We start from the raw sequence: 57671 nt of genomic DNA, 5'->3' as shown, positions 1-57671 counted from the left end.
GTACCGGCACGCATGTCGTCTGGCTGCGCTGACAGCCAGTCACTGTCCGCAGCAACGCCTTGACACAACGTCCGCTCCGGTTGAGGATCGATCCGCTATACCGGTTTAGCGATCACCCGCCCGCCCTCCACCAGGAGCTGATCGATGAGTCCAGCGAACATCAGTAGACGAACCCTCTTGTCCGGTCTCGCGGCGACGTCCGCCGTCGTCGCGACCGGCGCGGCACTGCCCGCCGAGGCCGCCGCGGCCGGTGAGTGCCGGGCCGCGGCCAAGACCGGCCCGGTCACGGTCGCTTACATCGAAGTGAACGACCACAGCATGCTGAGCGCCGGCAAGTACAAGCTGGCGAACGGCGGTGCGCAGGTGATCGACGTCGCGGTGATCTTCGCGGCGAACATCAACTACAACACGACCACCAAGAAGGCGTACCTGTTCTTCAACCCGCAGGTGACGAACGTGCTGAACAACGTCGCCACCCAGGTCCGCCCGCTGCAGCAGAAGGGCATCAAGGTCCTGCTCTCGATCCTCGGCAACCACCAGGGCGCCGGGTTCGCGAACTTCCCGACCAAGGCGGCCGCCGAGGCGTTCGCGCAGGAGCTGGCCGACGCGGTCAACCGCTACGGCCTGGACGGGATCGACTTCGACGACGAGTACGTCGAGTACGGCAACAACGGCACCGGCCAGCCGAACGCGAACTCGTTCATCTGGCTCGTCCAGGCACTGCGCGCCAAGCTGCCGAACAAGCTCATCACCCTGTACGATATCGGCCCGGCCTCCGACCGGCTGGTGAGCGGCGACCAGAGCATCCGGGAGACCTTCAACTACGCCTGGAACCCGTACTACGGCACCTGGGGCGTCCCGAGCGGTCCGAGCTCCAAGTCCAAGCTCTCCCCCGCAGCCATCTCCTACACGGCCACCAGCCAGACCACCGCCGTCAGCCTGGCCCAGCGCACGGTCTCCGAGGGCTACGGCGTCTTCCTGACGTACAACCTCACCGAGTCCAACACCGCCACCTACCTGTCCGCCATCACCCAGAAGCTCTACGGCAGCAACACCGTCTATACCCCGTAGATCCACCCCGGCTGCCAGTCGAACGGCGCGGCCACCAACTCCTCCAGCGACTCCTCGGCCAACAGGTGCTGCAACGCCCACCTGTTGGCCGAGTGCGCGACCAGCAGCACCTGGGCCCCGTCGTACAGGCGCCTGATGTCGGTCAGGAACGACCTGGTGGACTCAACGACCTCTCGATAGCTCTGCCCACCAGGGAACGGCGTATCCACCCGGTCCCGCCTTGGCTCCAGCTCCGGCCGCGGCCGCCCGTTGAGCTCGCCATAGTTGCACTCCCGCAACCTCCAGTCGACGAAGTGCGGCGCCTCGAGCCCGGCCAGCTCCACCGTCTGCACAGCGCGACGCAGGTCGGAGCTGAAGACCACGTCGACCCCTTGCCGCCGCATGCCCAGCTCGACCGCCTCCTGGCGGCCGGCTGCTGACAGTTCCCCCGGCAACCAGCCAGTGGCGATGCCCTGCTCGTTGTCCAGCGTCGTGGCGTGCGTCTCGTAGATCAGCGTCGTCGGCATGGCTCACAGTCAATCTGCTTTGCGTTCGTTACTGGCCGGTATATACTCAAGTTACTCGTGAGTATTAGCTAGAGGTAGGGGAACCCCTGTGAGCCACTACAAGTCGAATCTGCGGGACATCGAGTTCAATCTGCTCGAGGTGCTCGGGCGCGGTGAGGTGCTCGGTCAGGGCCCGTACGCCGAGATGGACGTCGACACCGCCCGGGAGGTGCTGTCGGAGATCGACCGGCTCGCCAAGAACGAGCTGGCCGGGTCCTTCGAGGACGCCGACCGCAATCCGCCGGTCTTCGACCCGGCCACCCACGAGGTGCGGATGCCGGAGTCGTTCAAGAAGAGCTACCACGCCTACATGGACGCCGAGTGGTGGAAGCTCGAGCTGCCGCCGGAGCTCGGTGGCCAGCCGACGCCGCCCTCGCTGCGCTGGGCCGCCGCCGAGATGGTGCTGGGCGCCAACCCGGCCGTGCACATCTACGCCGCCGGACCGAACTTCGCCCACGTGCTGTGGCGCAACGGCACCGAGCGGGACAAGAAGATCGCCCAGATCATGATCGACCGCGGCTGGGGCGCGACCATGGTGCTGACCGAGCCGGACGCCGGCTCCGACGTCGGCGCGGGTCGTACCAAGGCCACCCTGCAGGACGACGGCAGCTGGCACATCGAGGGCGTCAAGCGCTTCATCACCTCGGGCGAGCACGACATGACCGAGAACATCGTGCACCTGGTGCTCGCGCGGCCGCAGGGCATCGAGGGAGTTGGCGGCCCGGGCACCAAGGGGCTCAGCCTCTTCATCGTGCCGAAGTACGACTTCGACCTGGAGACCGGCGAGCTGACCGGTGAGCGCAACGGCGCCTTCGTCACGAACGTCGAGAAGAAGATGGGCATCAAGGTCTCCACCACCTGCGAGATCACCTTCGGCGAGAACACCCCGGCGAAGGGCTACCTGCTCGGCGAGGTGCACGACGGCATCGCACAGATGTTCCAGGTGATCGAGTACGCCCGGATGATGGTCGGCACGAAGGCGATCGCCACCCTCTCGACGGGCTACCTGAACGCACTCGAGTACGCCAAGGCCCGGGTGCAGGGCGCAGACCTGACCAACCCGGCCAAGGACGCGCCCCGCGTGACGATCACGCACCACCCCGACGTACGGCGCTCACTGCTCACCCAGAAGGCGTACTCCGAGGCCCTGCGCGCACTGGTGCTCTTCACCGCCACCTACCAGGACCGCGCGGAGAAGGCCCGGTACGCCGGTGAGCACGACCTCGAGGCCGAGCGGGTCAACGACCTGCTGCTGCCGCTGGTCAAGGGCTACGGCTCGGAGAAGTCGTGGACGCTGCTCGGCACCGAGTCCCTGCAGACCTTCGGTGGCTCCGGCTTCCTGCAGGACTACCCGATCGAGCAGTACGTCCGCGACGCCAAGATCGACACCCTGTACGAGGGCACCACCGCGATCCAGGGCCAGGACCTGTTCTTCCGCAAGATCATCAAGGACCAGGGCCAGGCACTCGGCCACCTGTCCGAGCAGATCCAGGCGTTCGTCGCCTCCGAGGCGGGCAACGGCCGGCTGAAGGAAGAGCGCGGACTGCTCGCCAAGGGCCTCGAGGACACCCAGAAGATCCTCGGCGTGATGGGCCAGGCGCTGATGTCGAGCAACCCGCAGGCCGAGAACGGCGACCCGCGCAACATCTACAAGGTCGGCCTGAACACCTCGCGGCTGCTCTACGTGCTCGGTGACGTCGTCTGCTCCTGGCTGATGCTGCGGCAGGCCGAGGTCGCGCTGGACAAGCTCGGCGGCGAACTGTCCCCGGCCGACCAGGACTTCTACACCGGCAAGCTGGCCGCCGCGCAGTGGTTCGTCCGCTCCACGATGCCGACCGTCCGCGCCGAGCGGATCAAGGCCGAACTGACCGACCTCGACGTGATGGACCTGCCCGAGTCGGCCTTCTGATCCGAAGGGCGACCCCCCGGACGGTAACCCCCTCCCGTCCGGCGGGTCGCCCTTCTGCCCCTCGCTGCCCGGTGATCTGCCCTGCCCAGGGCTTTCGATCCACGGAAGAGTTTCGCCCTGCGGTACCGCAACCCTGGCCCGGTCTCCCCTGTCCGAGCCAGGGCTGCGGCTATTCCGGAACCGGTATGCCCACGGCCGCGTCAGTGCAGAGGTGGACCACTCGACCCGTCGTAGGCTGAGCGCGATGTCCGCCCGAATCCCCCGCCTCGGCGTGCTTCTTGCCGTCCTCGCGTTCCTCGCCCCGTCCCCAGCGGCCGCAGCCGCCCCCGAGCTCCCCGACCAGATCGCCGCCGGCTGGAAGGCCGACCGCATCTTCGTGTACGACGCCTTGCGGCCCGCCTTCCCGAAGTCCGAGCTGGACCGGATCCGCGCGACCGCCGGCACGGTCTCCTTCCCCGTCTATGTCGCGCTGCTGCCCCGTACGCCGGCCACGCGCGACCTCGACCTGCCCACCCTGCTGCAGGCACGCGTCGGGCAGCCCGGCCTCTACCTGGTCTGGACCGTCTCGGACGACTACTGGGCCGGCACCGAGACACTGATCCGGCCAGGTGGCCTCAAGGGGCGCGACCTCACCCGCGTACAGCTCGATGACCAGCAGGACAACAAGATCGTCACCGACCGGCCCGCTCCGCGCATCGTCCGGACGATCCAGCAGGCCGCCACGGCGTACGACGGCCGAGCGCTGCCCGCAGTACCGGCCGGGGACCTGACGCCTGAGCGCCGGTACGACGACGGGCTCTCCGCGACGGACAAGGGTGATCGCGCCGCGTTCATCGGGATGGGCGTCGGTGGCGTACTCGGCTTCGTCCTCGTCATCGTGCTGACCCTGCGGCGCCGCGACCGGCGGTCGGCGCCGCGGAAGCGTGGCACCCAGAGCGGCCTCACCGGTCCGGTCAACATCTGGTCCGTCCGCGGCAAGGCCGACCGCTGGATCGTCAAGGCGGGCAAGACCCTCAAGCGCCTCGAAACGCAGATCTCCCGGACCGACGTCTCCTCCGAGGTCCTGGACCGGCGCGACGACGCCAAGGCACGGCTGGCCGCAGCCCGTACGTTGCGTGCTGACGAGTCCGACGACCTCACCGCGCCCGCCGGAGCCTTCGTACTGGCCCGGCAGGCGCACGAAGCGGCAAGTGGCGCCGGAGTCCGCCCACCGTGCTTCTTCAACCCACTGCACGAGCCGGGAACCGTCCAAGCGGCCTGGTCCGACGAAACCGAAGTACCGGCCTGCACTAGCTGCGCGAAGGTACTGGAGCGTGGCGAGACTCCGCGGGGGTTCCTGGTGTGGAAGAAGTCCGGTCTGCTCCGGCTGGACCACAAGGCCGTGCCCTACTGGACCCTGAACCCGAAGGAGCAACCACTGGTGGCCACCGGCTTCGGTGCCCTCGAGGACGACCTCACCGAGCGCGTCAGCCGGGGCGACAAGTGAAGCGCCTCGGGCTGTTGGTACTGGCCTGCCTGTACCTGTTCGCGCTGCCTGCGGCCGCTGCCGAGCTCCCTACCGACCCGAGAGTCACTGCAGCAGTCGCTGCCTGGAAGAGCACGCCTTTGTACGTCGATCCGCTCTACAGCTCGGTGGACACCACAGGGGTCGTCGAACGGGTCTCCTCCGCGCAGGTGCCGGTGTATGTCGCTCTACTGCCGACCGGGACCTGGTTCCAGGAGAAGGGCGACACCGTACGGCTCGCAGGCTGGCTCGCGGTGAGCAACGGGAAGCCAGGGCTCTACCTGGTCGTGGACGGCTACACGGTGGTCGGCGCGGCTCACCTGGTCGCGGCGAGTACCTACGGGACGACGTACGCGACCAAGGACGAGAGTGTTGCCGGGCAGGTCGGCGACTACCTGGACTCGGTCCGGTTCAACGACCGGTACGACAAGGACCCGGCCAGAACCGCCGCATTGCCCGTCGAGCCGAAGCGGAGCTACAGCGAGGACCGCTTCACCGTGAAGTCGGCGATCGGTAACAGTCTGGGCGGCTTGACGCTCGGGCTACTGGGCGGGGCGCTCCTCGCCCTGCCCGTACTAGGACTGGCGGCGCTGGTCGCCCATCGACGTGGAGGTCGGCTGTGAAGCGCCTTGTGGTTCTGCTCGTCCTACTGCTGGCAGCGGCGCCGTTGCCGGCCACAGCGGCGGTCAGCCAGACACCGGCCGAGCGGGCGAAGGAGATCGCGACAGCGCTGACCAGGGACCCGCTCTACATCGACCCGGTCTACGCCCCGGCGCTGCCGGAGGCCATGCGGACCGGAGTACGGGCGAAGGCCAAGGCGCTCGGTTATCCGGTCTACACGATCATCCTGCCGTTGACCCCGAGTGATGCGTTCCAGGGCAAGGAGTCGAACGTCATCACGCTCGTCGCCGACGCGCTGCGCAAACCAGGCCTGTACGTCGTGGTCGATGGTGGCGGGCGCTTTCCCTGGTACGAGCCGAAGGACCTCCCGCAACTCGATGAGGACAAGCTCAACCCGGCCCGCCAGCGTGCGCTCGACGACACGGGCTATGACGCCGGGCCTACCGAGGTACTGACTCGCTTCTACGAGTTGCTGGCCGGTCCTGCGCTGCCTCAGCCGACGCGGACGACGTCCGGCGGCAGCGCGGCTCCTGCTGATGACGACGATGACGGCAAGGGCGGGACGATTGCCCTGGGCATCATCGCGGGCGTAGTCGTGCTCATGATCGCCCTCGGACTCTTCATCGGACTCCGGCGCCGCGGCGGTCCCGCTCCGGCGAAGGCGCTGGCTCCTCGCAAGGAGAAGGCGTTCAGCATTCCACCACACGTCGCCGCGACCGTGGCCGCAGAGCGCCGGCGGCGGTTGACCGCCGAGACGACGGCGGAGCTCACCAAGCTCGGGTCGGACCTCGCCGCCTTGCCGACGGTGGAGGGTGCGGGGTTGCGGCATCAGCAGGTCGCCCTGGACTGCCACGACGCGGCCGGGCGAGTGCTCGACGCCTCGCGCGACCTGGTCGATGTGGTCGGCGCGATGGTGCTGCTGGATCAGGGGCGACGCGAGTATGACGTGGCGAAGGCTCTTGCGGCTGGGCGCAAGCCTGCCGTAGTACAGCCGCTGTGTGCCTTCAATCCCTTGCATGGCAGGGCATCCGGGCGACCGACGCAGGTGGACTCGGATGGCGCGACGCTGGCGCTGCCGTTGTGCGCGGACTGCCGGCGGGCGTTGAAGAGCGGCAAGGCGCCGGCCTCGTTGCCGGGGGACGACGGACCGTACTGGCACGGCGACGACCTGTGGGCACGGACCTTCTTCGGCGCGCTGTCGGAGGACCTCCCGGCCGCGGTGAGCCGGGGTGAGTACCGGCCCTGAGGGGGCCGTCCCTGAGCTCGGCGTCAGGGCTGGTCTGGGGGTTCTGCCTGATCCGGCGGCTCGCCGTACCGGCCTACTGTCGAGCCACCAGGTGGGGACGAGCAGAGGTGGATGGCAATGGCTACGGTCGGGCAGGTAGGCGCGCTGCTGTTGGTAGCGGGGGCTGGGATGGCGGTGTGGACGTTCGGCGACAAGGACTCGAACACCACGCACGAGGTGACCGACAAGATCTCCGTCGTCCGGCTGGACTCGCCGAACGCCGACGTCACCATCAAGGTCGCCGACGTGGACAAGACGACGGTCCAGGAGAAGCGGTCGTACTGGCTGATCAAGCACGGCGACGCGTTCGAGGTCGACGGGGAGACGCTGAAGCTCAACGGCGACTGCGGCTGGCAGTGCCGGGCCGACTTCGTCGTCACCGTGCCGCGGGGGACGAAGGTGACCGGCTCCAACGGCAGTGGTGATCTGTCGATCAGCGGCGCCGGCGGCGTCGACACGAGCTCGCGGTCGGGCAAGGTCTCGCTGACTGATGTGACCGGTGACGTGAAGCTCGATCTGACGTCGGGGGACGTCGAGATCGAGGGCCTGGCCGGCAAGCTGGAGGTCACGGCGAACTCCGGCGACATCGAGGCCAAGCACCTCAAGGGTGGGCCGGTGAACGTCGAGACCACGTCGGGCGACATCCGGCTCGACCTGGACGAGGCGACCGACGTACGGGCCAAGGGCACCAGCAGCGACGTCGAGGTGACCGCGCCGGCCGGCGGCTACAAGGTGCAGACCAAGACGCACAGCGGCGAGGTCGACAACACGCTCGGCAACGACCCGGCCGGCGGCCACACCATCGACGCCAGCACGACCAGCGGTGACGTCACACTCGCCCCGCGCTGACTCTCCGTAGGTTTACGGTCGGGTACCTCGTACGCTGGAGTTACACAACACTTACGAGGAGGGCTCGACATGAGCATCGGTGTGGGGATCTTCCTGATGGTGGTCGGCGCGATCCTCTCGTTCGCGGTCCGCGACTCGTGGGACGCGGTGAACCTGACCGTGGTCGGCTACATCCTGATGCTCGCCGGGCTGGCCGGCATCGTGCTCTCCTTCTACATCACGAACCGGCGCCGTCGGGTCCCCAACGACGCGCTCGACCCGGCCATCGAAGAGGAGTACCGGGTCGTCGAGGAGCACCACCGCGACATCAAGGAGTAGTCGCTCCCGACAGGACCAGCTCGAGCCGGGCACTGCCATCGGCGGTGACCCGGATCGGCACGCCCCAGTCCTGCCGATGCATGTGACAGGCCGGGAACTCCACCGCCGCTGAGTCGTCACACGATGCGGCCTGTACTGCGACGTGCAGCACTCCGTCGCCGACCCGCTCGTCGATCACGAGCCTGCGCGTCAGGTCGGTGGAGTCGCCCGCGCCCTCCTTGAGCAGCGCTTCCGGCGTCGACGAGACGAGCAGCTTGGTGGACGGGCCGTAGCGGTCGTCGAGCTTCTGGCCCGGCGGCGGGGTGAACACCACGTCGAGCGTCACCTCCCCGGCCGCGATGTCCATCGGCGGCCGCTGCGTCCGGGTACTGAACTCATCCGCCTTCGCCGACGCGCCCAATGGGACCCGGGTCAATCGATGCGCGGCCGACTCCACCACGAGCAGGTCGTTGCCGGCGACAACAGCTCCGCTCGGCTCGGCAAGCCCGGTGGCCATCGTCTCGACCAATCCGCTGGACGGGGCGTACCGGCGTACGGCGCCGTTGTAGGTATCCGAGATCGCGATCGACCCGTCGGGGAGCACGGTCACTCCGAGCGGGTGCTGCAGGAGCGCCTCCTCGGCCTTGCCGTCCCGCAGCCCGAAGTCGAACAGCCCGGTCCCGACGGCGGTGTGCACCTCGCCGCCTTGGACCCAACGCAGCGCGGAGATCTCCGAGTCGGCCAGCCAGAGCCTGTCCCCGTCGGCCGCGAGCCCCGACGTCTGCGCGAACCACGCCTGCTCCAGCGCACCGTCCCTCAGTCCTTCGTTGGTGGTTCCCGCAGCGACCTCGGTGGTCTTGCTGAACGGGTCGTACGTCCACAACTGGTGAACGCCGGCCATCGCGATCCACACCTTGTCCTGCCACCACGCGACATCCCACGGCGAGCTCAGCACGCCGGTCCCGTCGCCATCCATCCATTGCTTGCCGGTACCAACCAACGTGCTCACTTCGCCGGTACCGAGGTTGATCCCTCGTAGCGCATGGTTGACCGTGTCGGCCACCACCACGTCGTACCCGACCCGTTCGGCAACCTCTTGCGGCACCACCGTCAGGCCGTTCGGCTCGGAGAACTCAGCGTGGGTGCCGTCCTTGAACCCACGCTTACCCGTACCGAACCTCCTGACCACGGTCGTCGCATCGGCAGCCAGCTCGACCACGCTGTGGTTGCCCGCGTCCGCCACCAGGAACCCGTCGCCCAAGGCAACAACCTTCGCCGGGAACCGCAGATCCCCGGCCTCGGCCACCGGCGCCACATACGGCGACTTCCCCCGAGTCAGCGTCCCCGCCTTCTCATGCTCGGCGATCAACTCCGCCAGCTGAGCGTCCAGGGCATGCTCGTGCCCCTCACCGGAGTACTGGGCAACGATGTACCCATTCGGATCCACCAACACCAGCGTCGGCCAAGCTCGCGCCGTGTAGTTCTCCCAAGTGACCAACTCCGGATCATCCAGCACCGGATGTCCCACCTCGTACCGCTCCACCGCTGCCTTGACCGCGGCCTCTTCCCCCTCATGCGCGAACTTCGGCGAATGCACGCCCACAATCACCAGCGCGTCCCCGTACTTCTCCTCCAACGGCCGCAACTCGTCCAGCACATGAAGACAATTGATGCAGCAGAAGGTCCAAAAATCGAGGAGCAAAAAGCGCCCCCGGAAGTCCGCGAGCTTCAGCTCCCGTCCCCCGGTGTTCAACCATCCCCGACCCTTGAGCTCCGGCGCGCGCACATGCATGCCCCCATTGTCCGCCCGGGCTCAACCAGTCCCGTCGGAGGGCCCACGGACCGGTCACCCCGCCGGGCGGTAGTTTGCGATCGTGGGCATGTATCTCTACAGCGTCAGCGCCGGGGACTGGTTCGACGACGATGAGGGCGGCTTGGCCGAGACCGCCACGGCCCTGGACGCGGAACTCGGGCGGCTGGGCTTACCGGCGTACCGGCCCGGGCCGGCGGCAGCGCCCTTCGAGGAGAAGCTGGTCCCTCCCATGGACAGCTTCAGCCGCCTCGGCGGACAGCACCTCTCGACCGGGGAATTCGGGCTGCTGTGCGATTGGACGCTGCTGGTCCCCATATCCCTCGAGAAACCGATCCACCTGCCGATCGAGTCCCAGTACTTCGAGTCGACCACGATCGCCGGGGCCCCACAGGTACAGGCGATCGCCGAGAAACTCGCCGCCGCCATCGCCCTACCGGCCGAGGTCCCCGCCGCACCCCACAACCTGACCCTGACCACCTGGTTCCTGGACGGCCCCGCCAAAGCCCTCGCCGCCACCCACCAAGCCCCCTGGGCCGACGACCTGGACGCGTCCTTCTACGTAGCCCTCTACCTCCGCGCAGCGCAACACGCCCTCCGCCACCACACACCCCTCACCTACTCCTGACGGCTGGACTCCCCGAACCAACGCTCGAGCTGCGGTCCTACCCGGCTGGGGTCAGCGGGGGAGGATGAGGGTGTCGGTTAGGAGTTTGGCGGTTTTGCGGAGGGTGGGGGGTGAGGAGGAGAGTTCGGTGGCCAGGGCTAGGGGGGTTAGGGGTTCGCCGGGGCCTACCAGGCGGTGGCGGTGGGCTTGGAGCCAGACGATGGCTCGGGGCCAGGTGGAGAGGCGGGCCTTGGTCAGTAGGTCGGGGGCTTCTCGGACCAGGCGATCGGCTATGTCGAAAGCTTCGGCGGCGTAGTTGGTGCCCAGGGTTTCGCCGGCTAGGAGCCAGGCGTGGGGGGCCAGTACCGACAGGGTTGCGGCTTGGGATTTGTCCAGGCCGCGGAGGTCGGGGCGAGGTGGGGCGCCCAGGCCGGCGAGGGTGCGGTAGGCCTCTTCCAGGTCGGCGCTGGTGTCGTCCAGGAAGACTCGTTCGCCGGAGAGGGGGCGGATCGGGTCGGTCAGGGCGGCAGCTTCCAGGGCTGGGCTCCAGACGTCTACTGCGTCTACGGCTTCTTCTATTGCGTCCATTTCCAGGGACGTGCGGTCGCCTGCGAAGGCCAGCCATGCCTTGACCACCAACGGGACGGCGGCGAAGTAGGTGCTGTCGGCAAGCACCTTGCGGGGCAGCCAGTGGGACAGGAAAAGCTCCACCAGTACTGCGCTCACCCGCAACGGCCCGCCAACCGTGCGATCGACAGCGTGGTCGACCCACAGTCGCGTGATGTCCGCCGCGTCATCCGGAAGCCCAACAGCGAAAGGCGATTCGAGGAACTCGTCGACCAGCTGATCGCGTTGCCGCCCGGACAGTTGCGCCCGCACCGGCGGTCGGACCGGCCGCTCGGGCAACTGGGTCAGCCGATTCACCAGCAACCCGGAGAAGAACTCGAAGTCCTCCGTCACCGGCGGATCGTCCGAGTCGTGCGTCTCCCCCAACGCCTGCAGAATGATTCCCGCAGCAGTCGCAGGCCGCACCGTCCGCACAGTCACCCGCCCACCGCGCTGGTACGCCTCGACCACCCGATCCACCGGCGGCCCGACAAAAACATCCTTCGCGATCGCCCCAAGGTTGTTGTCCACAAAGACGACCACCGTGTGCGGATGCTGCTCGTCGTCATAGTCCAGTACGACGCTCAACCCGTCGCCCGTCACGTCCTCCGACACGATCGCACTCGTCAACCGGAACCCGGCGATCCGCGCCACCCAGTCCGGCACGTCGTACTGCGTACGCCCCCGCGACAAGTGAGCCCGCTGCAACGGCAGCCGCCCAGCCGGCCCAACGGTACGAGCCAAACTCGTCAGCAACACAAAGGAATCCGGGTCCCGCCGCTCCCCCAGCACCCGAGCCGCATCGGCCCAGAAGAACCGCTCGACCTCACCGATCTCGTCCGGCTGCCCAGCAGGCCACAGCTGGTCGGCCAGCAGCGCCGCCGACCGCGCGACCGACGCCTCGGCAATCACCGGATGCAACGCGGGCGGAGCAGCCGCCAGGTCGAGCAGCAGCGTCTCCTGCAGGGTGTCCAGCACGGCGACGCTCGGCGTGGTGTCGAGGTCTGTCCCCACGACACCCGCCGGCGGCTGCCCTGGGGTCGGGCCTGAACCGGAGTCGACCAGCCGCAAATGGCTGCCGCGTCCGTCCCGGCCTCGTGACTTTGTCACTCTGGCGAGATTACCGCTGACCGCCCCTCCGCCGCAGGCCGGTGCGCGCGTCCTGTGGACAACTCGGTCGACACGCCGTCATGAAACGCCTACGGCCCGTACCTCCAGTAGGAATCACCGGAGATACGGGCCGTAGGGAAGGTCAGCCCTTCAGCGCACCCGCCATCAGTCCGCCGATGAACCAGCGGCCGAGCAGGATGTAGACGAGCAGCGTCGGGAACGACGTGATCAGCGCGCCCGCCATGCTGGCCGCGTAGTCGACCTTCTGCCCACCGGCGAGTGCCGCCAGGCCGAGGGTGACCGGGCCGTTGTTCTGCTGGGTCAGGAAGAGCGCGAACAGGAAGTCGTTCCAGACCGAGGTGAACTGCCAGATCAGCGTGACCACGAAGCCGGAGATCGAGACCGGCAGGATGATCCGGATGTAGGTCTGGATCAGGCCGGCGCCGTCGACCCGGGCCGACTCGATGATCTCGGTCGGGATCACCGTCGCGTAGTAGTTGCGGAAGATCAGCGTGCAGATCGGGATGCCGTAGATGACGTGCGTGATGAGCAGCGTCGGGATACCCCGGGTGACGTCCAGGTCCTGGTAGGTCTGCCGCAGCGGCAGCATCACGGCCTGGTACGGGATGAACATGCCGAACAGGATGAACGCGAACACCAGGTTCGCGCCGGGGAAGCGCCAGCGGGCCAGGACGAAACCGTTCGCCGAGCCGATCAGCGACGCGATGATCGCGGCCGGGACGGCCAGCGAGAGCGAGCGGACCATGTACGGCTGCAGGACGTCCCAGGCTTTGCGCCAGGGCTCGATCGTCCAGGTCTGCGGCAGCGACCACTGCGCGGCGGCGGTGGTGTCGCTGGAGGTCTTGAAGCTGGTGATGATCACGACGTACACCGGCGTCAGCACGAACAGGAGGAACAGCAGCAACAAGATGTACCGGACGGTGCGGCTGCGCCGGGTCGAGCCGTCGGCGATCGTATTGCGCTGCGGCTTCTTGCTGATCGCCGCGGCCGCCTTGCCGGTGGCGGCGGAAGCATCCACGACGGTCATTCTTCGTTCTCCTGCCGGACGGTGTAGGCGACATACGGGATGACCAGGACCGCGACAACAGCGAGAAGGACAATCGCTATCGCGGCCGCCTTCGCCATGTCGCTGCGGAGCAAGGTGTTCCACATGTAGACCGAGGGCACCTCGGTGCGGAACTGGTTCGGACCGGTGATCGCGTAGATCAGGTCGAACAGCTTCAGCGACATGTGGCCCAGGATGATCAGCGCGGACAGCGCGATCGGGGACAACTGCGGGAACAGTACGTACCGGTAGAGCTTGAACTCACTGGCGCCGTCCACCCGGGCCGCCTCACGCAGCTCGGCCGGGATGCCGCGGAAGCCGGCCAGGAACAGCGCCATGATGTAGCCGGACAGCTGCCAGACCGCGGGCAACGCGATGGACGCCATCGTGGTCCACCGGTTCCCCGCGGTCCACCAGGGATTCTCCAGGAAATTCAGGTGCAGGATGTCGAACAGCCGGTTCAGGCCGCGCGCGTCATCACCCTGCGAGGGGTTCAGCAACCAGCCCCAGACGACGCCGGAGGCGATCATCGAGATCGCCATCGGGAACAGGAAGATCGACCGGAACAGACCCTCTCCGGTGACCCCCTTCTCCAGCAGCAGCGCCCAGAGCAGGCCGAAGATCAGCGTGCCCACGATGAACGCCACCGTGAGCACGCCGAGGTTCTTCAGCGAGTTGAGGAACCGGTCCTCACCGAACAGATTGACGTAGTTCTCGAACCCGACGTGTTTGGTCGGGACCGGCCGGGCGTTGTGCTTGTCCGTCAACGAGGTGTTGAAGGTCCAGGCGATCAGCCCGTAGACGAAGTACCCGAGCAACAGCACCGTGGGCAGCAGCACCAGCGCTCCTGGCCCCCAGGTGCGGATTCTTCCGTGCATGACTCAGGACTCCCGGTCGAAAACGGTCAGGTCGAGATCAGTCTGGTTCGGTGAGGACGGCACCGCGCGATCAGCTCGGCTTGGCTGCGGCGACCAGCGCCTTCTGCAGCGTGCCGACGTCCAGACCGCTGCTGAACTGGCCCATCGCCGACAGGATGCTGTCGTTCTGGCCCAGCGTGCAGGCGGCGCCGTGCGCGCAGGACGGCACGATCGTCTTGGACTTCCAGTCAGCCATCGCGGACTGCTGGTACTTCGGGTAGTCGGCCGGCGACGCGTCCGAACGGGCCGGGATCGAGCCCTTCTTGGTGTTGAAGGCCTTCTGGCCCTCGGCGCTACCGACCGTCTTCAGCCAGCACTTCGCGCCCTCGGGGTCCTGGCCACCGGTCGGCAGCGTGAAGGAGTCCGCGAGGAACTGGAAGTCGCCCGAGGTACCCGGCGCCGGCCAGTAGGTGTACGCGCTGTCCGGGATCTTGTCGGACAGCTGCTGCGCGGCGACCCAGTCACCCATCAGCGTGTAGCCCGACTGGCCCTTGTTCACGTACTGCAGCGCGTCCGGCCAGTCGACCGCCTCGCGGTCGGCGTTGGCGTAGGACAGCACCTTCTTGAACTTCTCCAGCGCGGCGGTGACGTCGGCGCCGGCCATGTCGGTCTTGCCGTTCCACAGCCCGGTGAACTTCTCCGGACCGAGCTCGGCCAGCAGCACGGCCTCCATCACCATTTCCTCGGCGAAGCCCTTGGAGGTGGCCAGCGGGGCCTTGACGCCGGCCTGCTTCAGCTTCTCCATGTCGGCGATCCAGGCGTCGACCGAGGCCGGAGCCTTGGTGGCGTCGATGTTCGCCTTCTTCAGCACCGCCGGGCTGGCCCAGACGACGTTGGCGCGGTGCACGTTGGCCGGCACCGAGTAGATCTTGCCGTCGACGGTCAGGTTGTCCAGCAGGGTCTGCGGGAACGCCTTGTCGAGGCCGAACTCCTTGTAGAGGTCGCTGACGTCGTCCACCTGGGCGTTCTTGATGTAGTCGCCCAGCTCGGCGCCGGCGTGCGCCTGGAAGGTCGACGGCGGCTTCTTGGCCTGCAGGTCGTTCGCCAGCACCTGCTTGGCGTTCGAGCCCGCGCCACCGGCGACGGCGGAGTTGACGAACTTGTAGTCCTTGCACTCGGTGTTGAACACCGAGACCAGCCCGTCGAGCCCGGCCTTCTCGCCACCATCTGCCCACCAGGTGAAGACGGTCACGTCCTTGTTGGCCGCCGCGTCCCCACCACTGCTCGAGTCGTCGCTGTTCCCGCAGGCACTGACCGCGAGAAGACCCACGGCACCCACCACCGCGAGGGTCTTGCTCCAACCACCACGCATCTTTTCACTCTCCGATCAGCTCAGGGAGCTGTTTGACAACGAATGCCCCCTCGACGCGCCCAACTCTGGGCCGGGGCCGGTCGGGTGTCAACGCTCCGCGCGAGCGCGTTGCGCAGACGTGATCCCTCGTGCACACCTGGTGTGAGAGCGCGTACAAAGCGCTCTTGTAAGGCCAGTATGAGCTGAGGTATTACTGCCCCACCCCACCACCCCGGACAGGGGGTACTGCGCGCTATGGCCTGAGCAACACCTTGATCGCGCGCCGCTCATGCATCATCTTGTAGCCCTCGGCCACATCTTCCAGCGGCAACTCCGCATCGAAGACGAGCCCTGGATTTATCGCTCCCGACAGTACGTCCGCCATCAGCTCCGGGAGGTACTGACGCGCCGGAGCCATCCCGCCGGCCAGCCCCACGTTGGTCCGGAACATCCGCCGCAGCGGCAGTTCGACACCGTGCGGTACGCCGACGAACCCCACCGTCGAGCCCGGCCTGGCCACGTCGAACGCAGTGCTGAACGACTGGTCCGTACCGACGCATTCGAGCACCGCATCCGCTCCCACGCCTGCGGTCAGCTCCAGCACCGCGGCCTTCGCCTCTTCACCACGCTCGGCGATGATGTGCGTCGCACCGAACTGCCGTGCGATCTCCTGCCGCGATTCGTGCCGGGAAAGCGCTAACACCCGCTCAGCGCCCATCCGCGAAGCAGCCAGTACGCCGCACAGCCCAACCGCCCCATCACCCACCACGACCACGGTGTCGCCGGCCTTCACCCGGGCCGACCGGGCCGCGTGCCAGCCGGTCCCCATCACGTCCGACAACGTAAGCAACGATGGGACCAGTGCATCATCTGGTACGCCGGGAGTCGCCACCAGCGTGCCATCCGCCATCGGCACCTTCGCGAACTCGCCCTGCCCCCCGTCGGCCTGGTCACTGCCGATCCCGACCAGGTTCTGACAGGCCGACTGGAAGCCGGCCAGACAGTTCGGGCAGGTCCCGTCGCTGGCCACGAACGGGGTGACAACGAAATCACCGGGACGCACTGTCCGCACGTCAGCGCCGACCTCCTGGACGATCCCGACGTACTCGTGCCCGATCCGGCTGCCGGGGGTGATCTTGTTCTCGCCCCGATAGGGCCACAGGTCCGACCCGCAGATGCAGCCCGCCACGATCTTGACGACCGCATCCGTCGGCGACTCGATCACCGGATCCGGAACCTCGCTCAGCCGGATGTCGAAAGGCGCATGAATCGTGGTGGCACGCATGTCCTCACTTTAAGCAGGGACGTCAGAGAGTCGAGTACCGGCCTCGGCGATGGACCAGCACCGGGAGTTCCTCGGCCGCCAGCTCCACGTGTGCGATCTCCAGCTGGACCTGAAGGGCCCAGCCGACCTCGGGTGGGTCGGCCGAAACCAGCCGGCAACCCGCCCAGGTGCTCACCCCGACGGGCGCCGGGCCCCACTCCGTCTCGGTCCAGTCGATCATCCGGAACGGCCCGCCCGGCGCCGGCGCGACGTATCCGAAGGCGTCGGCCAGTTGCTGGTGCGGGCCACCGAGCAGGCTGACCACGGCCGTCCTTGCCTTGTGCAACGTTTCCCAGAGGTCCGAGTCCGGGTCGATCAGGCCGATCACGTAGCCGGGGTCGCCGTCCGCGACGAGCATCGACGAGACGGTCAAGCCGGCCCGTTTCCCCTCATGGGCCGTCGTCCACAGCCCGACCGGCGACGGCAGCCGGCCGCGGAACCGGCGTACCGGGCTCCGTTCCGACTCCGGTGGCAGGAACGGATGATCCCCGTGGATGGTCATGCCTGAACGGTACTCACCCGCACCCGGTCGGGCAGCGTGAAGCCGTGGATCGGGTGAGCGATCAGCCCGCTGGAGTCGCGGACCGACTCGACCTCACCGGTCGCGGCGAAGGTGTACCGGTAGCACTCGCCGACCGCCTGATAGCCGGAGCCGCCGACCGCCCGGAGAGCGTCGTCGCCGGCCGGTTCGAGCGCCGTCGGATCGGCGGTCGGGTCGAGCGCGGCCGGATCGAGCACATAGAGCCGGCCGCCGAGCAGCGCGACGTCGAAAACGCCCCACAGGTTGGCGAACCGGCCGGTGAACCGGGCCGGCCCGGCTTCCTCGGGGCGCGGCTTCGACTCGGCGAGGTCGACGAGCTTCAGCAGCCCCTCGGCCAACTGGGTCGCCGGCCCGTCGATCGCGTTCGTCAGCACCGAGACGACCAGCCGGCGTTCGGCGTCGACGAACGAGCGGGTGATGTGTCCGGGGTAGCCACCACTGTGCCCGAAGACCTGCCGCTCACCGACCTTGGCGATCTGCAGCCCGAGCCCGTACTGCGGCCAGTCCTTGTCCGAGGTCTTCCAGGCCGGATGCTGCATCTTCCGCTTCGAGTCGTCGGTCAGCAGCCGGACGTCGCCGTCGAGGTGGGCCGACCAGAACGACACCAGATCACGCGCGTTGCCGAAGAAACCCGTCGCCGAAGCGAGTGCCCGGGTGTCGACGTGATCGATCGGGACCCGGCTGTCGGCGTAGGCCAGCGCGCTGTATCCGGTGGCGTACTCGTGGCTCCTGGCCGGATCGAGCTCCGGCCCCAGCCCGGCCAGACCGAGCTTGTCGACGATCTCGGTCTGCACGTAGCTGTTGTAAGGCGTACCGGACGCTGCCTCGATCACCAGGCCGAGCAGGCCGTAGCCGATGTTGGAGTACTTGAAGCGCTCGCTGTCGGCCAGGACGGCGGCACCGGGATCCTGGAGCACCCGCAGCAGGTGCTCTCGGTCCGGGAAGGGCGCGCCGAGTTGCCAGAAGTCGGCGCTGTCGCTGTCCCTGGTCACGCCGGCCGCGTGGCTGAGCAGCTCCCGGATCGCCCGCTCGCCCAGCGGGGTGCCGACGATCTCGGTGACATACATCGCGACCTTGTCGTCCAGCCGCACCTTGCCCTGCTCGGCCAGCTGGAGCAGGGCGGTCGCGGTGAACGACTTGGAGTGCGACGCGATCCGGAACAGGTGCTGCTCGGTCAGCGCGACGCCCTGCTCGACGTCGGCCGATCCGTAGGCAGCCGAGAACGCGATCGCGTCGTCGGCGTAAACAGCTGCCTGGACCCCTGGTATGCGCTGAAAACGCTGACTGAACGCCAGCCAGCTGTCGAAGTACGAGAGTGCTTCTTTCAGATTCTGCGCATCAGGCATGACGCCTAGACTGAATGACGCGGAAGCGACTCGCAACGTATGCGCCGTCCGTGTACGTGGCGTTAGCGGCCGGGTTCGCACCGGTGCCGTGGAAATCGCTGAAAGCAGCCGATTGATTGACGAAGACCTGGCCGGTCAGGTTCTCCGACAGCGCGACGCCGACGTCGAGAGCGGCCTCACGGACCTCGTCCAGCACGGCAGGGTCGGTGGAGTAGACGCCGGCCGTCATCGCACCGCCGTCGCCGACGGTCTGGCGGAACAACGCGATCGATTCGGCGGTACCGCTGGTGCGGACCAGGAAGGACACCGGGCCGAAGCACTCGCGGCTGAAGACGTCCTCGTTCTTGGCGTCCAGCGCCACCAGCAACGGCGTCCGGACGACGGCGTCGGCGTACGCCGGGTGCGTGATCGCGCGCGACTCCAGCACGACGTCGCCGTACTCCGGGGCGAGCTCGAGCCGGTTGACCACGGCCTGGTTGACGATGCCGCCGAGCAGTTCGACCGCGCGGGCGTCGTCGCCGAGCAGCTTGCTGATCGAGTTCGCGATGCCGGCGCCGACCTCGTCGAAGGTCTTGTGGCCCTCGTCGGTCTCGATGCCGTCGGCGGGAACGAACAGGTTCTGGGTGGTGGTGCACATCTGGCCGGAGTACAGCGACAGCGTGAAGGCGAGGTTGTTGCAGAGCGCCTTGAACGAGTCGGTCGAGTCGATGATGACCGCGTTGACGCCGGCCTTCTCGGTGAAGACCTCGGCCTGGGTCGCGTTCTGCTCCAGCCAGTCGCCGAACTCGGTACCACCGGTGAAGTCGATCAGCTTGACCTCGGGGCGCAGCGCGAGCGGCTTGGCCAGGCCGTCACCGGGGTGCTCGGCGGCCAGGGTGACCAGGTTCGGGTCGTAGCCGGCCTCGGCGAGGACCTCACGGGCCACCTCGACGGTGATGGCCAGCGGCAGGACAGCCAGCGGGTGCGGCTTGACGATGACGGCGTTGCCGGTGACCAGCGAGGCGAACAGGCCGGGCCAGGAGTTCCAGGTCGGGAACGTATTGCAGCCGATCACCAGCGCGACGCCGCGGCCGGTGACGGTGAAGTTCTTCTCCAGCCGGATCGGGTCGCCCTTGGCCGGCTTCTCCCAGATCGCGGTCGCCGGGTAGCGGCTCATCTCCTCGTACGCGTAGGCGATCGCCTCCAGCGCCCGGTCCAGCGCGTGCGCGCCACCGGCCTGGAACGCCATCACGAACGCCTGGCCGCTGGTGTGCTGGACCGCTCCTGCCAGCTCGAAGACCCGCTTGTGCAGCCGGTCGAGGATCTCCAGCGTGACGCCGACGCGGCCCTCGATCCCGCCCTTTCGCCAGTCGGTCAGGCCCTTTTGGGCAGCCGCGAGCAGCTCGTCCAGGCCGTTCTCGACGGTTCGCGGGTACTGGACGTCCAGCGGAACGCCGTACGGCGACTCCTCGGAACTGACTGTGCCACTGGCCCCCGGCGTCTCGAGCGCGAACGTCGTACCGCGGTGTGCCTCGAACGCGGCCTTGCCGTCCTCGGCCGCCGTCTCGCCGTAGACCCGCGGGCTCGGCGACTCCGGGAAGGCGGAGTAGTAGCCACGACTGCGGATCGCGGTGAGCGCGCCGTCGAGCCGTTCACGGTGGGAAGCCAGCCAGTCAGTAGTCATGACAGTGATGTTACAGTCCATGACCAGATCGGGGCTAGAGTGTCACAACCACTCCCTACCGCTGGGTGACCGAATGGGCAACGAGCTAGCACGCCGGGTCGCGGCCGCCATGTGGGCCGACGACTCCGCCAGCGCGGGCCTCGGCATGCGCCTGGTCTCCGTCGGCGACGGCACGGCCGAACTGGCGATGACGGTGCGCGACGACATGGTGAACGGCCACGGCATCGCGCACGGCGGCTTCATCTTCACGCTGGCCGACTCGGCCTTCGCTTTCGCCTGCAACTCACGCAACCTGGTGACTGTGGCCCAGGCCTGCGACATCGTGTTCATCGCTCCCGCCCAGCGCGGTGACGTGCTGGTCGCCGAGGCGCGGGAGCGGACGCAGTACGGCAAGAACGGGATCTACGACGTGACGGTCCGGCGCGGCGACGACGTGATCGCCGAGTTCCGCGGCCGGAGTCGTCAGTTGAGCGGCAGCATCATCAAGGAGGATTCATGACTGCGTTTTCGGCCTCGCCTCCGGCTCGGCGGGTCATGGGGCTGAAACTCCCGTTCTTCCCTCGTCGCTTCGCTCCTCAGTCCAGAACGGGAGGCCCCATGCCCAGGTTGCTCAGTCCTGACCAGGAGATCCGATGACCCGGGTAGCGTATTTGGTGGACGGCGTCCGCACCCCGATCGGGCGGTACGCCGGTGCGCTGGCAACCGTCCGGCCCGACGATCTCGCCGCGCACGCGCTGAAGAGCCTGCTCGCGAGACATGAAGGCCTCGACCCGGCGACGATCGACGACGTCTTCCTCGGCTGCGCCAACCAGGCCGGCGAGGACAACCGCAACGTCGCCCGGATGGCGCTGCTGCTGGCCGGCCTGCCGGACGGCGTGCCCGGATCCACGATCAACCGGCTCTGCGGCTCCGGCCTGGACGCGGTCGCCGCGGCCGCCCGCTCGATCGTTGCTGGTGACAACGAGATCGTGTTGGCCGGTGGCGTCGAGTCGATGTCCCGCGCGCCCTTCGTGATGCCCAAGGCAGCGTCTGCTTTCTCCCGCCAGGCGGAGATCTTCGACACCACGATCGGCTGGCGCTTCGTCAACCCACTGCTGAAGAAGCAGTACGGGATCGACTCGATGCCGGAGACCGCGGAGAACGTCGCCGCCGACTTCGCCGTCTCCCGCGAAGACCAGGACCTCTTCGCCTACCGCAGTCAGCAACGCGCGGCGAAGGCACAGGCGAACGGACGGCTCGCCGAGGAGATCGTCGCCGTGGAGGTGCCCGGCAAGCGCGGCGCGGTGACGGTCGTCGACGTCGACGAGCACCCGCGTGAGACCTCGCTGGAAGCCCTGGCCGGCTTGAAGACTCCGTTCCGCGACCCCGGTACGGTCACCGCAGGCAACGCGTCCGGCGTCAACGACGGCGCCGCCGCACTGCTGGTGATGAGCGGCGAAGCGGTCGAGCGGCTCGGCGTCACTCCGCTGGCGCGGATCGTCGGTACCGCGGCTGCCGGCGTACCGCCGCGGATCATGGGCATCGGCCCGGTCCCGGCGACCCGCAAGGTGCTCGGCAAGGCCGGGGTCGCGCTGGCGGATGTCGGCGTGATCGAACTCAACGAGGCGTTCGCGGCCCAGTCCCTCGCAGTACTGCGTCAGCTCGGGCTGCCGGACGACGCAGAGCACGTGAATCCGAACGGCGGCGCCATCGCCCTGGGTCACCCCCTGGGCATGTCCGGCGCGCGTCTCGCCCTCACCGCCGCCCTGGAGCTTCGCCACCGCGACGCCGGGTTCGCGCTCTCCACCATGTGCATCGGAGTCGGCCAGGGCATCGCGACCCTACTGGCCCGCCCCTGAGAGGCAGTCGAATGACTGAACGATTTCTCGGTGAAGCGCCCTCGGCGGACCTGCTCGACGACGGCGAGAAGCTCGGCGTCGACGAACTGCGGTCGCGGCAGCTGGCCGGCCTGCAGACCACCGTGCGCGCGGCGTACGAGAACGTCCCGCACTACCGGGCGGCGCTGGACGGCGTCGGCTTCAAACCCGACGACCTGCAGGACTTCTCCGATCTGGCCCGGCTGCCCTTCACCGGCAAGCAGGACCTGCGCGACAACTACCCGTTCGGCATGTTCGCGGTCCCGCGCGAAGAGGTGGTCCGCGTCCACGCTTCCTCCGGTACGACGGGCCGCCCGACCGTCGTCGGCTACACCCGCGACGACATCGACAACTGGGCCAACCTGATCGCCCGCTCGATCCGCGCGGCCGGTGGTCGCGCCGGCGACGTCTGCCATGTCGCCTACGGGTACGGCCTGTTCACCGGCGGTCTCGGCGCCCATTACGGCGCCGAACGGCTCGGCTGCACGGTCGTACCGGTCTCCGGCGGGATGACCGAGCGGCAGGTCGACCTGATCCGCGACTTCGGCGCCCGGATCATCATGGTGACGCCGTCGTACTTCCTCTCCATCATCGACGAGATGGTTGCCCGGGGCATGGATCCGCGGGAGACCTCGCTGCAGGTCGGCATCTTCGGCGCGGAGCCGTGGACCGAGCAGATGCGCACAGAGGTGGAGAGCAAGACGGGAATGCACGCCGTCGACATCTACGGGCTGTCGGAGGTGATGGGCCCGGGCGTCGCGCAGGAGTGTGTCGAGACCAAGGACGGCCTGCACATCTGGGAGGACCACTTCTACCCCGAGATCATCGACCCGGTCACCGGCGAGACGCTGCCCGACGGCGAGGTCGGCGAGCTGGTCTTCACCACCCTCACCAAACAGGCTTTTCCGGTACTCCGGTATCGCACCCGCGACCTGACCCGGCTACTGCCCGGCACGGCCCGCCCCGGGATGCGCCGGATGGAGAAGATCACCGGCCGCACCGACGACATGATGATCGTCCGCGGCGTCAACGTCTTCCCCACCCAGATCGAGGAACAACTCCTGCTGGTCGACGGCCTGACCCCGCACTACCTCTGCATCCTCACCCGCCCCAACCGCCTCGACGAACTCACCGTCCAGGTCGAGGCGGCACCGGACCTGCCGACCTCCTCTTACGCCACAGCCGCCTCAGCCCTGTCGCGCCGGGTGAAAGACCGAGTCGGCGTCACCGCAACCGTCCAGGTCCTCCCACCCCACGCCCTCGAACGCTCACTGGGCAAGGCCAAGCGGATCAGCGACCAGCGGAACCGGTAGGGGATCAGACCTCAGGAACTGTGGATCGCGTCGCCGGGCCCCCACCATCCGCTTTACCCACGCAAGGTGCTGTGGACCGCGTCGCCGGGCTGCTTGACGCCAGCGGTACCAAACCCGCCAGCGAAACACCGTTCCTTCGGCGACTACCCCCACTACAGGTCGCCAGCGGCCAGACAACCTGTCAGCCGACCCCGGAATGGGCCACTTCGGCGGGATTTGGGTGGTTCGTCGCGGCGCGACAGCACTGTCCCAACCAAGACACCTGTCCTACCGAGCCAGCTGGGGTCCGGGAGGATTCTGTCGGAGACCAGGGAGGAAGTTGCCCCGATTTTGGGGCAAAACCCTCCCGAGATTCCTTATCTCAAAGGGATCCTCGTCGCCAGCTACCCGCCCCGGACCGCCGTGCACGCACAACTCCGGGAAACCATCCCGACACGCCGGGGTAACCGCTTGCCCATGGAGTTGTGCATGCGCGCACGACCATCCATTGCCCTCAGCAACTAGGTCCGGTAAGCCTCCCCAGCCGTCGCCCGCGAACCGGCTGACCTTGCGATCCTCACCCCTCGACACGACCCGCCTTGCCAAACGTCACCCCGCGACTCGACCCACCTCGAAGGTGACCCATTCGGCTCATACCCCTCCGCGAGATCCGCGTAGCTGCGAACCACGGCCCCTTACCGGAGCACACCGCAACCAACACCAACCTTGCGTGACCAACTGTCGAGCCCTGGTAGCCAACAGCCAGTTCCGCACCGGCAAGTGCGCATCCTCAGGGGATCAGCAGTTTGGGGAGGGTTTTGTCGACGCCGTCTTTGAGGGTGTCGAGGGCCTTGGGGTCGCCGGAGAGGTGGCGGAGCAGGGCTTGCTGGAAGAGGCCGTCGAACTGGGCGTAGGCGGTGGCCGGTGAGACCGTGATCGGCTTGCCGCTCAGATCGGCGTACGTGCTGACGATCCGCCAGATCATCAGCTCGAGCGTCTGGTCGATCTCCAGCACGTCCTCGCGGAACGACTCCTCGAACAAGGCCTGGTTGCGCAGGTCGTACCAGAGCCTGTGCATCGTCCCGTCTTCGTCACAGGTGGTAGCCAAAGCCTGGGCGAAGTCGACCCGGAGCTGGTCGGCCGTCTGCGCGGTGGCGACGATCTGGTCGTACCGGGTGACGCACTCGGCCTTGTAGAGCTTCACGCAGAACATGATCAGCTCGACCTTGTCGCGGAAGTAGTAGTGCAGGACGCCGTGCGAGAAGTCGGAGTTCTGGGCGATCTCCCGCAGGCTGGTGCGGGCGTAACCGAGCTCGGACAGGGTACGCAGCGCCGAGGTGGCGAGCTGGGCGCGGCGCTCAGCGAACTTGTCCACCTGGCGGCGCGAGATCCGGTCCGACACGTCGGTCACGGTCAGCCTCCCGAGGTTCGTTCCAGCGAGTTTAACCCGGAGTTCAGATTTTTTGGACAGTTGCCCAAGAAAGTCTTGACGACTGTCCAGAACTCCGTGACGCTGTGCTCATCGCCCGATCACCGCCTCACCGGTGGTCGGGCGGCCGAAGGGGTCCAGCAGCCGGCCGAAGGGGACAGTTATGAGCGGGTACGACCTGACCGGACGAAAAGCCTTGGTGACCGGGGGTGCGCGCGGGCTCGGGGCCGGAATGGCTGAAGCTCTCGCAGCGGCCGGCGCCTCGGTGGTGATCGCGGACATCGCGGAGGATCTCGGCAAGGCGACGGCCGATTCGCTGAACGACAGCGGCGCGACGGCGGCCTTCGTGCCGCTCGACGTCACCGACGACGCGAACTGGGAGGCGGCGATCAGCGCCACCATCACCGAGCTCGGCGGCCTGGACATCCTGGTGAACAACGCCGGCGTCGAACTGTCCGGCCTGGTGATCGACCTCGACCCGGCCGACGTCCGCAAGATGCTGGAGATCAACGTCCTCGGCACGGCGCTGGGGCTGAAGCACGCATTCCGCGCGATGCGGCCGGAGGGACCCGCCGGGACTGGTGGCTCGGTGGTCAACATCTCCAGCGTCGCGGCGACCATCCCGTTCCCCGGCATCTCCGGGTACTCCGCGACGAAGTCCGCGGTCGACCGGCTGACCCGGGTGGCGGCGATGGAGTCCGGCAAGCTCGGGTACGGCGTACGGGTGAACTGTGTGTACCCCGGCCTGGTACCGACCGAGATGGGCATGAAGCTCGCGGCCGACATGGTCACGCTCGGGCTCTGGCCGTCGGCCGAAGCTGCAGTCGGGGACGTCATCGGACTGACCCCGCTGGGCCGGCTCGGCGAGGTCGGCGACATGGCCGACGCGGTCGTCTTCCTGGCCTCGGACGCGGCGAAGTTCATCACCGGCGCGGGCCTGCCGGTCGACGGCGGAATGGGGATGTGACGATGAGCAAACCCGTCGTCGTCTACGGCGCCTCCGGCTACACCGGGCGGCTCGTCTGCGAGTACCTGCGCGAGTTCAACGTCCCGTTCATCGCGGCCGGCCGGGACAAGAAGCGCGTGCAGGAAGTGCTCGACAAGGTTCCCGGCATCGACACCGTCGACCACGAGGTGGTCGAGGTCGAGCACGAGGTGAGTGCGCTGACCGACCTGTTCCGCGGAGCGAAAGTGGTCAGCAACATGGTCGGCCCGTTCGTCAAGTACGGGCCGGAGGTCGTCGAGGCGAGCCTGGCGGCCGGCTGCCACTACCTGGACACCACTGGTGAACAGGACTGGCTGCTGGACGCGCAGAACGGGTGGGGTGACAAGTTCACCGCCGAAGGACTGTTGCTTGCTCCGGGAGTCGCTCAGATGTACACGACCGGCGAGATCGCCGCGAACATCTGTCTGGAGACCCCTGGCCTCGACACCCTCGACATCCTGGTGCTGTGGAAGGGATTCCCGACCTACGCGTCGACCCAGACCATCTTCACCATCCTCAAGGCCGACTGGCACTACCTCGAGCAGAACGAGTTGGTGAAGTGGGACCCGCTGACCACGACCGAGGTCAATGTCCCGGGCCAGCACGCGACCGCACTCGCCCTGCCCTGGGGCGGCACGAGTCACCCGGTCTGGTTCAAGAACGATCCCCGCGTGGCCAACGTGAAGGTGGCCGGTGGCGTCTTCGACCGGACCGTGATGCAGGGCGTGGTCGAGGCGGTGAAGATGGTCGAGTCGCAGATCAAGACGCTGCCGGCCGAGCAACAGGACGCCGCGCTCGCCGAGGTCGCCGCGTCGGTACAGGCCAGCATGCCGCCGCGCGAGAACCCGCGGATCAACACGTCGCTCGACTCGGTCCACGCGTCCGGTCCGCTCGGGCGCGCGCACTGCGTCATCTACGGCAACAGCAACTACAAGCAGACGGGCGTGCTGCAGGCGTACGCCGCCTATTCGCTCCTCCAGCAGCCACCTAAGCGTGCCGGGCTCGCCTCAGCCTGTCAGGCCTTCGGGCACCGCGAGCTTCTCGGCGTACTGCGGAGCTTCGGGCTGGTTCTCGAACCTGTAGTGACCGTCCACCACTGAGACCGGGTGCGGGGGTGCCCGACTCACCCCCCAAGGGTCCCCCCGCACCTGTACCAACTGGAGTTCGCGTGAGGCTGTACGACTATCTGGACAAGGGCGCATCGCTCGGAGCCGATGCCCCCTGCCTGACGATGGCCGGTACTTCGCTCAGCTACGCCGAGGTGCAGCAACTGTCCTGGCAGGTCGGCCGTGCCCTGCACCGCTCGACCGTGCTGCCCGGCGACAAGGTGGCGATCCTGTCGGCGAACAACCCGATCTCGTTCGCCTGCGTCTTCGGTATCGCCCGGGCCGGCGCGATCTGGTGCCCGGTCAATCCGCGCAACGAGGCCGCCGAGAACCGGGACCTGCTCGATGCCTTCGACTGCTCCGCGCTGATCTTCCAGCGTGCGTTCCTCCCGCTGGTGGAGAAGATGCTGCCCGGGCTGCCGAAGCTGACCACGGTCATCTGCCTCGACGACTCGTTGCCTGGGGCAATCAGCCTGGCCGAGTGGCTGGCCGGCGTACCGGCCGATCCGTGGTCTTTGGAGCCGTTGGACGAGACGGCCCTGCTGGTCGGTACCGGCGGTACGACCGGGCGGCCGAAGGGGGTGATGCTGACCGAGCGCAACCTCGAGACGATGTCGGCGATCACGCTGATGAGCTATCCCTTCGACGGCCGGCCGGTCTATCTGGCGCTGGCGCCGCTGACGCACGCGGCAGGAGTACTCTGCTTCCCAGTACTGACGCTCGGCGGCGAGATCGTGATCATGCCGTCGCCCGACCTGGACGAGTTCCTGGCGTTGATCGAGCGGCATCGGGTCACCCACACCTTCCTGCCGCCGACCGTGATCTACATGGTGCTGGCGCATCCTTCCTTGTCCACCACGGATCTCGGCTCACTGCAGTGCTTCTGGTACGGCGCCGCGCCGATGTCGGCGGCCCGGCTGGAGGAGGCGCTGACGCGGATCGGGCCGGTGATGGCGCAGCTGTTCGGTCAGAGCGAGGCGCCGATGATGATCTCCACGATGGCGCCGGCCGACCACTTCCGTCCCGACGGCTCGTTCGCGGTCGAACGGTTCACCTCGGCGGGGCGGCCCTCGCCGCTGACGCAGGTGGCGATCATGGCCGACGACGGGCGGCTGCTGGGGACCGGGGAGCGCGGCGAGATCGTCGTCCGGGGCTCGCTGGTGATGGCTGGGTACTACCGCGACTCGGTTGCGACTGCGGCCGCGTCGCAGTACGGGTGGCACCACACGGGTGACATCGGGTTCCTCGACGAAGACAACTACCTCTACATAGTGGATCGGGCGAAAGACATGATCATCACGGGCGGATTCAACGTGTACTCGGCGGAGGTCGAGCAGGCGCTGATGACGTACCCGGCGATTCGCGACTGCGCGGTCGTCGGACTACCGGACGAGAAGTGGGGCGAGCGGGTGACCGCGGTCCTGCAGTTGCACCCCGGGCTGACGGTGACCGAGTCGGAGGTCCGCAACTACGTGAAGAGCCGGCTCGGCAGCGTCAAGGCGCCGAAACAGGTGGTGGTCTGGCCCGATCTGCCGCGCTCGAAGGTCGGCAAAGTATTGAAGGGCGAGGTCAAGGCGAGGCTGCTAGGGTCGGAGTGAACCGAGAGGAGGTGAGCGCGATGTCCACGACTATCGTGCTGCCTGCCTGTCGCGTCCGCGGCTGACAGGTGGCTTGTTCTCACCACCTCAGGAGCTGCAATGACCGTGGTATCCCGTCCGCCGCTGACCTCTGACGAGCGGACCCAACTGACCGGCTGGCTGGACCTGCAGAGGTCCTTCGTCCGGATGAAATGCGAAGGCCTGACCGAGGCCGACGCGCATCGTTCCGTGCTCAGCACGTCGCCGTTGATGACGATGGCCGGGCTGGTGGCGCACCTGCGCTGGAACGAGTACTCCTGGTTCCAGCTGAGCCTGGTCGGCGTACCGGACACCGGGCAGACGCCCTGGACCAAGGACGGTCACCCGGACGCCGAGATGTTCGTCGACGACGTGCCGCTGGCTCAACTGCTCGACGAGTACGACGAGGAGTGCGCGCGCTCGAACGCGACCATCGCCGATCTCTCGCTCGACGCGCTCGAGCAGGGCACCGGCGACGACGACCCGGCCTCGCTGCGCTACATCCTCTGCCACATGATCGAGGAGACGGCCCGCCATGTCGGCCACCTGGACATCATCCGCGAACTCATCGACGGCGCAACCCGCTACGACTGGCGAACCCCCGCGTGAGGGCACTGCACACAGCCGATGAGCGAACCAGCCTCATCGGTTGGCTCGACCTGCAACGCTCGCTCGTCCGGCCGAAGTGCGAAGGCCTGAGCGAGGCCGACGCCCATCGCCAGCTCCTCCCGACCTCGCCGCTCACCACCGTGGCCGGCCTGGTCTCCCACCTCCGCTGGGTCGAGTACTCCTGGTTCACCGAGAACCTCCTCGGCACCCCCGACACCGGCCAGACCCCCTTCACCGAAGGCGGCCACCCCGACGCCGAAATGTTCGTCGACCACCGCACCCTCGCGGACCTCCTCGACGAGTACGACGCCGAATGCGCCCGCTCGAACGAGATCCTCACCGGCTTCACCCTCGACGACGTGGAGACGCTGCCGCCTCCCCGCCCGTCAGGACAGCCGGCCTCGACCCGCTACATCCTCAACCACATGCTCGAAGAAACCGCCCGCCACCTAGGCCACCTGGACATCCTCCGAGAACTCCTCGACGGCCGTCGCGGCTGACCTCTTGCCGATTTAGTCTGTGCAGAGATAATCTCTGTACAGACTAAATCCGAGGGAGCTCACCATGTGGGAACACGAACACACCGCCGACACCGCCGTACCGCGCGCCCAACTCTGGAAGGCCCTGTCCGACATCGACAGCTGGACCGTCTGGGACACCTCGATGGAAGCCATCGAACTGGACGGCCCCTTCACCGTAGGCAGCCGGGTCCTGATGACACCGGCCGGCCAGGACCCGATCGAATCCACGATCACCGAGATCACCGAAGGCGAGCGCTACGCGGACGAAACCACCTTCAACGGCGCCACCCTCCGCTTCACCCACACCCTCTCCACCCCCACCGAGGGGGTGACCCGAGTCGTCCACCGCCTGGAAATCACCGGCCCCGACGCGGACCAGCTAGGCCCCGAACTGGGCCCGATGATCACCGAAGACTTCCCCGAAGCAATGGCCGGCCTGATCGCCCACGCCTCCACCCTCACATGACCCGCTACCCCGGCGGCCCCGCCGAAAGCCCCGGCTTCCTCCTCTGGCACGTAACCCACACCTGGCAACGCGCAGTCACAGCCGCCCTGGCCCCACTAGACCTGACCCACGTCCAATTCGTCCTCCTGGCCTGCACCTGGTGGCTCACCAACGAGGGCCACACCCCCAACCAACAAGACCTGGCTCGGCAGGCCGGCACCGACATCAAAATGACCTCCCAAGTCCTGAAAACCCTGGAAAACAAGGGACTCCTGACCCGAGAGATCTCCCCCACCGACGCCCGCGCCAAGACGCTCGCCCCGACGCCCGCCGGCATCGAGCTCGCCCAAAGAGCCATCACCGCGGTAGAAGCCGTCGACGAAACCTTCTTCGCCCCCGTCTCCACCCCAGCCCTGGTGAAGACCCTCACCAAGTTGACGGCAACCGGGTGAGGCTGGAGTGGACGGGTGGTTGCTGTCGGCAAGTGACTGTGGATCGCGTCGCCGGGCTGCTTGAGTGTCCTACCACCAAGGCCAGGCGGACCCGCATTGAGGCCCGGGACGAGCACAACTGGCCCCGTGGGGTGGTCCACCACGGGCTGGCACCCGTCGACCCGGCCGAGCGCGCTGGGTGGGGGTGGCCAGTGGCAGGTTTTGGAGCCACTGGCGTGAAGCATCACGCCAGCCGTACAAAACCTGCTAGCGAACGCCGTTTCTTCGGCCACTGACGGTCTACAGGTCGCCAGCGGGCGAACAACCCGCCAGCCAGCCCCCAATCGGCCCCGGACGAGCCCAGATCAACCCGGATCAGCCCGTTCGCGCCGGGTTCGTCGCCGCGCGACAACACCAACTCCACCAGCACGCCTGTCGCCCCGCAACCGACAGCACCACCCGGACAGCCACGCACGCACAACCCCAGCGAACCACCCCGACACGCCGGGGGTAAGCGATTCCCCACCGACTTAGGTATGCACCGACACTCGCTCGTTGCCCTCAGCAACCAATCCGGGGAGCCGGTCTCCGCGCTCAACGTCTCAATGGACTCCATCTCGGGGGTTGACCCCTGAGATGGTGGGTTGCCTCGCCAGAATCTGAGGAGGCAACCCACCATCTGCGGGGTTAACCCCCGCAACGAACCGGCCAGCCCGGCCGACAGCACCCCGCAACACGACCCGCCTTGCCCAACGTCACCCGCAACACGACCCGCTTGCCCAACGTCACCCGCAACACGACCCGCCTTGCCCAACGTCACCCGCGACACGACCCGCCATGCCGAACGTCATCCCGGGGGCACGACCCGCCTTGCCGAACGTCGTCCCGGGGGCACGACCGACCTTGGCCGAAGCGCCCCTCTGGCTCAGACTCCTGCGCGGGATCCCGTTAGCTGCGTCTTTCCCTGGTCGAGACGGTGCGGGTCAAGAGTCGAACTTGTTCGATCCCGAAGGGACGCGCAGCGCTCTTGACGCGCGCTGAATCGACTAGGCCACTCACGCGGCGGGAGCCCGCCCACCACAGTCCCTGGTGCTGAGCAACCACGCAACACAGCCCCTGGTGCCCAGCAACCGCAACCACGCCAGCCGACGAACCTCAGACCTGCTCTCCGAAGGCGATGGGCTGGCGGGTGCACAGGTAGGTGGCCCAGTGGAGGGTGGTGGGAGTGCCGTTGTCGTCTCGGGTGATGCGGAGAAGTTCGCCTGCTTCTCGACCAGAGACGGTGCGGTAGACGTCTTCGGAGAGCTTCTCGAAGATGGCCGGCGGCTTCCAGTCGGGGGCGCCCTGGGCAACTGCTTGCAGGGTGCCTCCGACGACCGAGAAGACGAAGGGGCTTCCTTCGGAGTACCAGGTGCCGAGGACGGTGGTGAGGTCTTCGGGGATGGTGGTGCCGGGGGTCCAGGGGGTGGGCTTCGCGGGGTCGGTTTCCAGGACCTTGAGCGCTAGGTCGGTGGCCAGGGCAGCGGGGTCGGGGGCCGAGGTGGTGTTCATCAGGGCGATGCCGGCGGTGCCGGACGGGCGGTGGACGAAGGTGCCGGTGATGTGGCCGGGCATGCCGCCGGTGTGGCCGACGGTGACGCGGTTGCCGAGGCGGAGGAGCATGAAGCCGAGGCCGAAGCCGAGCACCCAGCGCTCGTCGACCATGATCTGCGGCTGGCACATCTCCTCGACGGTGTCCGCGGACAGCACCGAGTCCACCGGGTCGGCGATGAACGACGCCCACTTCGCCAGGTCCGCGGCGGTACTCGCGAGACCGCCGCACGCATTCATCGCGCCGATGTCGAGCACCGGCTCCTTCACCGGTACGTCGCTCCACGGCGGCACGTAGTACCCCTGAGCCGCCGGGCCGCCGTCGAACCCGACCGTCGTCCGGCTCATCTCCAGCGGCTGCAGGATGCGCGCCTTGACCGAGTCGTACCAGCTGCGTCCCTCGAGCCGCTCGATCACCTCACCGAGCAGCGAGTAGACCAGGTTCGAGTAGTGGAACCGGTGGTGCGGCTTGCCGATCCGCTCGGATTCGTTCCAGCCGGTCAGCAGCTCGTCGCGGTTCGGGAACGCCATCGTGTCCCAGACGTCGCCGACGGGTTCGCGCTGCATACCGCTGGAGTGGCTGAGCATCTGCCGCACCGTGATACCGCCGTGCTTGGTTTCGGGCAGCAGTTGGTCGAGCTGGTCGTCCAGGGTGAGCTTGCCCTCGTCGCGCAGCGCCATGATCGTCACCGCGGTGAAGGTCTTGCTGTGCGAGGCGATCAGGTACTGCGTATCGGCGGTCGGCGCGGCCCCCGGCCGGTCCAGGTCGGCCGAGCCGACCCCTTCGGACCAGGCCAGCCCGCCATCACGGGCGACGGCCCCGACGAGCCCGGGCACCCGCCCCTTGGCCTGGCGTTCGGCGACGATCCGGCTGAGCGCGGACTGGGTCTGAGCGGAGATCTCGGTCACCAGCCGACATTAAGCCATCGAGGGGCTCTTTCGGATGTGACAAAAGACAGGGGTCTGAACGGGCACGTGTGGGAGGCTGGTGGGGTGCGCATAGCGGTGCTCGGTCCTCTCGCCATGTGGGCGGCCGACGGATCTCCGCTGGACGTCCGCGGAGTCCGCCTGCGCGGCCTGCTGGCCAGGCTCGCGCTGAGCGCGGGACGCCCGGTCGGCATCGACACCTTGGTCGACGGCCTGTGGGGCACCGAGGCGCCCAGCGCGAACGCCCTGCAGTCGCTGGTCTCGCGACTGCGTGCCGGCCTGCCCGCAACCGAGTCGAGCATCTCGGTCCAGTCCGGCCCGGCCGGCTACACCCTGACCATCTCGCCGGAGTCCGTCGACGCACTGCACTTCGAGGAGCTGGTACGCCGGGGCCGCGAGCTACTCACCACGGATCCCAGCCAGGCCAAGGCCCTGCTCACCCAAGCCGAGCGGCTCTGGCGTGGTGACGCCCTGGCAGATTTCCGTGACCTACCGTTCGCGGCGATCGAGGCCGACCGTCTCGAAGAGCTGAAGCTGGGCGCCTCCGAGGACCTCGCCGAGGCCGCCATCGCCAGCGGCAACGCCCGTGAGGTCACTGCCGAGCTCGAGCGACTCACCGCCACCCACCCACTCCGCGAACGCGTCCACGAGCTCCTGATCAGAGCCCTGTACGCCGATGGCCGCCAAGCCGAAGCACTAGCCGCGTACGAGCGAGTCCGCTCAACCCTGGCCGACGAACTCGGCGCAGACCCGGGCGCTCGACTCCGCGAGCTCCACGTGTCGGTACTCCGCGGAGACGCGATCGACCCGGTCGCCACGACTCCCGTAGTACCGGCTGCTCAGCCGTCGGCGCCGCGGAGCAACCTGCGAGCCCCGATGACCAGCTTCGTCGGCCGGGCCGGTGATGTGGCCGAGCTCGCTCGCCTGCTCAGCAACGGCACGCGACTCGTCACCATGGTCGGCCCTGGCGGCGCCGGCAAGACCCGGTTGGCCACCGAGACCGGGCGGTCGCTGGTCGAGCAGACCGGCGACGGCATCTGGTTTGTCGAGCTGGCCCCGCTCGCTGATGCTGCCGATGTAGCGCCAGCGATCCTCGGCACACTCGGTGCCAGCGAGTACGTCGACAGCATGCAGATGGGCCTCGCGCCGAAGCATTTCCCGAGCAGCCGCGCGGCCACCCAGCGACTCGTCGAGGTGGTCGCCGACCGGCGCGTCCTGCTCGTCCTCGACAACTGCGAGCATCTCGTCCAGGAGGTCGCCGATCTGGTCGACTCCCTCCTTGCCGCCTGCCCCCGGCTTCGCGTGCTCACCACCAGCCGCGAGCCGCTGAGCATTCCCGGCGAACACCTTCATCCGGTCGGCCCCCTCGGGCTGCCGCCGATCGACAGTACCGACGACACGTACCCGTCGATCCAGCTGTTCGTGGACCGAGCCCGCGCGGTCCGCCCGGACTTCGCCGTCACCAGCACGAACCGGCAGGCGATCGCGGAGATCTGCCGCCGCCTCGACGGCATGCCACTGGCGATCGAACTGGCAGCAGCGAGACTGCGCGCGCTCACCCCGCTGCAGATCGTCGACCGGCTCAACGACCGATTCCGCTTGCTCACAAGCGGTTCCCGGACCGCGCTCCCTCGCCACCAGACACTGCGCGCGGTCGTGGAGTGGAGTTGGGACCTGCTCGACGCCGACGAGCAGGCAGTAGCGCGACGGCTGTCCCTCTTCTCCGGCGGCGCCACGCTCGAAGCCGCCGAACGCGTCTGCAGCGGCCCAGGCCTACCACCGGAAGCAGTCCTCGGAGTACTGGCGTCGTTGGTCGACAAGTCGCTAGTCGAAGCAGCTGCCGACGACAGGTCGGTTCGCTACCGGATGCTCGAGACGGTGAAGGCATACGGCACCGAGCAGCTCACCGCATCCGGCGAGTCCGCGCAGGTCCGCGAGGCACACACCGCGTACTTCAGCGAGCTACTCCGGCAAGCCCGGCCCAAGCTGCACACCGGCGAGCAACTGCAGTGGATCGCCCGCTTCGACGCCGACAACGAGAACCTGCTCGACGCACTCCGTACGGCGGTCGACGCCGGCGACGCGCAGACAGCACTCGACCTCGTCTCGGTGCTCGGTGAGTACTGGAACATGCGCGGCCGCCCGACCGAGGCCGTCACCTGGTTCGAGGCCGCGCTCGAACTCAAGGGTCCGACCCATCCGCTGATCCGCGCGACCACGCTGATGATGTACGCGCTCGGCACCCTCTCGAACGGCGAGGATCCGTCCGCCTCGTACGGCGGCGCGATCCGCGGCCTGGCCGAGGTGCGGCTACTGAGCCGCCGACACCGGGTGGTCGCGGAGTCGGGGATCGGCCGGTTCACCAACGCCGTCTGGGCGATGGTCCGCAGGGACAAGGCGACCTGCTTCCGCGAACTCGAAGAGGCCAGCCACAACGAGGATCCCTGGGTCCGGAACATGGCCGTGATGATGACCGCGATGTTCCGCGAGAACGAGGGCCAGGTCGAGGAGATGGCCGTCGACCTCGCCACCGCGCTGGACGGCTTCCGCGCCCTTGGCGACCGGTGGGGAACGTCCTTGGCGCTGCGCGGACTGTCGAGTCACCAGGCCGGCCGGGGCGACCACGCAGACGCGCTGGAGTCGCTCACCGAGGCACTGCGGCTGGTCGACGAGCTCGGTACCACCGAAGGCGTCGCGCAACTCCTGGCCCAGTGCGCGCAGAGCCGGGCCGAGCTGGGCGACCTCTACGGCGCGCGGGCCGACCTGACCCGGTCGCTGCAACTCGCCGAGGAGCACGGAAGCCGTGGCGGGCAAGCGATCGCGCTGATGGGGTTCAGCACGCTGGCCCGCCGCGAAGGCCAGTTGGACGACGCCAAGGACCTCGCGGATCGGGCGTACGCGATGCTCGATCTGGTGGCCGAACGGGTCGCGCCGCACGGTCAGGCGATGATCCTCGCTCAGCTCGGCCGGGTGGCTGTCGCCCGCGGCGAGTTGGACGTTGCGCGCGACTACAGCAGGCAGGCTGTCGGGCTCGCACTCAACACCGAGGACATGCCGCTGGCCTCCGGCATCGTCGAGGCGGCCGCCGACGTGGAGGTGCTGGCCGGGGAGTACGAGCTGGCTGCCCGGACGATCGGCATCGCCGTGAGTCTGCGCGGAATGCGGAGCATCCCCGACTCCGACGTACGCCTGACCGTCGAGCGGTTGCGCGCGGAGCTTGGCGACGAGCGCTACGAGACGGCGTACGAGGCAGGTGCCGCGCTGGGACGCGAGGACGCGTGCAGTGAGCTCCGCAAGCGACTCGACCTGCCGGAGACCACCGCCGGGCTGGCCGGGCTGCTCATCGGCCGAGCCGACGATCCGGCCCGCGCCAGCGGCTCGATCCGGACCGGCGCCGGACCGACGGGCTCGTTGCGGACGGGCGGATCAGCCGAGCATGAGTGAGACGGCCAGGTCGCGCAGCGCGGTCTGGACCTGCTTCTCCGGCGGGCGTGGCTCGGTCAGCATCCAGTCGTAGACGACCGTGTTGACCGCGCCGATGAAGCACAGGCCGAGGAAGCGGAAGTCCTTGCGGGTCAGCTCGTTGCGCGACACCGCGACCTCGCCGACGCCGACCACGCTGGAGATCAGCAACTCGCGGAAGGCGATCCGCTGCTCCTCCACCGCCGGACTCGCGCCGACCACCTCGACGAACGAGATCCGGGCCCGGCGCAGGTCGGCCATGATGGTTCGCAGATAGCCGTCGACAGCCGCCACGATCCGCTCCCGGACCGGCGCGTCGGCGGTCGCCGCGAGCGCCTCACCGGTACTGCGGACCGCCAGCTCGATCACCTGGGCATGCACCGCGAGCAGCACGGCTTCCTTGTTCTGGAACTCGTGGTAGAAGTGCCGGGTCGACACTTTCGCCTGCGCACACAGCCGTTCCACCGAGGTCGCGGGGTAGCCGTCGGTCCCGAACAGCTCCAGCGCGGCGTCCAGCAGACGTTCCCGTCGCGCCGCCTTCCACTCCTCGACGGAGCGACCGGAGTAGCGGCGTTCGGAGGGTTCGCTCATTGCACCTCTTGTCGATACCCCGTGCGTGAACTCTTGCCATCTTAGCCAGATCGGTCCTACATTACTGACCAGTTTTCATGTGAAAAGACCGCTTTTCGCTTAAAGCTCGGAGCCGCCCCATGAGGTCAGCCGACAAACTGCGTGCGGTGCGAGTCCTTCGCGCCGCCGGGCTGCTCGATCTGAGCCGCCCGGTTCTCACAACCACCACCTCGTTGGCGATGCGGCGACTGGGACCGATTGCAGGTGCCGCCCACATCGCCGCCCGGCGGGATCCTGGCGACCTCGCTCTGATCGACGAACTCGGCGAGCTCAGCTATGGCGAGCTGGACCGGCGCGCGAACGCCTTGGCCCGCGGCTGGACGGCAGCGGGGGTCGAACCGGGCCAGGTGATCGGCGTGCTCTGCCGGGATCATCGCCGGGTCGTCGACGCGATGATTGCCTGCGGCAAGCTCGGTGTCCGCCTGGTCTTGCTGAACACGGGTTTCAGCCGGGTCCAGCTGGCCGATGTCGCCCGCAGGGAAGGGGTTTCGGCGCTCGTCCACGACGAGGAGTTCGGCGACCTGCTGTCCTTGGTGCCGGCCGAGGTGCTCCGGTTTGTTGCCTGGGGCACCTCCAGCGATCTCGAGGCGATGATCGCCGCACACGATGACGGCCCACTGAAGCTGCCTCGCCGGCAGGCCGGCATGGTGCTGCTGACCGGTGGCACGACCGGTACGCCGAAAGGCGCGCCCCGGCAGGTCCGGTCGCCGTTGATGGCCGCGCAGTTCCTCGACCGGGTGCCGTTGCGCCGCGGCGACACCGTCTTCATCGCGGCCCCCACGTTCCATGGCACCGGCCTGACGCAGTTCATCATGACGCTCGCGCTCGGTTCGACGATCGTGCTCCGCCGGCGCTTCGACGCGACCGCGACGCTCGAAGGGATCGAACGGCATCGGGCCACCGCGCTGATCGTCGTACCGACCATGCTGCAGAGGATTCTGGCGGCCGGGCCGGAGCGCTACGACACCAGCTCGCTGCGGGTCATCATGAGCGCGGGCGCCTTGCTGCCAACAGATCTGGGCAACCGGACGATGGCCGCGTTCGGTCCGGTACTGCACAACCTCTACGGCTCGACCGAGTGCGCTGTCGCCACCGTCGCAATGCCTGCAGATTGGCAAGCAGCGCCCGGTACTGCGGGCCTCCCGCCCGTCGGCTGCCAGGTCCGCCTGTACGACGAGGCCGACCGTCCGATCGAGCACCCCGGCATGACCGGGCGGATCTTCGTCGGCAACGGGCTCAGCTTCGCCGGCTACTCCGGCGGCGGCCACAAGGACAGCATCGACGGACTGCTGAGCACCGGCGACCTCGGCCATCTCGACGCCGGCGGACGGCTGTTCGTGGACGGGCGCGACGACGACATGATCGTGTCCGGAGGCGAGAACGTCTTCCCGATCGAGGTCGAGAACCTGGTCGAGGCGATGCCCGGGGTTGCCGAGGTCGCCTCGCTCGGCGTCCCTGACGAGGAGTTCGGCCAGCGCCTGCGGCTGTACGTCGTACTGGCCGACGGCTCAACCCTCGACAGCGACGCGATCCGCAATCACGTCAGGGACAACCTGGCGCGTTACAAAGTGCCCCGCGAGGTCGTTTTCCTCGATGAGCTCCCGCGCACCGCGACCGGCAAGGTCTACCGCCCCCACCTCCAAGGTAAGGACACCGCATGAACGGTCATCGCAGAACACTCGTCGCTCTCGCCGTCGCTCTCGGCCTACTCGCGACCGCCGCGCCATCGGCCTCGGCCTCCGCGATCGCTGAGCCTGACCAGGATGCGTTCTACCAGCCGGCCCCGGGGTACGAGTCGAAGGCACCCGGTACGGTGCTGAAGAAGCGGTCCGTGACGGTGACCGGGCTCGGGGTTCCCTTGCCTGTCAAGGCGTTCCAGCTGCAATCCCGGAGTACCGACGCCAAAGACCGGCCGGTGACCGTCATCTCCACAGTGATCGTGCCCCTCACCCCGTACCTGGGTCAGCGACCGTTGCTGTCGTACCAGCCGGCCACCGACTCACTCGGCGACCAGTGCAACCCGTCGTACACGCTACGAACCGGTCTGGAGAAGGAGCTGCCCCTGCTGGCCCTAGGAGTCGCGAAGGGCTGGGCCGTGGTGGTGACCGACTACCAGGGCCCACGAGACGCGTACGGCGCCGGCCGAATGGAGGGCCACGCAGTACTGGACGGCATCCGCGCCACCCTGGCCTCACCCGAAGCCGGCCTGACCCCGACGACCAAGGTAGGCATCTGGGGCTACTCCGGCGGCGGCCTCGCCACCGGCTGGGCCGCTGAGCTCCAACCCGCCTACGCCCCCGAACTGAACCTGGTCGGCGTAGCCTCCGGTGGCACTCCGGCCGACCTGGCGGCGGCCGGACGCCAGATGGACGGCGGCCCGTTCGCCGGCCTGTTCCTCGCGGCGGCGATCGGGGTCAGCCGCGAATACCCAGAACTTCTCACGATCTTCAATGCCAAAGGCAAACAACTGATCGCGGCAATGGACGACCTCTGCGTCACCGAAGAGGCCCTCTACGCCTTCCAGAGCGTCAAGCAGTACAGCGATTCCCCCGACCCCCTGGCCGAGCCCATCGCCCAGCAAGTCCTCACCACCAACAAGATGGGCACCAACGCCCCGAAAGCCCCCGTCTACCTCTACCACTCGAAGTTCGACGAGCTGATCCCCTGGGCGGTCGGAAAATCCCTCAACGACGCTTGGTGCGCCAAAGGCACGAAGGTCACCATGTACACCGACTACGCCAGCGAACACAACGTCCTGGCAGTAACCGGCGGCCCCGCAGCGGTCGCCTACCTATCCGCCCGCTTCGCAGGCTTCAAGGCCCCCACAACCTGCTAAGCAGCCGAGCAAGCTCGGCCTAGCCAAGCGAAGGCTCAGCCACCCGAGCGAAGCGAAGGCCCGGCGCGAAGCGAAGGCCCGGCGCGAAGCGAAGGCTCGGCGCGCCCGAGCGAAGCGAAGGGCTTCGGGCGGGGGCGCCTGCCCCACCCGGCGCGGTTTCAGTTGGCTCAGACCCGTCGGCGGTAGGCGCGGAGGGCGAGGGGGGCGAAGACCGCGACTACTCCGGCCATGAAGGCGAAGGTGATCAGCAGGGGCTTCTGGATGTCGCCGCCGAGCATCAGGCCGCGCATCGCGTCGACCAGGTAGGTGATCGGGTTGATCTTCACCCACGACTGCATGAAATGCGGCAACGTGCTCGCGTCGACGAAGACGTTGCTGCCGAAGGTCAGCGGGAACATCACCAGGAACGCGACGCCCTGGACACCCTGGGCCGTCTTCATCGTCAGCCCGAGCCAGACCCACACCCAGCACAGCGCCAGTGCGAAGGTGAGCACCAGCAGACAGGCGAGTACGCCGTACAGGATGCCGTTCTCGAACCGGAAGCCGAGGGCGAAACCGGTCGCCATCAAGATCACGACCGAGGTCAGGTACCGGATCGTGTCGCCGAGGACCGCACCGACCAGCGGCGAGATCCGCGAGATCGGCAGGCTGCGGAACCGGTCGAAGACGCCCTTGGCGAAGTCGTCGTTCAGCCCGACGCCGGTGCCCATCGTCGAGAACACCACCGACTGCACCATCACGCCGGGCAGCAACGTCGGCAGGTAGTCGTGCCAGGTGCCGCCGGTCTTCGCGACGACCGCGCCACCGAAGACGAACAGGAACAGCAGGAGGAAGATGATCGGCTGGAACGTCACGTCGGCAAGCGCTTCGGGGTTCTGCCGGATCCGGACGATGTTGCGCCAGGCCAGCGTCAGGCTCTGCTCGACCCAGGCGAACGGCTTGGACCGGCGGGCCGCATGGGCGGGTACTTCGAGTGTCGCGGTACTCATCGGACCGCTCCTTCCAGGACGTCGGCGGGCGATTCTTCGGCGGCGTGCCCGGTCAGCGCGAGGAAGACCTCGTCCAGGCTCGGCAGTCGCAGGGACAGTTCGGTGACGGCGATCCCGGCCTCGTCGAGCCGGCGGACCACCACCGGCATCGACGTACCGTCCGAGACGGGCACGCTGACGAGCGCGTTCACCACATCGACGGTCGGCCGGGTACCGACGGATTCGGAGACGATCGCGGCGACTCGCTCGAGGTGACCCGGCTCAGCAGGCCGTACGTCGAGCGACTGCTTGCCCGCCTGCGCCTTGAGCTCGGCCGGCCGGCCCTCAGCGACCACCCGGCCCTTGTCGAACACCAGCAGCGAGTCGGCCAGCGCGTCGGCCTCTTCCAGGTACTGCGTAGTCAGCAGCACCGTCGTACCGTCGAGCACCAGGTTGCGGATGGTGTCCCACACCCCGTTGCGAGCGTGCGGGTCGAGGCCGGTGGTCGGCTCGTCCAGGTACAGGATGCTCGGGTTGCCGACCAGGCTCGCGGCCAGGTCGAGACGGCGGCGCATACCACCGGAGTACGTCTTGGCGATCCGATCACCTGCGTCGGACAGCTCGAAACGGTCCAGCAGCTCGTTCGCCCGCGCCTTGGCCTGAGCCCGCGGCAGCCCGAGCAGCCGGCCGATCATCACCAGGTTGCGGCGCCCGGACATGTCCTCGTCAACCGAGGCGTACTGCCCGGTCAGCCCGATGATCTCGCGAACTCGCGGCGCCTGCCGGATGACGTCGAACCCGCCGACGGTCGCATGCCCGGCGTCCGGCCGCAGCAGCGTCCCTAGAATCCGGACCGCAGTGGTCTTGCCCGCGCCGTTCGGCCCGAGGACCCCGAGCACAGTGCCGGTCGGCACCGTCAGGTCCACGCCATCCAGCGCGGTAGTACTGCCATATTTCTTGACCAGACCCTCGGCCGAGATGGCGACGTTGGTATCGGTGGACATCGGTTCCTCCCAGATGAGTGCTACTGGAACCACCGTGCACTCACCCGCTGACAGGCCCCTGGCACTGGGCTGAGAGCCCATGACAGCGCGTGCCAGCCGCTGACCTGCGCGCCGTGTAACTTCGCTCGGACGCCCACCCTGAACAGGAGTTCCTGAGTTGCGACTCACCAGAACACTCGCAGTGACCGCCGCGGTCGCCTCGGTCGTAGCCCTCGGCACGATCCCGGCCCAGGCCGCCACCGGCTACGCGCGCTGCCCCGCCAACCGCTTCTGCGTCTTCACCGGCACGAACGGTAGCGGCGTGATGGCCTACTTCAACGACGCCGGCGACCCGAACCTCGCCGACACGTCCGGGCCGCGGGGGATGAACAACAACATCGAGAGCATCTGGAACCGCCGCGGCAGCGAGTGGGGTCTGTACAACGACGCCAACTACCGCGGTGGCCTGACGCTCATCCTGACCGGTGCCAAGGGCAACATCGAGGCGCGGTACCGCAACCTGGCCACCTCGGTCGAGGACATCCGCGGCTGACGCTGCCCCGCGGAACGGGCCCGGAGCGATTGTTCGCTCCGGGCCCGTTGCCTGTCGCGGTCAGCTGACCTTGGTGAGCTCTGCGGTGTCGGCCTTCAACGGGACGATCTGGTTGGCGCGGAGCGCTTCGTAGACGTCTGGGTTGTAGCGGGCCAGCGTCGCGCGCGCTCGGCGGCGGTAGCGGAGGATCTGGATGGTGCCGATCGTCCACAGCACGTACTGGAACGCCAGCGCGGTCTTGAAGTCGCCGAGGGTCTGCGGGGCACCGCCCGACGAGGCGTCGAGCAGGATGCCGACCATGCCGATACAGATCAGCATGGCGATGAAGCCGCCGGTGTTGACCATGCCGTTGGCCGCGCCGAAGCGGGTCGTCGGGTTGAAGGTCCGGGCGTAGTCCAGGCCCAGCATCGACCCAGGACCGCCGGCTGCCTGGACGACGATCAGCAGGAGCAGTACCGGCATCGGGGCCCGGCCGGGCCAGGCGAGCACGATGGTCCACATCAGCACCGAACCCGCGATCACGGCCAGCACGATCCAGGAACGGTAGAACGGGAACTTCGCGGCGTACCGGCCGACCAGCGGGCCGTAACAGAACCCGGCCAGCACGGGCAGGATCAGCATCGCCGCTGCCGTCGTAGGTGCGACGCCCTGTCCTTGGACCAGGAAGGGGTAGCCCCAGAGCAGGCCGAACGTGCCACCCGAGAAGCTGGTGGTGAAGTGCGTCCAGAGGCCGAGACGGGTGCCGGGCTCACGCCAGGCGCGGCGGAGGTTCCGGCGTACCAGGGAGAGGGGCTGCTTGGTGCGGTGTGGCGATACGTCGTACGGGCTGTCCTTGAGCAGGAACAGGACGGCCAGGCCGGCCACCAGGCTGAGGAGGCTCGCGCCGGCGAAGGTGGGCGTCCAGCCGAACGCGTGGAAGGCGGCGGCCATCGGCACCGTCGAGACGATCGCCCCGAGGCCACCGAGCATGCCGGTCACCTGCGACATCACCGGCTGCTTGAGCGCGGGGAACCACGACATCACGACGCGCAGCACGCTGATGAAGACCAGTGCGTCACCGACACCGAGCACCGCGCGGGCAGCGAGCGCCGCCGGGTAGGAGTCGACCAGGCTGAACGCCGACTGCGCCGCGAACAGGAGACCCGAGGCGGCGATCAGCAGTCGCTTGGAGCCGTACCGGTCCAGCAGGATGCCGACCGGCACCTGCATCGCGGCGTACACGGTCAGCTGGACGACGGTGAAGCTCGCCAGTGCGGAGGCGGAGATGTGGAAGCGCTCGGCCGCTTGCAGACCGGCCACGCTCATCGAGCCGCGGTGCAGCACGGTCACCAGGTAGGTGAAGACAGCAGTGGCCCACACCGCCCAGGCTCGCCGACCGCCCAGGGGGAAGAGGAGTTCGGTCACTGCCCGCCCCGCAGATCCGTCGCGGCGACGTGGATGTGGTCGATGACGAGCTCGCGGAAGCGCTTGGCGCTGTTGCCGCCGAGCGCGTCGATCATCTCCTGGTGCGCGGCGATGGACTTGTCCATCCGGGCCGGCTGCATCTCGATCCCGGGCACGCCCATCCGGACCTGCCGGTCGCGCAGGCTGTTGTAGAGCTTGGCCAGGATCTCGTTGCCCGCGGCACCGACGATCGCCTCGTGGAAGACCCGGTCGGCGACCAGGAAGGCCTTCGCGTCACCGGCCTTGCGGTGCGTGCGCATCTCCTGGACCAGCGGGACCAGCTTGTCGACCAGCTGCTTGCGGCGCGGCCAGACCTTCGCCGCGGCATGCGTCTCGATCAGCTCGCGCGCTTCCAGGACGTCGTTGACCTCCTGGGCCAGTACCGGCAGGACGAGCGCGCCCTTCTTCGGGTACAGCTTCACCAGGCCGGATTCCTCCAGCCGGAGCAGCGCCTCGCGGACCGGAGTACGGGAAACCCCGACCGCGGTGGCCAGCTCCCCCTCGGTCAGCAGCTCGTTACCCGGGTAGACCCGGTCGAGGATCGCTGCCTTCACATATGCGTAGACGCGCTCCGCCGCGGGGATCTTCTCCACCCCCGGCGCCGCGTCCGCGACTATCCGTGCGATCTCGGTCGTCTCGTCACCCAACACCAACCCGCTCACCGGCTCATCGCCGGGCACCCCGCTACCCACAACACCCCTCACGTCACGTATCTCTGTTGTATCTATGTTACACGCAACAGCGCAAGCACTTGATTTCTTCCGTCCATGCCGCGGCGTTGCCGAGTTATCCACAGGTTGGTCCACAGATGTGGGGTGTTGTGGACAGGGTGCCCGGGGATGCAGGGTTTCCCCTGTCTTGTGGACAGTTGCGAGCGTTGCGGCGGGAAGCGTTCTAGAGTTCGGCCAGCGTTCCCGTCCAGATCGCCCGATGAGGAGATTGACTTGTCCGCACGCTCGCGTACCCGTCGGCTGAGCGCCGGCCTGGCCGTGGTGGCCCTGGCCTTCGCCGGCGCCGGCACCGCCGCCGCCCACGCCACCCCTGTCTCGGTGACCGGATCCGGCGCTGCCGCGGCCGAGCCGGGGATCCTGATGAACTACGTGGTGAACACCAAGCCGGTCGCGATCCACGTCGACCGCACCGAAGAGGCGATCAAGGCGGCCGGCGGCACCGTCGTCCAGTCGTACGAGGACCTCGGCGTGGTGATCGCCCAGTCGACCAACCCGAACTTCCGTACCGACGTGAAGCTCGGCAAGAACGGCAAGAGCGTCCAGACCGTCGGCGCGACCCGTACGGCCGCCGTCAAGGAGGGCCCGGTCGGCTCGGCCGCCAAGCCCGCCGCCACCAAGGGTCTGCTGGCCGGCGAGTCCGCCCCGGCGCTCGACCCGCGCGAGGGCGAGCAGTGGGACATGGTCCAGATCAAGGCGGACCAGGCCCACCAGCAGTCCGACGGCACCACCCGCGTGCTGGTCGGCATCAACGACTCCGGTGTGGATGACACGCACCCGGACCTGGCGCCCAACTTCGACGCCGCCGACTCGGTGAGCTGCAACAACAACGGTGTGCCGGACACCACGCCCGGCGCGTGGCGGCCGACCACCAGCGACCACGGCACCCACGTGGCCGGCACCGTCGCCGCCGCCCGCAACGGCGTCGGCATCGTCGGTGTCGCCCCGGGCGTCCGGATCGCGTCGGTGAAGGTCGTGAACGACGACGGCTTCATCTACCCGGAGTACGCGATCTGTGGCTGGGTCTGGGCCGCCGAGCACAAGATGGACGTCACCAACCACAGCTACTTCATCGACCCGTTCGAGTTCTGGTGCAACGACGACGGCGACCAGGGCGCGGTCCAGGAGGCGGTCCGCCGGGCGGTCGCGTTCGCGACCGGCAAGGGCGTCCTCTCGGTCGCGGCCGCCGGCAACTCGAACTACGACCTGGCGAACAAGACCACCGACTCGGGCAGCCCGAACGACACCACCCCGGTGACCAGGACGATCAACAACGACTGCCTGGACCTGCCGACCGAGCTCCCCGGTGTCATCACGGTCGCCAGCACCACCCGGACGAAGGACCGCAGCGGCTTCTCCAACTTCGGCCTGAACAAGATCGACGTGGCCGCGCCGGGCAGCAGCATCCTGTCCACCATCCCCGGTGGCAAGTACGGCCTGAAGAGCGGTACCTCGATGGCGTCCCCGCACGTCACCGGCGTCGCCGCGCTGATCAAGTCGAACCGCCCGTGGCTGAAGCCGGCCGAGATCGAGAAGGCCCTGCGCACCGACGCCGACGACCAGGCCTGCCCGGCCGTAGTCGACGCCCGCTGCACCGGCACCACCGCCAACAACGCCTTCTTCGGCCAAGGCATCGTCGACGCCCTGGACGGCGTCAAGCGCTGGTAACCACCCCCCTCCCCTGAGGGCCGCACAGACAGAGAGAGGGGATCCCCCGCCCGGGATCCCCTCTCTCCTTTTTGTTGTCTCAGAACATCAGTGCGCGGGCCGGGTCTTCGAGGATGGCCGCGACGTCGGCGAGGAAGGTGGAGCCCTTTTCGCCGTCGATGAGGCGGTGGTCGAAGGAGAGGGCCAGGGTGGTGATCCAGCGGGGGACGATCTCGTCGTCGACCACCCAGGGCTGTTTGCGGACCGCGCCGAAGGCGAGGATCGCGGATTCGCCCGGGTTGATGATCGGCGTACCGGCGTCGACGCCGAAGACGCCGACGTTGGTGATCGTGAACGAGCCGCCGACCTGGTCGGCCGGCTGGGTCTTGCCCTCGCGGGCGACGGCGACCAGGTCGTTCAGGGCGCCGCACAGCTCGGGCAGGGTGAGCGATTCGGCCGACTTGATGTTCGGCACGATCAATCCGCGTGGGGTGGCCGCGGCGATGCCGAGGTTGACCGCGCTCTTGATCACGATCTCCTGGTTGGCCTCGTCCCAGGTGGCGTTGATGATCGGCGTACGCCGGGCCGCCAGGGTGACCGCCTTGGCGACGATCAGCAACGGCGAGACCCGCAGCTCCTTGAACACCTTGTCCTTCTTGAGCCGCTCCACCAACTCCATCGTGGCGCTGACGTCGACGGTGATCCACTCGGTCACGTGCGGCGCGGTGAACGCACTGCTCACCATCGCCTGAGCCATCACCTTCACAACACCCTTGATCGGAATCCGGGTGTCCCCCTGCGCACTCGCCACAGGAGCAGCAACAGCAACCTGAGCCGGCGCAGCCGAGGTGTGGTTCTCCACATCAGCCCGGGTAATCACTCCACCCGGCCCGGTGGCGATCACCTGCGCAAGATCAATCCCCAGATCCTTCGCAAGCTTCCGCACCGGCGGCTTGGCCAGCACATGCACCCGCGCCTCGTTGCCTCCGGCAACCTCGGCCAGGATTGGGGCCGGGGTGGGTGCGACCGGCTCGTTTACTACAGCGGTGACCTGAGCCGGAGCCGCCGGGGTCGGCATGGCCAGGCCTTCGGCCGGCCCGCCTGCTCCGCCCTTGCGGGGGCGGCGTTTTGCTTCGGTGGTTTTGGGGCCGTAGCCGACCAGGACGGCGGTGCGGCCGCCGGGGGCGGTGCCGCCGATCTTGCCGGGTTCGATGGCGTCTTCGTCCGGGATGGACGGGACGAGGTCTTCGGGGCTGCCTGCGTCCTCGGTCTGGACGGAGATGATCGGCGTACCGACGTCGACGGTCTCGCCCTCCGGTACCAGGAGCTCGGCGACGACGCCGGCGAACGGAACCGGGAGTTCGACCAGGGACTTGGCGGTCTCGATCTCGACGACGGTGTCGTTGAGTTTGACCGTGTCGCCGACCTTGACCTTCCAGCTGACGATCTCGGCCTCGACCAGGCCTTCTCCCACATCCGGGAGGCGGAACTGCTGGATGCCCATCAGTACCCCATCACCCGGTCGACGGCGTCGAGCACCCGGTCCAGGTCGGGCAGGTACTCCTCTTCCATCCGCGACGGCGGATAGGGGGTGTCGAACCCGGTGACCCGCAGTACCGGCGCCTCGAGGTGGTAGAAGCACTCCTCGCTCACCCGCGCCGCGACCTCCGACCCCGGGCCGAGCGACAACGGCGCCTCGTGCACGACGACAGCGCGCCGGGTCTTCTTGACCGACGCGAAGATCGTCGCCAGGTCCAGCGGCGCGATCGAGCGCAGGTCGACGACCTCCAGGTTGCGCCCGTCCTCGAGCGCCGCCTCGGCCGCCTGCAGACAGGTCTTCACCATCGGGCCGTAGCAGAACAGCGTCGCGTCGGTGCCTTCGCGGACCACCTTCGCCTTGAACAGCGGGTACGCCGCCCCGGCGCTCTCGTCCAGCTCCGCCTTCTCGTGGTACCGGCGCTTCGGCTCGAAGAACACCACCGGGTCGTCGGTCGCGATCGCCTGCTGGATCATCCAGTACGCGTCGACCGGGTCGCCGGCCGCGACCACCTTGAGACCCGGGACGTGCGCGAACAGCGTCTCCGGCGACTCCGAGTGGTGCTCGACCGCGCCGATGCCGCCGCCGAACGGGATCCGGATCACGATCGGCATCTTCAGCTTGCCCATCGACCGGTAGTGCATCTTGGCGACCTGGTTGATGATCTGGTCGTACGCCGGGAAGACGAACCCGTCGAACTGGATCTCGCAGACCGGCCGGTAGCCGCGCAGCGCCAGGCCGACCGCGGTGCCGATGATGCCGGACTCGGCCAGCGGGGTGTCGATCACCCGGTCCTCGCCGAAGTCCTTCTGCAGTCCTTCGGTCACTCGGAAAACCCCGCCGAGCTTGCCGATGTCCTCACCCATGATCAGGACCTTCGGGTCCTTCTCCATGGCGGCCCGCAGGCCCTGGTTGATGCCCTTGCCCAGGCTGATCTTGGTCATCTCAGCGCTCCCCTTCGAAAGAGGCCGCGTACGCGTCGTACTGCGCCTGCTGCTCGGCCAGTTGCGGGGTCTTCTCCACGTAGGCGTGCTCGAAGAAGTCGGTCATCTTCGGGTCGGGCATCGCCAGGCAGCCCGCGCGCAGCGTGGCGGCGACCTGGTCGGCCTCGGCCTCGATCTGCTCGAAGAACTCGTGCTCGACGCCGATCGAGCGGGCCAGGTAGGCCTTCACGCGCTCGATCGGGTCCTTCAGCTTCCAGTACTCCAGGTCCTCCGACAGCCGGTACTTCGTCGGGTCGTCGGAGGTGGTGTGGGCGCCCATCCGGTACGTGTACGCCTCGACCAGCGTCGGGCCGCTGCCCTCACGAGCGCGCTTGAGCGCCTGCTGGGTGACGGCGTACGTCGCCAGTACGTCGTTGCCGTCGACGCGGACGCCGGGGAAACCGAAGCCGGCCGCGCGCTGGTACAGCGGGATCCGGGTCTGCCGGTCGATCGGCTCCGAGATGGCCCACTGGTTGTTCTGGCAGAAGAACACCACCGGCGCGTTGAAGACCGAGGCGTAGATGAAGGCCTCGTTCACGTCGCCCTGGCTGGACGCGCCGTCGCCGAAGTACGCGATCGTCGCCTCGCCGTTCTCGTCGCCGACCGCGTGGTCGCGCTGCTGACCCATCGCGTACCCGGTCGCGTGCAGCGTCTGGGCGCCGATCACGATCGTGTACAGGTGGAAGTTGTTGTCGCGCGGGTCCCAGGCGCCCTGGTCGACGCCGCGGAACAGGCCGAGCAGGTTCAGCGGGTTCACGCCCTTGCACCAGGCGACGCCGTGCTCGCGGTAGGTCGGGAAGACCATGTCGTTGGTGTGCAGCGCGCGGCCGGAGCCGATCTGGGCGGCCTCCTGGCCCAGCAGCGAGGCCCACAGGCCCAGCTCGCCCTGCCGTTGTAGCGCGGTCGCCTCGGTGTCGATCCGGCGAACCATGACCATGTCGCGGTAGAAACCCTTGATCGCCTCGTCGTCGAGGTCGAACGAGTAGTCCGGGTGCTCGACGCGCTCACCTTCCGGCGTCAGCAGCTGGACGAACTCGACCTCCTCGGAGGCCTGGGAGGGACTGACCGGCGCCTCGACGGGCGCGAACACTTCCGGGGCAAGGCCCGGCACCGACTCACTCACATGCACTCCTCGGGTTCGAGCGCGGGATCGCCGCGACCGCAACTTTGCACGGGCCCCGGCCCAGCCAGCCGGGTGAGGCTTCGCAGGCGGGACCGCGTGGATCCAGGTTGATGCAGGGTGGTACTCACCGCTCGGCAGTGAACCTCCTCACTGGTATCACTGCCCATCTTGCCGGACACCGTACCCAGCAGGTTGCTGTTGCGCTAACTGTCTGGACGCGGACTTGTACGGCGGTACCGAAAGCCGTCTCGCGATGAGACACCAGTCCAGCCACTGGTCATATCTCTGACCGTCGTCAGGCTTAAATCGCTGCCTCGTGATCGCATCGAGAGGTTTCGTGCGATCTGCGTCACAAACCGGTCTCGATCAGGGCAATTGCTCCAGGCGTACCAGTTTGAAGTTGGTCCCCTCCCGGTCGCCGTCACCGGGGGTGTTCTCGCCGTCATGCACGGCGAGCAGGCCGTGCGGGAAGAGCGGGCCGAGCGGCTTGGTGGTGACCGCGGCACCGTCACTGTGTTGTACGCCGTCCGCGGCCGCACCGTCGACCACCTTGAAACCATTGCGGTAGTCGAGGCCCTTCGCGGTGATCCGGTAGCCGGCGAAGGTGGAGTCGCCCTGGCTCGACGCGTAGAGGGTCTTGGCGGCCCCGCGGTAGGCGATCGTCAGCCCTTCCGCGTCGGCGCTGAGGTGCTGGCCGCCGTCCTTGGAGACCGGGCCGGTGGGCGCGCACTCCTCGGTCTGCTCGTCGTATGCCCCGGGCCGGCCGAATTCCCGGGTCTTCTCCAGCAGCGCGGGCCGGCCCGCCAGCGGTACTCGCCAGATGCCGACGTCTTCCTGAGCGGCGTACAAGGTGCCCGTCGTCTGGTCGAAGACCATGCCCTCGACCTGCGGGCGGTCGCCCGGGTCCTCACACGGTGACCAGGTCGAACCGTTGGACAACCGGAAGGTCGAGGGCAGGTCGAGCTGCTTCACGGCCTGGTAGCCGATCTTGCCCGTGCTGTCGGCGACCAGCCGGAAGAACCCGATCCGCGTCTCACTGCGACGGCTGACGGCGACGAACGCCTGACCGCCGAGATTCAGAGCGGCGACACCGTACGCCGTGCGCTGCTCCTCGACCTCCGCGTCGTCCTTACTGAACACGAGAGGAGCGGTGGGACTCGTGACGTCGGTCAGCACCTTGTCCTTGGCATCCGACCCGCGCTGGTCGACCGCGTACACCCGCAGCCGGTCCAGCCCCCGATCGCTCACCACAGCCAGATCCCGCCGCTTCCCTCCGACTGACACCCCAGTAACAAGGTCAACGTTGTTGAACCGGCCCTCCGGCGCAGTAGCCACATGCTGCAACTCCCGGCCGCTCAGATCGAAGACAGTCAACCCGCCGTTCTTCAACGTCCCCAACACCACACTCTTAGCCGCCCGATGCGGATTGACCCAGATGGCCGGATCATCCGCATTCGCATCCCCACCGGCTTCGTCATCCCAGTTAGCCGCCGTCTCCGCGACAGCGCGAACCTCCGCCAACCGCGGCTGCTGGCCGGAGGACCGAACAGCGACTGCCGAGCTATCGGCCAGCGCTGCGGCCGCGGCCTGCCCGGATCGCTGCGCCGGCAGCGCGGCTCGCGGCGGAGCCGCGGCAGACGCGCCCACCACCAGGGGCGGCGCCTCTCCCACCTCTTCTTTCTGGGCCGATGCCGAAGGCGAGGCGAGGGCTGTTGAGACGGCGGCCGTCAGCAGGACGGCTAGTGGGATGCGCATGGGGTCAGGGTCGGGGGTGGGGGTGACGGGTGGCCGACCAGCAGGTGAAAAGTGGCTTGTGGGGTGGTGTGGGGCGGGGCTAGTGTCAGCATCGTTCTTGTGTTTGACCCATGACAATCGAGGAGAACCGCGATGACCGCCGCCGCGCCAGCGCCCGCAGTACTGCCGCAGGCCACCGCCAAGCCGGCCTCGGCGGCGATGATCTGGTCGGCTCTCGCGGTGGTTTACGTCGTCTGGGGGTCCACCTACCTCGGCATCCGGATCGTCGTCGAGGCGAAGATCCCGCCGATGCTCGGAATGGGCGCCCGCTTCCTGGTCGCAGCCGTCCTGCTGGCCGCATTCCTCGCAATCAAGTCAGGCGTCACCCGGCTCCGCGTCACCCGCCGGGAGCTCCTCGGCGCGGCCGTGGTCGGCCTCCTGCTCCTTGCCCTGGGCAACGGCGCCGTCGCGATCGCGGAGAAGACAGTGCCCTCCGGCCTGTCCGCGCTCCTGGTCGCCGCCGTACCGCTCTGGCTGATGCTGCTCCGCGTCGGCGGCGGCGAGCGACCGCGTGCGCTGACCTGGCTCGGCGTACTGATCGGATTCACCGGTGCGGCCCTGCTCGCCCTCTCCGGCGGCGACACCAGCGCGAAACCGCTCTCGGTCGCGATCCTGGTCGCCGGCACGATCAGCTGGGCCGTCGGCTCCCGCTTCTCCCCGCGCCTCGGACTCCCCAAGGATCCGCTGGTAGCGACCCTGTACGAGATGGTCGCCGGCGGTACGGCGATGCTGCTGATCGGCGTACTGGCCGGTGAGCCCGGCCGGTTGCACCTCAGCGCGATCGAGCCGAAGGGCTGGATCGCCCTCGCCTACCTGGTCGTCTTCGGCTCGCTGCTGGCGTACTCCGCCTACTCCTATCTACTGGCGAACGCGCCGATCTCACTGATCGGCACCTACGCCTACGTGAACCCGGCCGTCGCGGTGCTGCTCGGGTGGCTGATCCTCAGCGAGCCGGTCACCGCCGAGATCATGCTCGGCGGCGCGATCGTCGTGGTCGGCGTCGCCCTGGTGGTCAGCGCCGAGCGGCGCCGCACCTCTTAGTACTCCGGAAAGAGAAGGACCCCTGGAAAGGGAAGAACCCGGGCTCCCATGGGGTGCCCGGGTCTCCCACCGCTGCCGATGCGCGCGGCAGCGGGTCCGTGTTGCCGAGCCGGCGCCATGCCCCGAAAAAACACGGCGCGAAACTCCGGCAATGATGCGTGACAATCCGTTTCGTCATGGTAATGCCATTTCGCCGGCCACCGAGCCCGCCGAAAATACCCCATGAATGACGGGCAATCGTTCGCCCGCGATCAGACAACGACGAAACCGCCGATCGGTTACGGCCCAGCGAAAACGAATACCGCTCACCTCCGGCGACCCGCCGATCGCCCCGCCTGGGCGACAAGTTGCCTGGTCAGAGACAGATTCCTGCTGCGGCAACGAACCCATCACTCGCCTGCTATGGCCTACCCCGGGATTCCCGCCTGAACCGAAAAAGGGGCGAAGAAATTTGTAACCCGCCCCACCAGGCGTCGTTACCCACTAAGACGAATCCGTCATACCCGAAAGGAAACCTCGCATAATGCAGGTAACACGCAAGATCGCCGCTGCAGCGGCAGTGGCGACCGTTGCCACGCTGGGCCTGGCCACCGTCGTCAGCGCGAACATGATCGACGACAGCACCTCCGGCGCCACCAGCGGTGTCACCGACGCCTCGGCGCTGAAGGGCTACGCCAAGGGCGGCAAGGTCTGGTACTTCGTTCGTCAGGGCGGCGGCCTGGTCAACGTCGACGACAACAACGTCGGCCCGTTCCAGGCTTGCCACAACGTCGCCGCGGTGGCCGGCGCCGGCGGTGCCGTGCCGGTCTCCGACATCGTCGGGATCGTCGGTCTGTTCAACGACGGCAACCACGCGACCGTCGTGAAGACCTGCGAGCAGGGCTCTTCGCAGAAGAACCACGGTGGCAAGTGGTACCGCGTTGGCGACGACGGCCTCGTGTCGGTCTCCCGCAACAACGTCGGCCCGTTCCAGGCCTGCCACAACGATGTCGCTGCCAGCGTTCTCGGCGGCGCTGTTCCGGTCAACTCGATCTCCGGTGTTCTGGGCCTGGGCAACAACGCCAACACCACGGACATCCTGAAGACCTGCGAGCAGGACTCCGAGCAGGACAACTGACCACTCCCTGGTCAGCAGTGATGATGGACACCGGACGGATCGCCTCGGTGGGGTGATCAACCGGTAGCAACACCTCGAAGCGGCATCGGGAAGCAAGCCTCACTATTTCCCGGTGCCGCTTCGCTGGCTCCAAGAGTTTCGGTACGTCGATCGCCCGGCCCCCGTCCCAGCGGGGGCCGGGCGATTGCGTTGCCGCGACCCCGAGGCCAGGCGAGCCGGCGTCAGACTGAGCCCTCGGCCGGGAGGTCGTGATCAGGCGGGGAGATCCCGCAGGTCGAGCACCGACCCGGTCGGGTACTGCGCCTCGATGACGGCCCACAAGCCGGCCGCGGCCTGCTCCGGCGTGATCAGCCCACCCGAGCGCTTGAGCTCACGGAACCGCTCGACCGCGGGGAACGCCTGCTCGTCCACAGCCCGGATCTCACCCTGCATCGCCGTGTCCACCACGCCCGGCGCCACCGCGATCACCCGGCAGCCCTTCACCGCGCCCGCGCTCTCCCGCTCGATCGCCGCCTCCTCGAGCCCGACCGTCCGCACCCAGTGCTCGACGGCCGCCTTGCCCGCGTTGTACGCCGACCACCCCGGATAAGCCTTGGTCGCGGCACCCGACGACAGCATGACCAGCTGCCGCTCGCAGTCGAGCCCAGCAGTCGCCCGCAGAAACGCCCGCCCGAGCACCTGCGGCGCCGCCGAGTTCAGCAGCACCGCCTGCGCATAGGCAGCAGCATCCACCGTCGCGGCCGATCCGATCGGTACGACCGTCCCGGCGTTGTGGACGAAGATCACCCGCTCGCCGTCGAATCCGGCCAGCTCCGCGGCGAAGTGGTCCTCGACCCGCACCCAGTCAGCGGGGTCCGCGAGATCCGCCGCGAAGTGCTCGACCACTCCACCCCTCCGGGACAGGTCGATCACTCGCGCGTCCGCGTACGGCGTACTGACCGCTAGTGCGGCCCCGATCCCGGCGGATGCGCCCGAGATCCAGATCAGGTTCCTCACTGGCGCCAGGCGCACGCGATCGTCAGGAAGAGGTCGTTGGCTTCACGCTCGCCGATGGTCACCCGGGCACCCTCGCCGGGGAACGGCCGGACCGAGACGCCCTCGGCCTGGACCGCCTCGGCGAAGGCCAGGGTCTCGTCGCCGAGCGGCATCCAGACGAAGTTCGCGTGCGTCTCGGGGACGTCCCAGCCGGCCGCGCGCAGCTCCCCGACGACGCGGGTCCGCTCGACCACGAGGGCCTCGACGCGGTCGAGCAGCTCCTTCTCCGCGCGCAACGACGCGACAGCGGCCGCCTGGGCGATCTCGCTGACGCCGAACGGCAGCGCGCACTTGCGGATCGCGGCGATCACCGGCGCGTGGCCGATCGCGTAGCCGATCCGGAAGCCGGCCAGCCCGTAGGCCTTCGAGAAGGTGCGCAGGACGACCACGTTCGGCCGGTCGCGGTACATCTCGGTGCAGTCGGGCGTCTCGGTGTCGCGGACGAACTCGCGGTAGGCCTCGTCGAGGACGACGAGCACGTTGCGCGGTACGGCGTCGAGGAACGCGACCAGCTCGTCGCGATGGACCACCGGGCCGGTCGGGTTGTTCGGCGTACAGACCATGACGACCTTCGTGCGGTCGGTGATGGCCGCTTCCATCGCCTTGAGGTCGTGCCGGGCGTCCTCGGTCAGCGGGACCTGGACGGAGGTCGCGCCGGTCAGCTGCACCGCGATCGGGTACGCCTCGAACGACCGCCACGCGTAGACGACCTCATCGCCCTCGCCGCAAGCAGCCTGCAGCAGGTGGTAGAGCACCGCGACCGAACCCGTCCCGATGGCCAGGTCGGTGACCGGTACGTCGAACCGCTCGGACAGCGCCTCCAGCAACGGCAGAGCGCCCATGTCGGGGTACCGGTTCATGTTCCCGGCGGCCTCGGTGGCGGCGGCGAGCACACCCGGCAGCGGCGGATACGGGTTCTCGTTGCTGGACAGCTTGAACGACGGGCGCCCGTCGGTACGCTCCGGTGGCTTGCCCGGCTTGTACGCCGCGACGTCATCCAGCACGGAACGGAAGCGCACCTCGTCCTCAGCGGTCATGGCGGCAGGCTAGCTCCATCCCCGCCCGCTTAGAACCCCGTGATATCGGACTGGACAAATTGCTCAACCGAAGGCGGCCGACCGCAGTCGACAGGCATCAGAATGGCCGGGCCGCCCGTCCAATCGTCCAGCAAACCAGCTGAACCATGAGCAGGCGCCCGGCCATCGATCCGGCCGTACCGGACTGCCGCGACTAGCTCGGCAGGACGACCTCGCCACCGGGGACGGCGATGGCGCTGAGGTCGAAGTCGAGGGGGTTGGTCATGCAGCGGGCCGAGCCGCCGCCCTTGTGGAACTCGGACAGGTCGAGGACGACCACGCGCAGGCCGAGGCCGGTCATGATGTCGCGAAGGCGCGGTGAGCAGGCGGGCATGATGATCGTCTCGTTGACCACCAGCGAGTTGCCGCTGAACGCGAACGCCTCCTCGTCGGTGAGCACGATCGGATCCGGCACGATGCCGAACAGCTCAGCCTGGCCGGCCGCGTCGAGAGCCGGCGGGTAGACCATCGCGTGGGTGCTGTCGACCGGGCAGAACGGCAGGTCGAGGTGGTACATGCCCTCGTGCTGGATGCGCAGGCCGCGGACCCGGATGCCCCACTCGGTCGCCAGGTGCTTGAGCGCCCCGGCCTCGGTGCGCGGGCCGTAGCCGACCACCAGGCTGTCCCCGAAGACGAACGCGTCGCCGGACTCGAAGTGCGGGCCGATGCCGTCGGCGCCGGTCCGCTTCAGCTCGAAGTCGTGGCCCATGAACCACTCGGCCGCGGTCAGCGACTCCTTGCGGCGCGGCTCGAACCGCATGTGCGACAGCATCGCCTTGCCCTGGGCGGTGGCGAAACCGAGGTTCATCGCGTAGACCATGTCCGGCGAGTCGTCGCGCTGGGCCAGCACCTCGACCTCACCGCCGGCGTCGACGATGGCCTGCCGCAGCGAGTCCCACTGCTTGAGCGCCAGCTCCGGGTCGGGCTGGTCCTGGGTCGACATGTACGGATTGATCACGTAGTCGATCCGGAAATGATCCGGCCGGACCATCAGATAGCGGCGTCCCCACCCCAGCGGCTGACCCATGTGTTCACCTCGTTGACTCCGGACCGTCGAATTGACCGATCCCCTGATTGTCCGACAATCAGTCAGTGTGCAGGGCCGCCGAGATCGCGTCAACATGACTTACGCCTCGGCCGGCGGGAGTGCGTTCGCAGTACCGGGAAGCAGCCTCAGCCGGTGGTGTAGATCAGGTCCAGCGAGGCGGGATCCCAGCCGTTCCCGGTGATCCACTCGAGCGCCTCCTTCTTGCCGGAGGGGCCGTAGACCAGGATCTTCACCGAGATCGCCTCAGGATTCGTCGGATCCGATTTCGAGTTCTGGTAGGTCGCCTTGAAGTCGGGCCCGATGTACGGCAGCTGAGCCAGGATCGGGTACTTCGCCGCCAGCCGGGCCTGGATCTCGTCGTACCTGCGACCGGCCGCCGCTTCGGCCTCGCGCTCCTGCTCAGGGTTGTTCTTGCCCCACTCGACGCCGACCGGCCCGTTGGCGTAGAGGTACACCTCGACCGAGACCGGATCCGTGCCGCGCACGGTGAGGGTCTGT

General features: G+C 68.0%; 51 protein-coding genes (2 of these 51 only partly in view). 26 read left to right on the top strand and 25 right to left on the bottom strand.

The window, feature by feature from the left end; translation table 11 throughout:
* Positions 1-32, top strand: partial view of a hypothetical protein gene (locus ABD768_RS23170; RefSeq protein ID WP_344843870.1) — the 3' end only. It extends 1351 nt beyond the left edge of the window; only the last 32 of its 1383 coding nucleotides appear in the window; its start codon lies off the left edge, out of view; the stop codon is at positions 30-32.
* A gap of 112 nt (positions 33-144) precedes the next feature.
* Complete coding sequence (locus tag ABD768_RS23165; protein WP_344843867.1) at positions 145-1071, top strand: endo-beta-N-acetylglucosaminidase H; 927 nt, start codon at positions 145-147, stop codon at positions 1069-1071.
* Here the strand turns inward: ABD768_RS23165 and ABD768_RS23160 are convergent.
* The gene (locus ABD768_RS23160; RefSeq protein ID WP_343981736.1) at positions 1059-1577 is read right to left on the bottom strand and encodes a histidine phosphatase family protein; all 519 of its coding nucleotides are present in this window, start codon (positions 1575-1577) and stop codon (positions 1059-1061) included. The two genes, ABD768_RS23165 and ABD768_RS23160, sit on opposite strands and share 13 nt — an antisense overlap.
* Before the next feature lie 88 nt (positions 1578-1665).
* On the opposite strand from ABD768_RS23160, the gene ABD768_RS23155 reads away from it, so the two are divergent.
* The 6 genes from ABD768_RS23155 (at position 1666) to ABD768_RS23130 (ending at position 8102) form a co-directional block, all read left to right on the top strand.
* Positions 1666-3525: an acyl-CoA dehydrogenase gene (locus ABD768_RS23155; RefSeq protein ID WP_344843864.1), complete on the top strand. Its 1860-nt coding sequence runs from the start codon at positions 1666-1668 to the stop codon at positions 3523-3525.
* Between the two features lie 244 nt (positions 3526-3769).
* Positions 3770-5011: a hypothetical protein gene (locus tag ABD768_RS23150; protein ID WP_344843861.1), complete on the top strand. Its 1242-nt coding sequence runs from the start codon at positions 3770-3772 to the stop codon at positions 5009-5011.
* Complete coding sequence (locus ABD768_RS23145; RefSeq protein WP_344843858.1) at positions 5008-5652, top strand: hypothetical protein; 645 nt, start codon at positions 5008-5010, stop codon at positions 5650-5652. The genes ABD768_RS23150 and ABD768_RS23145 overlap by 4 nt, the downstream gene beginning before the upstream one ends.
* Positions 5649-6896 (top strand): hypothetical protein, encoded by a 1248-nt coding sequence (locus tag ABD768_RS23140; RefSeq protein WP_344843855.1) that lies wholly within the window; start codon positions 5649-5651, stop codon positions 6894-6896. Before ABD768_RS23145 ends, ABD768_RS23140 begins: the two co-directional genes overlap by 4 nt.
* Before the next feature lie 117 nt (positions 6897-7013).
* Positions 7014-7784: a DUF4097 family beta strand repeat-containing protein gene (locus tag ABD768_RS23135; protein ID WP_344843852.1), complete on the top strand. Its 771-nt coding sequence runs from the start codon at positions 7014-7016 to the stop codon at positions 7782-7784.
* A gap of 69 nt (positions 7785-7853) precedes the next feature.
* Positions 7854-8102, top strand: a complete 249-nt coding sequence (locus ABD768_RS23130; protein ID WP_343981754.1) for a DUF6458 family protein — start codon at positions 7854-7856, stop codon at positions 8100-8102.
* On the opposite strand, the gene ABD768_RS23125 is transcribed toward ABD768_RS23130, so the two are convergent.
* Complete coding sequence (locus tag ABD768_RS23125; RefSeq protein WP_344843849.1) at positions 8092-9873, bottom strand: NHL domain-containing thioredoxin family protein; 1782 nt, start codon at positions 9871-9873, stop codon at positions 8092-8094. The two genes, ABD768_RS23130 and ABD768_RS23125, sit on opposite strands and share 11 nt — an antisense overlap.
* An 82-nt stretch (positions 9874-9955) precedes the next feature.
* Here ABD768_RS23125 and ABD768_RS23120 point away from each other — a divergent pair, with 82 nt between their 5' ends.
* Entirely contained in the window at positions 9956-10519 is a 564-nt protein-coding gene (locus ABD768_RS23120; protein WP_344843847.1) for a hypothetical protein, read from the top strand.
* 51 nt (positions 10520-10570) lie between these two features.
* On the opposite strand, the gene ABD768_RS23115 is transcribed toward ABD768_RS23120, so the two are convergent.
* From ABD768_RS23115 to paaN, 8 genes are all read right to left on the bottom strand, one after another.
* Positions 10571-12214 carry a hypothetical protein gene (locus ABD768_RS23115; RefSeq protein ID WP_344843845.1) on the bottom strand — a complete coding sequence of 548 codons (1644 nt, stop codon included), beginning with the start codon at positions 12212-12214 and terminating at the stop codon, positions 10571-10573.
* Between the two features lie 142 nt (positions 12215-12356).
* The gene (locus tag ABD768_RS23110; RefSeq protein WP_343981767.1) at positions 12357-13262 is read right to left on the bottom strand and encodes a carbohydrate ABC transporter permease; all 906 of its coding nucleotides are present in this window, start codon (positions 13260-13262) and stop codon (positions 12357-12359) included.
* Positions 13259-14158, bottom strand: coding sequence for a carbohydrate ABC transporter permease (locus ABD768_RS23105; protein WP_343981770.1), 900 nt, complete (start codon positions 14156-14158; stop codon positions 13259-13261). Before ABD768_RS23105 ends, ABD768_RS23110 begins: the two co-directional genes overlap by 4 nt.
* Positions 14159-14228: 70 nt before the next feature.
* Positions 14229-15509 carry an ABC transporter substrate-binding protein gene (locus ABD768_RS23100; protein WP_343981773.1) on the bottom strand — a complete coding sequence of 427 codons (1281 nt, stop codon included), beginning with the start codon at positions 15507-15509 and terminating at the stop codon, positions 14229-14231.
* Positions 15510-15741: 232 nt separating this feature from the next.
* Entirely contained in the window at positions 15742-16773 is a 1032-nt protein-coding gene (locus ABD768_RS23095; RefSeq protein ID WP_344843839.1) for a zinc-dependent alcohol dehydrogenase family protein, read from the bottom strand.
* A 22-nt stretch (positions 16774-16795) separates the two neighbouring features.
* The gene (locus ABD768_RS23090) at positions 16796-17314 is read right to left on the bottom strand and encodes a flavin reductase family protein (RefSeq protein WP_343981779.1); all 519 of its coding nucleotides are present in this window, start codon (positions 17312-17314) and stop codon (positions 16796-16798) included.
* The gene (locus tag ABD768_RS23085) at positions 17311-18699 is read right to left on the bottom strand and encodes a serine hydrolase domain-containing protein (protein ID WP_344843836.1); all 1389 of its coding nucleotides are present in this window, start codon (positions 18697-18699) and stop codon (positions 17311-17313) included. Before ABD768_RS23085 ends, ABD768_RS23090 begins: the two co-directional genes overlap by 4 nt.
* On the bottom strand, positions 18692-20362 hold the full coding sequence (gene paaN / locus ABD768_RS23080) for a phenylacetic acid degradation protein PaaN (RefSeq protein WP_343981785.1): 1671 nt from the start codon (positions 20360-20362) through the stop codon (positions 18692-18694). The genes ABD768_RS23085 and paaN overlap by 8 nt, the downstream gene beginning before the upstream one ends.
* A gap of 73 nt (positions 20363-20435) precedes the next feature.
* On the opposite strand from paaN, the gene paaI reads away from it, so the two are divergent.
* The 3 genes from paaI (at position 20436) to paaK (ending at position 23531) form a co-directional block, all read left to right on the top strand.
* Positions 20436-20861, top strand: coding sequence for a hydroxyphenylacetyl-CoA thioesterase PaaI (gene paaI, locus ABD768_RS23075; protein WP_344843833.1), 426 nt, complete (start codon positions 20436-20438; stop codon positions 20859-20861).
* Positions 20862-20994: 133 nt separating this feature from the next.
* Positions 20995-22200, top strand: coding sequence for a 3-oxoadipyl-CoA thiolase (pcaF, locus tag ABD768_RS23070; protein ID WP_344843830.1), 1206 nt, complete (start codon positions 20995-20997; stop codon positions 22198-22200).
* Positions 22201-22211: 11 nt separating this feature from the next.
* Positions 22212-23531 (top strand): phenylacetate--CoA ligase PaaK, encoded by a 1320-nt coding sequence (paaK, locus tag ABD768_RS23065; RefSeq protein WP_344843828.1) that lies wholly within the window; start codon positions 22212-22214, stop codon positions 23529-23531.
* 769 nt (positions 23532-24300) lie between these two features.
* Here the strand turns inward: paaK and ABD768_RS23060 are convergent.
* Positions 24301-24921 carry a TetR/AcrR family transcriptional regulator gene (locus tag ABD768_RS23060; protein ID WP_344843825.1) on the bottom strand — a complete coding sequence of 207 codons (621 nt, stop codon included), beginning with the start codon at positions 24919-24921 and terminating at the stop codon, positions 24301-24303.
* A gap of 181 nt (positions 24922-25102) precedes the next feature.
* On the opposite strand from ABD768_RS23060, the gene ABD768_RS23055 reads away from it, so the two are divergent.
* From ABD768_RS23055 to ABD768_RS23025, 7 genes are all read left to right on the top strand, one after another.
* Complete coding sequence (locus tag ABD768_RS23055) at positions 25103-25906, top strand: SDR family NAD(P)-dependent oxidoreductase (RefSeq protein ID WP_343981801.1); 804 nt, start codon at positions 25103-25105, stop codon at positions 25904-25906.
* Between the two features lie 2 nt (positions 25907-25908).
* Positions 25909-27024, top strand: coding sequence for a DUF5938 domain-containing protein (locus ABD768_RS23050; protein ID WP_343981804.1), 1116 nt, complete (start codon positions 25909-25911; stop codon positions 27022-27024).
* A gap of 68 nt (positions 27025-27092) precedes the next feature.
* Complete coding sequence (locus ABD768_RS23045) at positions 27093-28628, top strand: acyl-CoA synthetase (protein ID WP_343981807.1); 1536 nt, start codon at positions 27093-27095, stop codon at positions 28626-28628.
* Between the two features lie 99 nt (positions 28629-28727).
* Positions 28728-29255, top strand: a complete 528-nt coding sequence (locus tag ABD768_RS23040; RefSeq protein ID WP_343981810.1) for a DinB family protein — start codon at positions 28728-28730, stop codon at positions 29253-29255.
* Positions 29252-29755 (top strand): DinB family protein, encoded by a 504-nt coding sequence (locus ABD768_RS23035; RefSeq protein WP_344843821.1) that lies wholly within the window; start codon positions 29252-29254, stop codon positions 29753-29755. Before ABD768_RS23040 ends, ABD768_RS23035 begins: the two co-directional genes overlap by 4 nt.
* A gap of 64 nt (positions 29756-29819) precedes the next feature.
* Entirely contained in the window at positions 29820-30242 is a 423-nt protein-coding gene (locus ABD768_RS23030; protein ID WP_344843819.1) for an SRPBCC family protein, read from the top strand.
* Positions 30239-30673 carry a MarR family winged helix-turn-helix transcriptional regulator gene (locus ABD768_RS23025; protein WP_344843816.1) on the top strand — a complete coding sequence of 145 codons (435 nt, stop codon included), beginning with the start codon at positions 30239-30241 and terminating at the stop codon, positions 30671-30673. Before ABD768_RS23030 ends, ABD768_RS23025 begins: the two co-directional genes overlap by 4 nt.
* Before the next feature lie 1134 nt (positions 30674-31807).
* On the opposite strand, the gene ABD768_RS23020 is transcribed toward ABD768_RS23025, so the two are convergent.
* Positions 31808-33151, bottom strand: a complete 1344-nt coding sequence (locus tag ABD768_RS23020; RefSeq protein WP_344843811.1) for a serine hydrolase domain-containing protein — start codon at positions 33149-33151, stop codon at positions 31808-31810.
* An 84-nt stretch (positions 33152-33235) separates the two neighbouring features.
* Between ABD768_RS23020 and ABD768_RS23015 the strand changes: the two genes are divergently transcribed.
* Complete coding sequence (locus ABD768_RS23015; protein ID WP_344843808.1) at positions 33236-36613, top strand: ATP-binding protein; 3378 nt, start codon at positions 33236-33238, stop codon at positions 36611-36613.
* Here the strand turns inward: ABD768_RS23015 and ABD768_RS23010 are convergent.
* Positions 36596-37222: a TetR/AcrR family transcriptional regulator gene (locus ABD768_RS23010; RefSeq protein ID WP_344843805.1), complete on the bottom strand. Its 627-nt coding sequence runs from the start codon at positions 37220-37222 to the stop codon at positions 36596-36598. The genes ABD768_RS23015 and ABD768_RS23010 overlap by 18 nt on opposite strands.
* Before the next feature lie 146 nt (positions 37223-37368).
* On the opposite strand from ABD768_RS23010, the gene ABD768_RS23005 reads away from it, so the two are divergent.
* Positions 37369-38922: an AMP-binding protein gene (locus tag ABD768_RS23005; RefSeq protein ID WP_344843802.1), complete on the top strand. Its 1554-nt coding sequence runs from the start codon at positions 37369-37371 to the stop codon at positions 38920-38922.
* A complete protein-coding gene (locus ABD768_RS23000; protein ID WP_344843800.1) occupies positions 38919-40097 on the top strand; it encodes a lipase family protein in 1179 nt (392 codons plus the stop codon). The genes ABD768_RS23005 and ABD768_RS23000 overlap by 4 nt, the downstream gene beginning before the upstream one ends.
* Before the next feature lie 167 nt (positions 40098-40264).
* Here the strand turns inward: ABD768_RS23000 and ABD768_RS22995 are convergent, their stop codons facing one another.
* Positions 40265-41086 (bottom strand): ABC transporter permease, encoded by an 822-nt coding sequence (locus ABD768_RS22995; RefSeq protein WP_343981834.1) that lies wholly within the window; start codon positions 41084-41086, stop codon positions 40265-40267.
* Positions 41083-42069, bottom strand: coding sequence for an ATP-binding cassette domain-containing protein (locus tag ABD768_RS22990; RefSeq protein WP_343981837.1), 987 nt, complete (start codon positions 42067-42069; stop codon positions 41083-41085). The genes ABD768_RS22995 and ABD768_RS22990 overlap by 4 nt, the downstream gene beginning before the upstream one ends.
* A gap of 157 nt (positions 42070-42226) precedes the next feature.
* Between ABD768_RS22990 and ABD768_RS22985 the strand changes: the two genes are divergently transcribed.
* Positions 42227-42601, top strand: a complete 375-nt coding sequence (locus tag ABD768_RS22985; RefSeq protein WP_343981840.1) for a peptidase inhibitor family I36 protein — start codon at positions 42227-42229, stop codon at positions 42599-42601.
* A gap of 60 nt (positions 42602-42661) precedes the next feature.
* Here the strand turns inward: ABD768_RS22985 and ABD768_RS22980 are convergent, their stop codons facing one another.
* Both ABD768_RS22980 and ABD768_RS22975 read right to left on the bottom strand, forming a co-directional pair.
* On the bottom strand, positions 42662-44005 hold the full coding sequence (locus ABD768_RS22980; protein WP_343981843.1) for an MFS transporter: 1344 nt from the start codon (positions 44003-44005) through the stop codon (positions 42662-42664).
* The gene (locus tag ABD768_RS22975; RefSeq protein ID WP_343981846.1) at positions 44002-44748 is read right to left on the bottom strand and encodes a GntR family transcriptional regulator; all 747 of its coding nucleotides are present in this window, start codon (positions 44746-44748) and stop codon (positions 44002-44004) included. Before ABD768_RS22975 ends, ABD768_RS22980 begins: the two co-directional genes overlap by 4 nt.
* A gap of 240 nt (positions 44749-44988) precedes the next feature.
* Between ABD768_RS22975 and ABD768_RS22970 the strand changes: the two genes are divergently transcribed.
* A complete protein-coding gene (locus tag ABD768_RS22970) occupies positions 44989-46440 on the top strand; it encodes a S8 family peptidase (protein ID WP_343981849.1) in 1452 nt (483 codons plus the stop codon).
* Between the two features lie 79 nt (positions 46441-46519).
* On the opposite strand, the gene ABD768_RS22965 is transcribed toward ABD768_RS22970, so the two are convergent.
* The 4 genes from ABD768_RS22965 to ABD768_RS22950 form a co-directional block, all read right to left on the bottom strand.
* The gene (locus ABD768_RS22965; protein ID WP_344843794.1) at positions 46520-47923 is read right to left on the bottom strand and encodes a dihydrolipoamide acetyltransferase family protein; all 1404 of its coding nucleotides are present in this window, start codon (positions 47921-47923) and stop codon (positions 46520-46522) included.
* A complete protein-coding gene (locus ABD768_RS22960) occupies positions 47923-48900 on the bottom strand; it encodes an alpha-ketoacid dehydrogenase subunit beta (protein WP_343981855.1) in 978 nt (325 codons plus the stop codon). The genes ABD768_RS22965 and ABD768_RS22960 overlap by 1 nt, the downstream gene beginning before the upstream one ends.
* A gap of 1 nt (position 48901) precedes the next feature.
* Positions 48902-50062, bottom strand: coding sequence for a pyruvate dehydrogenase (acetyl-transferring) E1 component subunit alpha (gene pdhA / locus ABD768_RS22955; RefSeq protein WP_343981858.1), 1161 nt, complete (start codon positions 50060-50062; stop codon positions 48902-48904).
* Between the two features lie 366 nt (positions 50063-50428).
* Positions 50429-51817 carry a phytase gene (locus tag ABD768_RS22950; protein WP_344843791.1) on the bottom strand — a complete coding sequence of 463 codons (1389 nt, stop codon included), beginning with the start codon at positions 51815-51817 and terminating at the stop codon, positions 50429-50431.
* 132 nt (positions 51818-51949) lie between these two features.
* On the opposite strand from ABD768_RS22950, the gene ABD768_RS22945 reads away from it, so the two are divergent.
* Complete coding sequence (locus ABD768_RS22945; protein WP_344843788.1) at positions 51950-52897, top strand: EamA family transporter; 948 nt, start codon at positions 51950-51952, stop codon at positions 52895-52897.
* A gap of 523 nt (positions 52898-53420) precedes the next feature.
* A complete protein-coding gene (locus tag ABD768_RS22940; protein ID WP_343981867.1) occupies positions 53421-54014 on the top strand; it encodes a hypothetical protein in 594 nt (197 codons plus the stop codon).
* 252 nt (positions 54015-54266) lie between these two features.
* Here ABD768_RS22940 and ABD768_RS22935 read toward each other — a convergent pair whose 3' ends face one another.
* The 4 genes from ABD768_RS22935 to ABD768_RS22920 all read right to left on the bottom strand — a co-directional run.
* Entirely contained in the window at positions 54267-55010 is a 744-nt protein-coding gene (locus tag ABD768_RS22935; protein ID WP_344843785.1) for an SDR family NAD(P)-dependent oxidoreductase, read from the bottom strand.
* Positions 55007-56086: a histidinol-phosphate transaminase gene (gene hisC, locus ABD768_RS22930; protein WP_343981873.1), complete on the bottom strand. Its 1080-nt coding sequence runs from the start codon at positions 56084-56086 to the stop codon at positions 55007-55009. The genes ABD768_RS22935 and hisC overlap by 4 nt, the downstream gene beginning before the upstream one ends.
* A 193-nt stretch (positions 56087-56279) precedes the next feature.
* Positions 56280-57152 carry a dimethylarginine dimethylaminohydrolase family protein gene (locus ABD768_RS22925; RefSeq protein WP_343981876.1) on the bottom strand — a complete coding sequence of 291 codons (873 nt, stop codon included), beginning with the start codon at positions 57150-57152 and terminating at the stop codon, positions 56280-56282.
* 146 nt (positions 57153-57298) lie between these two features.
* A protein-coding gene (locus ABD768_RS22920; RefSeq protein WP_343981879.1) for a PEGA domain-containing protein crosses the window boundary here: on the bottom strand, positions 57299-57671 show its 3' portion. The gene runs 242 nt beyond the window's last position; the window shows 373 of its 615 coding nt (coding positions 243-615); the start codon falls outside the window, past its right edge — the gene reads right to left on this strand; it ends in the stop codon at positions 57299-57301.

The sequence above is a fragment of the Kribbella ginsengisoli genome (assembly GCF_039537185.1).
In the GTDB taxonomy this organism is placed as follows: Bacteria; Actinomycetota; Actinomycetes; order Propionibacteriales; family Kribbellaceae; genus Kribbella; species Kribbella koreensis.
This window is presented reverse-complemented; position numbering and strand designations above follow the sequence as displayed.

Excerpts from the sequence above, each read along its gene's own strand:
- ABD768_RS23025 (WP_344843816.1), top strand. The coding sequence starts at position 30,239 with ATGACCCGCTACCCCGGCGGCCCCGCCGAAAGCCCCGGCTTCCTCCTC.
- ABD768_RS22945 (WP_344843788.1), top strand. The coding sequence starts at position 51,950 with ATGACCGCCGCCGCGCCAGCGCCCGCAGTACTGCCGCAGGCCACCGCC.
- ABD768_RS23125 (WP_344843849.1), bottom strand. The coding sequence starts at position 9,873 with ATGCATGTGCGCGCGCCGGAGCTCAAGGGTCGGGGATGGTTGAACACC.
- ABD768_RS23010 (WP_344843805.1), bottom strand. The coding sequence starts at position 37,222 with ATGAGCGAACCCTCCGAACGCCGCTACTCCGGTCGCTCCGTCGAGGAG.
- ABD768_RS22995 (WP_343981834.1), bottom strand. The coding sequence starts at position 41,086 with ATGAGTACCGCGACACTCGAAGTACCCGCCCATGCGGCCCGCCGGTCC.
- pcaF (WP_344843830.1), top strand. The coding sequence starts at position 20,995 with ATGACCCGGGTAGCGTATTTGGTGGACGGCGTCCGCACCCCGATCGGG.
- ABD768_RS23160 (WP_343981736.1), bottom strand. The coding sequence starts at position 1,577 with ATGCCGACGACGCTGATCTACGAGACGCACGCCACGACGCTGGACAAC.
- ABD768_RS23130 (WP_343981754.1), top strand. The coding sequence starts at position 7,854 with ATGAGCATCGGTGTGGGGATCTTCCTGATGGTGGTCGGCGCGATCCTC.
- ABD768_RS23100 (WP_343981773.1), bottom strand. The coding sequence starts at position 15,509 with ATGCGTGGTGGTTGGAGCAAGACCCTCGCGGTGGTGGGTGCCGTGGGT.
- ABD768_RS22950 (WP_344843791.1), bottom strand. The coding sequence starts at position 51,817 with ATGCGCATCCCACTAGCCGTCCTGCTGACGGCCGCCGTCTCAACAGCC.
- paaI (WP_344843833.1), top strand. The coding sequence starts at position 20,436 with ATGGGCAACGAGCTAGCACGCCGGGTCGCGGCCGCCATGTGGGCCGAC.
- ABD768_RS22940 (WP_343981867.1), top strand. The coding sequence starts at position 53,421 with ATGCAGGTAACACGCAAGATCGCCGCTGCAGCGGCAGTGGCGACCGTT.
- ABD768_RS22965 (WP_344843794.1), bottom strand. The coding sequence starts at position 47,923 with ATGGGCATCCAGCAGTTCCGCCTCCCGGATGTGGGAGAAGGCCTGGTC.
- ABD768_RS23030 (WP_344843819.1), top strand. The coding sequence starts at position 29,820 with ATGTGGGAACACGAACACACCGCCGACACCGCCGTACCGCGCGCCCAA.
- ABD768_RS23165 (WP_344843867.1), top strand. The coding sequence starts at position 145 with ATGAGTCCAGCGAACATCAGTAGACGAACCCTCTTGTCCGGTCTCGCG.
- ABD768_RS22960 (WP_343981855.1), bottom strand. The coding sequence starts at position 48,900 with ATGACCAAGATCAGCCTGGGCAAGGGCATCAACCAGGGCCTGCGGGCC.
- hisC (WP_343981873.1), bottom strand. The coding sequence starts at position 56,086 with ATGACCGCTGAGGACGAGGTGCGCTTCCGTTCCGTGCTGGATGACGTC.
- ABD768_RS23085 (WP_344843836.1), bottom strand. The coding sequence starts at position 18,699 with ATGCCTGATGCGCAGAATCTGAAAGAAGCACTCTCGTACTTCGACAGC.
- paaK (WP_344843828.1), top strand. The coding sequence starts at position 22,212 with ATGACTGAACGATTTCTCGGTGAAGCGCCCTCGGCGGACCTGCTCGAC.
- ABD768_RS22990 (WP_343981837.1), bottom strand. The coding sequence starts at position 42,069 with ATGTCCACCGATACCAACGTCGCCATCTCGGCCGAGGGTCTGGTCAAG.
- ABD768_RS23055 (WP_343981801.1), top strand. The coding sequence starts at position 25,103 with ATGAGCGGGTACGACCTGACCGGACGAAAAGCCTTGGTGACCGGGGGT.
- ABD768_RS23090 (WP_343981779.1), bottom strand. The coding sequence starts at position 17,314 with ATGACCATCCACGGGGATCATCCGTTCCTGCCACCGGAGTCGGAACGG.
- ABD768_RS23150 (WP_344843861.1), top strand. The coding sequence starts at position 3,770 with ATGTCCGCCCGAATCCCCCGCCTCGGCGTGCTTCTTGCCGTCCTCGCG.
- ABD768_RS23000 (WP_344843800.1), top strand. The coding sequence starts at position 38,919 with ATGAACGGTCATCGCAGAACACTCGTCGCTCTCGCCGTCGCTCTCGGC.
- ABD768_RS23135 (WP_344843852.1), top strand. The coding sequence starts at position 7,014 with ATGGCTACGGTCGGGCAGGTAGGCGCGCTGCTGTTGGTAGCGGGGGCT.
- ABD768_RS22925 (WP_343981876.1), bottom strand. The coding sequence starts at position 57,152 with ATGGGTCAGCCGCTGGGGTGGGGACGCCGCTATCTGATGGTCCGGCCG.
- ABD768_RS23040 (WP_343981810.1), top strand. The coding sequence starts at position 28,728 with ATGACCGTGGTATCCCGTCCGCCGCTGACCTCTGACGAGCGGACCCAA.
- ABD768_RS23050 (WP_343981804.1), top strand. The coding sequence starts at position 25,909 with ATGAGCAAACCCGTCGTCGTCTACGGCGCCTCCGGCTACACCGGGCGG.
- ABD768_RS23110 (WP_343981767.1), bottom strand. The coding sequence starts at position 13,262 with ATGACCGTCGTGGATGCTTCCGCCGCCACCGGCAAGGCGGCCGCGGCG.
- paaN (WP_343981785.1), bottom strand. The coding sequence starts at position 20,362 with ATGACTACTGACTGGCTGGCTTCCCACCGTGAACGGCTCGACGGCGCG.
- ABD768_RS23095 (WP_344843839.1), bottom strand. The coding sequence starts at position 16,773 with ATGCGTGCCACCACGATTCATGCGCCTTTCGACATCCGGCTGAGCGAG.
- ABD768_RS23105 (WP_343981770.1), bottom strand. The coding sequence starts at position 14,158 with ATGCACGGAAGAATCCGCACCTGGGGGCCAGGAGCGCTGGTGCTGCTG.